This is a genomic window from Arthrobacter sp. Ld5 (assembly GCF_051172775.1).
Classification (GTDB): Bacteria; Actinomycetota; Actinomycetes; order Actinomycetales; family Micrococcaceae; genus Arthrobacter_D.
This window is the reverse complement of the sequence record NZ_JBPKBO010000021.1, coordinates 1-55958: the sequence shown is the minus strand read 5'-3', so window position 1 is coordinate 55958 and position 55958 is coordinate 1. Positions and strand designations below refer to the sequence as shown.

The following is a 55958-nucleotide window of genomic DNA, read 5'->3' as shown; positions in this document are numbered from 1 at the left end:
CCTCGATGGTCCGCAGCGACCGCCCCAGCCAGGCGTCGCTCAGCGCGAGTTCGGCGAGGATCAGCCGCCCGGAGGTCTCGCGGAAGTCACCGTTGATGGTCTGTTCCGGCAGGATCCGACGGAGCACCTGGTCGGCGCTCCACCGCACGGCGGCGACCGTGGGGATGCCGAGACGCTGGTAGATCTCCGCGCGTCCCGGGTCGTAGATGCGCGCCACCACGTGCGGGACGTGGAACGTCTCGCGAGCCACACGGGTCGCGAGGATGTTCGAGTTGTCGCCGCTGGACACGGCGGCGAACGCGTAGGCGTCCTCGATCTCGGCGTGCTTCAGGGTTTCCCGGTCGAAGCCGACGCCGGTGACCTTGCGGCCGCCGAAGGACGAGCGGAGGCGGCGGAACGCGCGGTCGTCCTGGTCGATGATCGCCACCGAGTGACCCGATTCGTCGAGTGTGTGGGCGAGGCTGACGCCCACCCTGCCACAACCCATGATCACAAAATGAGCCACCGAGGGCACCCCTGATTCTTGGTGTAGATCCTGCCGTACCAGCACCAAGCCTAGTGGCTGGCCGAACGCCCGGACGCGCTAGTGTTTGGGCTGTGCTGACTTTTCTCGAGGCCGTCAAGCGGGTGCTGGTGGGCAAGCCCTTCGCCAGCGACAGGCTGAGGAACCGGAGCCTGCCGAAGCGCCTCGCCCTGCCCGCGTTCTCGGCCAGCGCGCTGTCGTCGGTCGCCTATGCGCCGGACGAGATCCTCCTGACGCTCGCCCTCGCCGGGGTCGCCTCCGTCGCCATCTCCCCGTGGGTGGGCCTGGCCGTGATCGCGGTCCTGCTCGTCGTCGTCGCCTCCTACCGCCAGGCGGTGCGCGCATACCCGTCCGGCGGCGGCGACTACGAGATCGCGAAGCGGAACCTCGGACCCCGCGCGGGCGCCACCGTGGCCTCGGCGCTGATGATCGACTACCTGCTCACCGTCGCCGTGTCCGTCTCGGCGGCGGCCCAGTACGTCGTCTCGATCGCCCCGGTGCTGGAGGACGGACGCGTGACGCTCGCCGTCGCCGGCGTCGCGGTGCTCGTGCTGCTGAACCTGCGCGGCATCACCCGCGGCGTCCGCGCCCGCGCCGCCGTCACCTACGGCTTCCTGGCCGGGATCCTCGCCCTGTGCGTCACGGGCACGGTCCAGGCGCTCACCGGGACGCTGGCCGACGCCCCCAGTGCACGTTTCGAGATCGTGCCCGACACGGCGTTCGACGCCGGCCTGGTGGGCCTCGCGGGCGGCCTCCTCATCCTCCGGGCGTTCTCGGCGGGCGCTGCCGCCCTGACCGGGCTCGAGGGCCCGGGCTCCAATGTGCCGCGCTTCGAGAAGCCGCGCTCACGCAACGCGGCGACGACCCTCCTGATTACCGGCCTCGTGTCCTCCGCGATGCTCGCGGGCGTCATCTACCTCGCCAACGCCACGTGCGTGCACGTGGTGCAGGACCCGTCGACGCAGCTGCTGCTCGACGGCGGCCCGGTCCCCGGGGACTACATCCAGGCGCCCGTGATCAGCCAGCTCGCCCGCACCGTCTTCGATGCCGGCTCGCCCGTCTTCTACCTCGTCGTCGCCGCGACGGCGCTCATGCTGATGCTCGCCGGCCACGCGGCCTTCAACGCCTTCCCCGTCCTGGCGTCCATCCTCGCCACCGACGGCTACCTGCCGCGGCAGCTGCGCACCCGGGGGGACCGCCTGACGTTCAGCAACGGCATCCTGGCCCTCGGGCTCGGCGCCGTCGTCCTCATCCTCGTGTTCCGGGCGGACGTCACCGCCCTGGTGCAGCTGTACATCGTCGGGGTGTTCGCCTCCTTCACGGCCGGCCAGCTCGGGCTCATCCGGCACTGGAACAGGATCCTGCGCAGCACCGTGGGCAAGCAGAAGCGGTGGACCATCCACAAGTCCCGGGCCATCAACACGGTCGGCTTCGGTCTCACCGCGGCGGTCCTCGTGGTCGTCCTCGTCACCAAGTTCGAGTACGGCGCCTGGATCGCGGTGCTCGCCATGGCTGTCCTGTTCGTCGTGATGCGCGGAATCAAGCGGCACTACGACGCCGTGGCGGCGGAACTCGCCATCGACGACGCCGTCCGCCTGCGCGCCCTGCCCTCCCGGGTCCACGCGGTGATCCTCGTCTCCAACGTGCGGAAGCCCGTGCTACGCGCCCTGGCCTTCGCCCGGGCCTCCCGCCCCTCCCGGCTCGACGCGATCACGGTCGACGTCGACGCCGACCAGACACGCCGCACCCTCGCCGACTGGGACAGGTTCGAGATCCCGGTGCCGATCACCGTGCTCGCCTCGCCCTATCGCGACACCATCACCCCGATCCTCGACTACATCCGCTCGATGCGCCGGGACTCGCCCCGCGACCTGATCGTGGTCTACATCCCCGAGTACGTGGTGGGAAAGTGGTGGGAGCAGCTGGTGCACAACCAGACCGCCCTGCGCATCAAGGCACGGCTGCACTTCGTGCCCGGGGTGATGGTCGCCAGCGTGCCGTGGCAGCTCGCGTCCTCCGACGCGGCCCAGATCTACCAGGACATGAAGTAGGAAGAAGCCCCATGAGCGACGCCGCCCGAGCCTCCGATCCATCGACGCCGGAAGGACGGCCCGATCCCGCAGCGCCCGCCGTCGGATCCGGTACCGCCGAGCTGACCGCCGAGCTGACCGCCGACCTGACCGCCGACCTGACCGTCGGGAAGGCCGCGCACGGTGGCCACTTCGTGGCCCGGCACGAGGGCCGCGTCGTCTTCGTCCGGCACGCCCTGCCCGGCGAGCGCGTCCGGGTCCGCTTCACCGAGACGGACGATGACGCCAGCTTCTGGCGCGCCGACGTCGTCGAGGTGCTCGAGGCTTCGCCCGCCCGGGTCCAGCACCCCTGGCCGCTGGCGGACGCGCTCCGGGCGGCGGCGCGGGGACGCGCGCCCGTCGGCGGCGCGGAGTTCGGCCACATCGCCCTCGACGAGCAGCGCCGGCTCAAGGGCGCCGTCTTCGCGGAGCAGTTGTCCCGCCTGGCGGCGGTGGACCGCCCGGTCACCGTGGAGGCGGCCCCGGGGGAGGCGGCGGATGGTCTCGGCTGGCGGACCCGCGCGGCGTTCGCCGTCGACCGCGCCGGACGGCTCGCCATGCACCTGCACCGCTCGCACGACGTCGTCCCGGTCCGCGAGATGCCGCTGGCGGTCGCGGCCGTGAACGACCTCCGCCTGTGGACCCTCGACCTCACGGGCATCGAGCGGGTCGACGTCGCCGTGCCGTCCGGAGGGGGAGTGCCGCTCGTGCTCCTCGTGCCCGCCGCCCGGACCTCCCCGCGGCGCGTCGCGGCCGTCGCGTCCTCCATCGACGGTGCCTCCGTGGGCGTCCTCGACCCCGAGTCCGGGCAGGTGCAGCGGCTGACGGGCCGCACCTGGCTCCAGGAGAGCGTGCTCGGCCTCGACTACCGCGTCACGGGTGCGGGGTTCTGGCAGATCCACCGGAGTGCGCCGGAGGCCCTCGTCACGGCGGTCCTCGACGGGCTCGAGCCGGCCGCCGGTGAGCACTTCGCCGACCTCTACGCCGGCGCCGGTCTGTTCACGGTGCCGCTCGCGCACGCCGTCGGACCGGAGGGGTCGGTGCTGTCCGTGGAGGGATCGCCGGGCACGAGCCGCGACGCGAAGCGCAACCTCCACGGCCAGGACCACGTCGCGATCGTCCAGGGCCGCGTGGACGCCGTGCTCGGGCGCCCGCGGACGCCGCTCGACGGCGTCCTGCTCGACCCGCCGCGCGCCGGCGCCGGCAGGAAGGTCATCCGGCAGATCGTCGAATCCCGCCCGAGGGTGGTCGGCTACGTCTCCTGCGACCCGGCGTCGTTCGCCCGCGACCTCGGCTACTTCCTCGCCGCCGGGTGGTCGCTCGACGCCCTGCGGGTCTTCGACCTGTACCCGCACACGCACCACATGGAGTCCTTCGCGCGCCTCCTCCCACCGGCCTGAGGCGGGGGAGGCCCCCGCCGCTCCGCGGGTGCCCCCAATGGCACCCTGCCCGGACCCCGAACGTTAGAGTTAAGGACCACCGGGGCGGCCACGCCGCCCCGCCGAACCGATCAAGGAGGCGCGGATGGGACTCTTGGAGACGATCCACGGCCCACAGGACCTGAGCAAGCTCAGCGACGCGCAGCTGACGGCCCTCGCCCAGGAGATCCGCACGTTCCTGGTGAGCAACGTCTCGCGCACCGGCGGCCACCTCGGCCCCAACCTCGGGGTCGTCGAACTCACCCTGGGCATCCACCGCGTCTTCGACTCGCCGCGTGACAGCATCATCTTCGACACCGGCCACCAGTCCTACGTGCACAAGCTCGTCACCGGACGCCAGGACTTCAGCACGCTCCGGCAGGAGGGCGGCCTGTCCGGGTACCCCTCGCGCGCGGAATCCGTGCACGACATCGTGGAGAGCTCGCACGCCTCGTCCTCGCTCTCCTGGGCGGACGGCATCTCCCGGGCCCGCGTCCTCGGCGGCGAGGGCGACCGCTACACCGTGGTCCTCGTGGGCGACGGCGCCCTGACCGGCGGCATGGCCTGGGAGGCGATCAACAACATCGCTGCGGACAAGCGGCGCCGCGTGGTGATCGTGGTCAACGACAACGGGCGCTCCTACGCCCCGACCATCGGCGGCGTCGCCGATTACCTGGCGTCGCTGCGACCCACCCTGGATTCGGTGCGGACGCACCACGTCTACGAACGGACGCTGGACCGCATCAAGAACCGCATGCAGAACGGCGGTCCGATCGGCGAGTTCAGCTACAAGAGCCTCCACGCCCTCAAGAAGGGTGTGAAGGACTGGTGGGCCCCGCAGGGCCTCTTCGAGGACCTCGGCATGAAGTACGTGGGCCCCGTGGACGGTCACGACCAGTCCGCCGTCGAGCAGGCCCTGCAGCTGGCCAAGAAGTACGAGGGACCGGTGATCGTGCACGCGATCACGGAGAAGGGCCACGGCTACGCCCCCGCCCGGGCCCACGAGGCGGACCAGTTCCACGCCGTCGGCATCATCGACCCCGAGACCGGGGAACCCGTGGACGGCGCGGGGTCGCAGTCCTGGACCTCCGTCTTCGCGAACGAGATCGCCGACATCGCCGATGAGCGCCCCGACATTGTCGGCATCACCGGCGCCATGCTGATCCCCGTGGGCCTGCAGCGCTTCGCGGCCCGGCACCCCGACCGTGTGTTCGACGTCGGTATCGCCGAGCAGCACGCCGTCACGAGCGCGGCCGGCATGGCCTACGGCGGGCTCCACCCCGTCATCGCCCTCTACGCCACGTTCCTCAACCGCGCCTTCGACCAGCTCCTGATGGACGTCGCCCTGCACAAGGCTGGGGTGACGGTGGTCCTCGACCGGTCCGGGGTCACCGGGCCCGACGGCGCGAGCCACCACGGCATGTGGGACATGGCTCTGCTGCAGGCCATCCCCGGACTGCACCTCGCCGCCCCCCGGGACGCATCCCGGCTGCGGGAGGAACTGCGCGAGGCCGTCGCCGTCTCCGACGCCCCCACCGTGGTCCGGTACTCGAAGGGTTCCGTGGGTGCCGAGGTGGAGGCCGTCGAACGTCTCGACGACGGCGTCGACGTCCTCTCCCGCCGGCCCGCCGGATCACGCACCAACGACGTCCTGATCGTCAGCGTGGGCGCCATGAGCGAACTGGCGCTCGACGTGTCGAACCGGCTCGGTGCACAGGGCATCAGCTCCACCGTCATCGATCCGCGCTGGCTCCTCCCGGTCCGCCGCTCGGTCATCGACCTGGCCGCCGAGCACCGGATCGTGATCGTCATCGAGGACGGCGTCCGTGCCGGCGGCGTGGGGTCCAGGATCCGCCAGGAGATGCGGTCGGCGGGCGTGGACACCGCCCTCAACGAGGTGGGCCTCCCGGTCGAGTTCCTCGACCACGGCTCGCGTGGCCAGGTCCTCGAGCGCGTGGGGCTGACCGCGCAGAAGATCACGCACGACGTCGTCGCGCAGGTTCTCGGCACGAAGGTGCCGGTCGCCCGTCCGCTCGCCGGCGACCACGCTCCGGCCACGGACCAGTTCCCGCGCAGCTGACCTCCGGACGCCGCCGGGACGGTCCTCCCGGGACGCGTCCGGCGGGCGGCGGACGCTTCTTTCGAAGGGTGGTGTGAGACAATGGCGAAGGCTGGTGAGGGAACCACATTCCCCCGCCGGTCCAGTGACAGGCTTCCCGTTCCGCAAGCGACGCTCCCGTCCTACCGAGTCCGCCCCGTCGGCGGAAGTAGGCGGAATCCGCCGGCGGGACCCACCGTCCACCACGGCGGCTGAGTTGGAAAAGCGCCACTGGTCGTCGAGTGATTCAGCACCCCAATGACGGTGCGACCTCGGACGACATGACATCGACTTCCGGCCGGCCGCCGGGCGAAAGGCCCGCGGCCGGCCGACATACCGCCCCCGAGGGCGCTGGAATGTGGCCGGTGCCGCAGGGGCTTGGAGCGAGCACCTCATGGATCAGTCAGAACAGCAGGGGAACGACCAGACCGCCGCGGAAGCATCCGCCACCGTGCAGGACCCCGGGACTGCGGCCGCACCGGCGAAGACGCCGAGGAAGCGCCGCACGGCGAGTGCTCCGGCCGGAGCGCCACCCTCGGCGCCGCAGGCCGTACCCGACATCGCCGCCGGCGCGGCCGAGGAGACCGCCGCCCCGGTCCGCAAGCGGGCGCCGCGCGTCCGTAAGCCGGTCGTCGTCACCGATCAAACCGCCGTCGGCGACGGCGCGGCGGACGCCGCGGAGGCAGCGCCGGCCGCATCCGACGGTGCCCCGGCCGCCCCCGTCCGCGCACCCCGCACCCGCCGCCGGGCCGCCAGCGCCGAGGCAGGGCCCGCCAGTGCGCCCGCCGTCGAGCCTGCCGCGGGGCCCGCCGTGACGGCCGACCCCGCGCCCACCGAACCGGCCGTCCCGACCACCGCATCGTCCGCTGCCGACGACGCCCCCGCGGACGCTCCCGTCGCCCCGAAGCGGGCGCCTCGCACCCGCCGTCGTGCGGCCGTCGCCGATGCCGGACCCGCGCGCGCTGTCGAGGGCGCCGGCGAGGGTGCCATCGAGCCGGCCACGACTGCGGACGACACCGCGGACGCACCGGCCGTCGAAGCGGACGCAGCCCCCGAGGCCGTCGCGGAGGAGAAGCCGAGCCGGGGTCGCCGCACCTCCACCAGGAGCCGCAGCCGCCGCGCCGCGGAACCCGCACAGCAGGACGAGGAGGCGGGGGACGCTCCCGCCGCAGCGCAGTCCGCCTCCGGGAACGCCGCACCGGCCGCCGCCGCCCCGACGGCCGCGGACGCAGCCGAGGGTGCCGGTGCGGACGAGTCGGAGGAGACCGCGGCCGGCGATCGCCTCGATCCGTTCGCCATCCCGGAATCCCCGCTGTCCCTCCTGTTCCACGCGCCGGACCTCACCACGGTGTCCGTGCCCGCCGTGAAGGTCGCGCCGCCGCGCGAGGAGGAGGCCGGCGAGGAGGCGTCCGAGGAGTCCGGCCGCCGCTCGCGCCGCAGCCGCCGCAGCAGGGGCCGCAACCGGGGCGATGCCGGCCAGGCCGATGCCGGCGCCGAGGACACCGATGAACAGGGGCCGGAGGGCTCCAACGGGAACGGACCCGAGAATGGCGGCAGCGTCACGTCCCGCCGTCGTCGTCGCCGCCGTCGGGGAGACCAGGACCTCGAACTCACCGGCGGGGAGGACGACGACCCGCCCAACACCGTCACCCGCGTCCGTGCGCCGCGCCAGGCCAGCGAGCCCGTCTCCGACCGCGTGACCAGCGTGCGCGGATCGACGCGCCTCGAGGCCAAGAAGCAGCGCCGCCGCGAGTCCCGCGACACCGGTCGCCGCCGCCAGGTCATCACGGAGGCGGAGTTCCTCGCACGCCGCGAGTCCGTCGATCGCCAGATGATCGTCCGCCAGTCGGACGACAGGATCCAGATCGGCGTGCTCGAGGACGGCATCCTCGCGGAGCACTTCGTGTCCAGGACGCAGCAGGACTCCCTGATCGGCAACGTGTACGTGGGCAAGGTGCAGAACGTGCTGCCGAGCATGGAGGCCGCATTCGTCGACATCGGACGCGGGCGCAACGCCGTGCTCTACGCCGGCGAGGTCAACTGGGACGCCGCAGGCCTCGACGGCCAGCCGCGCCGCATCGAACTCGCCCTGAAGTCCGGGGATCCCGTCCTCGTCCAGGTCACGAAGGACCCCGTGGGACACAAGGGTGCCCGGCTCACGAGCCAGATCTCCCTGCCCGGCCGCTACCTCGTCTACGTCCCCGGCGGTTCGATGACGGGCATCTCCCGCAAGCTGCCCGACGTCGAGCGGAACCGGCTCAAGCGCATCCTCAAGGACCGCCTCCCGGAGAGCGCCGGAGTGATCGTCCGCACCGCCGCCGAGGGCGCCAGCGAGGAGGAGCTGACCCACGACATCAACCGCCTCCGCGCGCAGTGGGAGGAGATCGAGCGCAAGGCCGGCTCGACCAAGACCCTCGCGCCCGAACTGCTGTACGGCGAGCCGGACCTGACCATCAAGGTGGTCCGCGACGTCTTCAACGAGGACTTCTCGAAGCTCGTCGTCTCCGGCGAGGACGCCTGGGACACCATCGAGGCCTACGTCATGTACGTGGCGCCGGACCTCGTGGGCAGGCTGGAGAAGTGGACCAGCGAGGAGGACATCTTCGCGGCGTCCCGCATCGACGAGCAGATCTCGAAGGCCCTGGAACGCAAGGTCTACCTGCCCTCCGGCGGATCCCTCGTGATCGACCGCACCGAGGCCATGACGGTCGTCGACGTCAACACCGGGAAGTTCACGGGCAGCGGCGGCAACCTGGAGGAGACCGTCACCAAGAACAACCTCGAGGCCGCCGAGGAGGTGGTCCGCCAGCTGCGCCTGCGCGACATCGGCGGCATCATCGTCATCGACTTCATCGACATGGTGCTGGAGGCGAACCGCGACCTCGTCCTGCGGCGTCTCGTGGAATGCCTCGGACGTGACCGGACCAAGCACCAGGTCGCCGAGGTCACGTCACTGGGACTCGTCCAGATGACGCGCAAGCGCATGGGCACCGGCCTGCTCGAGGTGTTCGGCGAGGACTGCGAGCACTGTGCGGGACGCGGTGTCGTCACCTACATGGAGCCGGTGGAACACCGTCGGCCGACGGCCGGCGAGAGCCAGCAGCAGCCGCGCCAGGACAGGCCCTCCCGGAACGAGCGCAAGCGCAACCGCGGCCGCGGGGGCCAGCAGGACGACGTCGTGGCGCCCGCCGCGGCGCCCGTCGTCGAGAGCCCCGACCGCGCGGCGAAGGCCGAGGCGGCCCGCGCAGCCCTCGCGAGCATCGCCGCCGCGACCCACCACGCCCACGAGGAACCGGCCCGGCAGGACGTCGCCGAGCCGGACGTGCAGGTGACGGAGGCCGTCCTGACGATCAACGGTGAGACGGTCACCCTGCCCCGGGCCGAGAGCCGCCGGCGGGAGGTCCAGCAGGACGTCGAAGCCCCGGCCACCCGCCTGACCCTCGACAGCCTCAGCGAGGCCTTCAACCGGAAGCCCGCCGCTGCGGAGACCGCCGGCCAGGAGACCGCCGGCCAGGAGACCGCCGGCCAGGAGTCGGCCGGCCGGGCGCCGGTGGAGACGCCCCGCACGGAACCGGCGACGACGCGGACCGTCGGATCGGCAGGGACACCCCCTGCAGCAGTCTCCGGGCCTGCCTCCGGCGGCACCACCCGCGCGTCGCGTCCTCGGCGTCGGGTGGCCCGCAGCGCGCAGGGCGCCGCGGACACGGCCATCGAGACGCAGGGTGCGGACGCCGCCGTCGAGCCGGCCGGGACCCGGCACGTGGCGAAGGCCGCAGCGCCCGCACCGAAGCCGGAGGCCTCCGCCGCCGAGCCGCTGATCTTCGGCGTCGGGGTGCCTGCCTCCGAGCTGTAGGGGCCACAGGAACGGCGGGCGGCACGGCCGCCCCCTGATGACGAAGCAGCGCCGCTCCCGATGAGGGGCGGCGCTGCTTCGTTGCTGGTGCGTGTGGCGCGTGATGCCCGCGCCGCAGTCAGGTGCTCGCGTCGGCCGTGCGGAAGCGGACCGGCGGGCCGATCCCGGCCGGCGTACCGTGACGGCCGGTGCCGGCTGCAGGATGCGCGGCGGGCTGACGCTCACTGCCAGGCCCGGAGCGCTCCGTGTGTTCCGGCGTCACCTCCGCCCCGCCCTAACCCTGCCGGGCCTTCATCCGGGGATTCTTCTTGTTGATGACGAACGTCCTGCCGCGTCGCCGGACGATCTGCGCTCCGGGGGTCTTCTTGAGGGCTCGGAGGGAATTGCGGACCTTCATGGTGCTCCTTCAGGGTTGGTGGTGCGGGTGGTGTTACGGGTCGGTGTCGCCGAAGAAGCGGCGCCCAGGAGATGCAGTTCCTCGTCGGTGAGGGCACAGGCCTCCAGCAGGGTCATGATGTCGTCGTCGTCCAGCTCGTCGCCGGTCAGGGCCAGGTGGGTGCCCCGGCACCACTGTCCGTGCCGCGCATCGGCGCTCCAGGCGCCGGCGTCGATGAGGGAGATCCGCGGGCCCACTCCCTGGACGGCGACGCGGGCGTCCACGCCCGCGATCCAGACGTTCCCACGGATGAAACAGCAGCCTTCCGAGATGGCGCCCAGGGCGGTGCGGAACCGTTCGGGATGCAGCGGGCGGGCCACCCGGCACTCCACGGTGCGGAACTCCGTCGACGAACTCCCGGGCGCGTGCACGATGCCGGGCAGGCTGCGCGCATGCGCCGCCGCGCCGTCGTACACACCCCGTGTACCGATGAATCTTCCGGTTGCACCGGACACGTCGGTCTCGCCCGGGGCCGTCACGACAGTGGCGTGGGGCGCGAGTTCGCCGATGAGCTGCAGGCCCCGACGGCGCAGGGTCGGATCCTCCGGAAGGAGCTCGCTCCTGGTGGGGAGGACGGTGTCGGCGAAGAGGAACTCGCCGATCAGGAACTCGCCCGGTGTGCGGGTGTCCTCCGGCACCGCCGTGTAGCCGGAGGCGAACAGGGTGTGCTGGTCCCACAGCTGGTCCTCCACGTCCTCCGGCCGGACGGCCAGAGCCACGGTCTCCACCGTGAAGGCCCGCGGTGCGACGGAGCGGAGTCCATCGATCGCGCCCTCGGCCGTGGTTCCGGGTGGCAGCCCCACGACGGCCCGGGTGGCACCTTCGTCGGACAGGCGCAGAAGTGTGGGTGCGAGGTCGAACCGCACCGTGCAGCTCAGGCACCCGTGTTCCAGGATCATCGACTCCCGCTCGGTGACGTCGCCGCCGACGTGCACCCGACGTGCCACGACGCCGCCATCGAGCAGGTCGTGCAGGACGACGGGGGTAGCGGCAGTGCCTTCCGCGAGGGCGAACGCCGCGCTGTTGCGGCTTAGTCCATCGAGGGACGTGACGAGGATGAGATGCATGCCCTCGACTATATGAGAACGATTCTCATAAATAAAACGAGGGTCGTCATCGGGCGAGCGGGCAGCGCGCCGAGTCGGTCGTGTTGCTAATGAGAAGCATTTGCATTTATGGTGACGTCATGCCGATCAACTCCCGCATCTTCTCCCTGTCCTCCGCCGTCGTGGCGGCACTGGTACTGACCTCGTGTTCCACCGCCGTGTCCTCCGACTCCGGCACCGATCCATCCACCGCCCCCGCCGGGAACAGCGCGGAGAGCGCCGCGCCGGCAACGGCCTCCGAGGGAGCCGGTGATCGGCAGCGCGTCGATGCGCTGGCCCCTCGCGCGGTACTGACGTACGACGGCGGCGTGATGACCGTCGACACCGAAAGTGGCGAGGTGCTCTCCGACACCGAGACGGAAGGCTTCCTCCGACTCAACAACGCCGGCGACGGACGGCACGTCCTGATCAGCGCCGACGACGGCTTCCGCATCTTCGACACCGGCCTGGTCGCTGAATCCCACGGGGACCACGATGACTACTACGTGCAGGCGCCGGCGCCGACCGGCGCCACCGTGGAGGCATCCGAAGCCGGACACGTCGTTGCGCACGAGGGCAGGACGGCCCTCTTCGCGGACGGGAGCGGGGCCATCACCGTCGTGGACTCCGCCGCATTCAGCGACGGCGAGGTGAGTGCGGACGAGGTCGAGGAACACTCCACGGACGCTGTGCACCACGGTGTCGCCGTACCCCTCAGCAGCGGGGACCTCCTCCTGACGCAGGGCACGAAGGAGTCCACCACCACCGTCCAGGTCCTTTCCCCGGCGGGCGAGGTCCTCGCGGAGACGACCGATTGCCCGGGCGTGCACGGAGAAGCCATTGCGATGCCCACGTCGACGGGAGACGTCGTCACCCTGGGGTGCGAGAACGGGCCGGTGGTCTTCCGCGACGGTGCGTTCCACAAGGTGCCGGTGGAGGAGGCGTACCAGCGGTCGGGCAATCTCTTCGGCAGCCACGAGTCGCCGATCGTACTGGGTGACTACAAGATCGACCCGGATGCCGAGCAGGAGCGCCCCACCCGCATCGGCCTGATCGACACGGCCACAGCATCGATGACGACCGTCGATCTCGGGTCGGCGTACTGGTTCCGCTCCCTCGCCCGTGGGGCGGAGGGCGAAGCCCTCGTACTCACCTACGACGGGCAGCTGAACATCCTCGACGAGCAGACCGGGGGCATCATCCACGAGGTCGAGGTCGTCCAGCCGTGGGAGGAGCCCGAGGAATGGCAGTCTCCCGCACCGACGGTGAAGGTCGGCGCCGACGGATTCGCCTACGTGACAGAGCCGGCAGCCAGGAAGCTGCACGTCGTCGACGTCGCCGCCGGGACACTCCTGTCCAGCATCGACCTGCCCGAGGTTCCGAACGAGCTCGCCGTCGTGACCGGCGACGCGGAAGCGTCCGACCACGACCACGACCACGGTCACGGTCACGAGCACGCGGACGACGAGGACCACGCCGAGGGCGAGAAGTAGGTTCATCCACGAAGCCGCGACGGTCCGATCCGGGCCGTCGTGGCGTCCTGCCCTGCGAAGCGCACCGTCCGCACCCCCGACCGAGGACAACCAAGATACCCCTTCCACCCCGCGCAGTCCTGCTGCCTCGCGCGTCGGCCGACCGGCCGCTGATTTGCGGGAAGAGGAGGTACTGCCGTAATCTTGACCCTCGGTGCATCCGCCTGTTAACTGGCGTGTCCGTGGGTATCCGTCAGGGATTCTGACCCGTCAGATCCTGACGACGCCATCGGCTCCAGGGTTCGGTGTCATGGACACGGAGCGGGGCAGGCGCGGAGGGCGACCTCAGGATTGCTGTCGAGGCGCACCCTAGTTTTTTCATCAGAAGTCAAGATTGTCGAGAGAAGTGAGTTCCCAAGTGGTGTACGCGATTGTCCGCGCAGGCGGCCGCCAAGAAAAGGTTTCTGTAGGAGACCTCGTTACCCTTGACCGCGTCACCGGTCAGGCTGGAAGCACGTTCAAGCTCCCCGCCCTCCTTCTGGTAGACGGCGCCAAGATCACCTCCGCAGCGGAGGACCTCGCAAAGGTCACCGTCACTGCCGAGATCGTCGAGAATCTTCGTGGACCGAAGATTGTCATCCAGAAGTTCAAGAACAAGACCGGCTACAAGAAGCGCCAGGGTCACCGTTCGGAACTGACCCGCGTCAAAATCACAGGTATCGCGTAGTCCCTTCGGGCTACCGATCGGTTCCGTAGAACATCCCAGCGAAGGCAGGCATAACCCATGGCACATAAAAAGGGCGCAAGCTCCACTCGCAACGGCCGCGACTCCAACGCGCAGTACCTCGGCGTGAAGCGCTTCGGTGGCCAGGTCGTCAAGGCCGGCGAGATCATCGTCCGCCAGCGCGGCACCCACTTCCACCCGGGCGCCAATGTCGGCCGCGGCGGCGACGACACCCTCTTCGCACTCGAGGCAGGTGCCGTGGAGTTCGGTACGCGCCGCGGACGCAAGGTCGTCAACATCGTGGGCGCTGCAGCAGAGTAATTCTGCGCACGGTACACCAGGCATTTCGGGTGGGGTGAGCCTCTACGGCTCGCCCCACCTTTCTTTTAAGCCGATTAGACTCGGCACAGTGAAGCATTTGTAGAAGGAGATCAACGTGGCGAGCTTCGTTGACCGCGTAGTCCTGCACGTATCCGGCGGCACCGGCGGCCACGGCTGCGTGTCCGTCCACCGCGAGAAGTTCAAGCCCCTCGGCGGGCCCGACGGCGGCAACGGCGGCGACGGCGGCGATGTCATCCTCCGCGTCGACCACCAGACCACGACCCTGCTCGACTTCCACCACGCACCCCACCGGCACGCCACCAACGGCGGCAACGGGATGGGCGACTGGCGGGGCGGCAAGAGCGGGGAGACCCTGATCCTGTCCGTCCCCGACGGCACTGTCGTCAAGACGAAGGACGGCGAAGTGCTCGCCGACCTCGTGGGCGAGGGCACAGAGTTCGTCGCGGCGGCCGGCGGCCAGGGCGGACTCGGCAATGCCGCCCTGTCCTCCCAGAAGCGGAAGGCCCCAGGGTTCGCCCTGCTCGGCATCCCCGGGGACGAGCGCGACGTCGTCCTCGAGCTCAAGTCCATCGCTGACATCGCCCTCGTCGGCTTCCCCTCGGCCGGGAAGTCCAGCCTCATCGCCGCCATGTCGGCCGCCCGCCCGAAGATCGCGGACTACCCCTTCACAACGCTCGTGCCCAACCTCGGCGTCGTCGAGGCCGGCGACACGCGCTTCACCATCGCGGACGTGCCCGGCCTGATCGAGGGCGCGAGCGAGGGCAAGGGCCTCGGACACCACTTCCTCCGCCACGTGGAGCGGTGCGCCGCCCTGGTGCACGTGCTCGACTGCGCCGCGCTCGAGACGGACCGGGACCCCCTCAACGACCTCGCGATCATCGAACGCGAACTGGACAAGTACGCCGTCGACATGAGCTTCGCCGGGCCGGACGGCGACGTCGTGCCCCTGAACGAGCGCCCGCGCCTGATCGCGCTCAACAAGGTGGACGTGCCCGACGGCAAGGACATGGCCGGCTTCGTCCGCCCCGAGCTCGAGGCACGCGGCTACCGCGTCTTCGAGGTGTCCGCCTCCAGCCATGAGGGCCTGCGCCAGCTCGGTTTCGCCATGGCGGAGATCGTGGAGAACGCGCGCAAGGCGGTGGCTACCGCGCCCCCGCGGATCGAGCCCCCCGTGCTCCGCCCCCGTGGCGTGAACGCCGCCTCGTTCAGGATCCGCCACGAGGAGAAGGACGCCCTGCCGCTCTTCCGCGTGCTCGGCGAGAAGCCCGAGCGCTGGGTCAAGCAGACGGACTTCACGAACGACGAGGCAGTCGGCTTCCTCGCGGACCGCCTCGCCAAGCTCGGCGTGGAGGAACAGCTGTTCAAGACCGGCGCGAAGCCCGGTGACACCGTGGTGATCGGCGAGGGCGACGGCGTCGTCTTCGACTGGGAGCCGACCATGATGGGCGGCGCGGAACTGCTCGCCGGCCCCCGCGGGTCCGACCTGCGCCTCGCCGAGTACGTGCGGCCCACGCGCGAGCAGAAGCGCGAGGAGTACCAGGAGCGCAAGGACGCCAAGGCCGCGGCCCGCGCCGAGCTGGAGGCCGACCGCAAGGCGGGCATCTGGACCGAATCCGTGCAGAACCGCAAGCAGGCTGCCTCCGCCCAGAAGGGCGCAGACGCCGAGCCCGAGGACTAGGCTCCCTTGGCTGTGGACCATTCCCGGCAGCCCCTCGCGTCCCGCGAGGGCCTCGCCGCGGCGAACCGGATCGTCGTCAAGGTCGGCTCGTCGTCCCTGACCTCGGTCTCCGGCGGTATCTCCGGGGAGGCCCTCGTCCGGCTCGCCGACGTCCTCGCGGAGCGGCGCACGGCCGGAACCGAGATCATCCTCGTGTCCTCGGGCGCGATCGCCGCCGGGCTCGCGCCGCTGGGGCTGGCGCGCCGCCCGTCGCAGCTGTCGGCACAGCAGGCGGCGGCGAGCGTGGGACAGGGCCTGCTGATGGCCCAGTATTCACAGGCCTTCGCGGCGCACGGTGTCACCGTGAGCCAGATCCTGCTGACGGCGGACGACCTCATCCGCCGTTCCCACTACGCCAACGCGCACCGCGCCATGGAGCGGCTGCTGAACTTCGGCGTGGTCCCCATCGTCAACGAGAACGACACCGTGGCGAGCCACGAGATCCGCTTCGGGGACAACGACCGCCTCGCGGCCCTCGTCGCGCACCTCGTGAAGGCGGAGGCGCTCATCCTGCTGTCCGACGTGGACGCGCTGTACGACGGACCGCCGGGTGCCGGCGCCACCCGCATCCCGCACGTCGGGTCACCCGCTGACCTGGAGGGCGTCACCATCGGGCGCGCCGGGCGGGCCGGCGTCGGGACCGGCGGCATGGTCACCAAGGTCGAGGCCGCGACCATCTCCGCGTCCTCGGGGATCCCCGCGCTGGTCACGTCCACCGCGAACGCCGCAGCCGCGCTGCGCGGCGAGGACGTGGGGACCTGGTTCACGGCCACCGGCAAGCGCCAGCCCATCAGGCTGCTCTGGCTGGCCCACCTCGCCCGGGTCCTGGGCACGCTCGTGCTCGACGACGGCGCGGTGCGCGCCGTGGGGGAGCGGCGACGGTCCCTCCTGGCCGCGGGCGTCGTGGACGTGGACGGGGTCTTCGAGGCGGGCGACCCGGTCCAGCTCGTGGGCGGCGACGGGACGGTGGTGGGCCGCGGCCTGGTGAACTACAGCTCGGACGAACTGCCCCGCATGCTCGGCCGCTCCACGCACGATCTCGCGGAGGAATTCGGCGCCGAGTACGAGCGCTCGGTGGTACACGTGAACGACCTCGTGGTGCTCCAGGCGGCGCCGGCGTCATGAACAGCCCGTCCCCGGAAGCCGGTGCCGCTTCTCGCTAGACTGGGCGGATGACCGATCTGCAGGCCGAGACCACCGACCGCACCGACGCCGCGGCGTCGTCCTCCGATGAGCTCACCGACGCCGTCCACGCCATCGCCGACCGTTCCCGGGAAGCGTCGCGCGTCCTCGGCCGCGCCACGCGGGCCCGCAAGGACCGTGTGCTGCTGGCGGTCGCCGACGCCCTCGTGAGCCGACAGGACCTCGTGCTGGCCGCGAACCGCACCGACGTCGAGCGCGGCCGCGCGGCCGGGACCTCCGCGTACCTCCTGGACCGGCTGAGCCTCGACGCGGAGCGCGTGGGGAGGCTCGCCGAGGCGCTGGCGCAGCTCGCCGCCCTGCCGGACCCCGTGGGCACCGCCGTCCGCGCGGAGACCCTGCCCAACGGGCTCCGGATGAGCCAGGTCCGTGTTCCCCTCGGCGTCGTCGCCGCGATCTACGAGGCGCGCCCCAACGTGACCGTGGACATCGCCGGCCTCGCCCTGAAGAGCGGCAACGCCGTGATCCTGCGCGGCGGCAGTGCGGCCGCGGCCACCAACGCGGCACTCATCGGGATCATCCGTGACACCCTCGAGGACCACGGGCTGCCCGATGACGCCGTCCTCACCATCGACGAGTTCGGGCGGGAGGGTGCCCAGGTGCTGATGAAGGCCCGCGGCCGGGTGGACGTCCTGATCCCGCGCGGCGGGCGGGAGCTGATCCAGTCGGTCGTGACGACGGCGCGGGTGCCCGTCATCGAGACGGGCGAGGGCAACGTGCACATCATGCTCGACGAGAGTGCCGACGAGAAGATGGCGGTGGAGATCCTGCTCAACGCCAAGACGCAGCGTCCCAGTGTCTGCAACACCGTCGAGACCCTCCTCGTCCACGCCCGGTCGGCGGCAGCACCGGAGGTCCTCGCGGCGCTCGTCCGCGCCGGCGTCACGCTGCACGTCGACGAGCGGTCCCGCGGACTCCTTCCCGCCGGTACGGATGCGGCGACGGCGACGGACGACGACTGGGGGCGCGAGTACATGCAACTCGACCTCGCGGTGAAGACGGTGGACAGCGTCGACGACGCGCTGCGGCACATCCGGCGGTGGAGCACCGGGCACAGCGAGGCGATCATCACCAACAACCTCGCCTCGTCCGAGGAGTTCGTGGCAGGCGTCGATTCGGCAGCGGTCCTGGTGAACGCCTCCACGCGGTTCGTGGACGGCGGTGAACTGGGTCTGGGCGCGGAGGTGGGCATCTCCACCCAGAAGATGCACGCCCGGGGTCCGATGGGCCTGGCCGAGCTCACGACCACCAAGTGGATCGTGCAGGGGGCAGGGCACGTGCGCCGGTGAGGCTGACCGGCGGGGGAGTCGGCCTCCCGTTACGCGTACCATGGGACCTGACGACCGCGCCGGTCCGCAGCGGACCGGCACACCCTGAATCGACAGAGGATTGACGATGCTCTATTCGCTCGGCAGCGCACTGCTGGCCACCGAAGCCGTGGAACACCACACCGAACTGCCCATGTCCCCGCTCACCTACGGACTGATCGTCATGGGCATCCTGCTCACCCTGATGATCGTCACCGTGTCCTTCTCCAACGTGCGGAACCGCCACGAGGCCGTCGAGGAACACCTCGACCCCCACCGGCAGCACACCAACAAGCACGACCACGGCCAAGCGAACCCTCACTAGCGTCCAGATGGCAGCAGATACTTCCGGGCGGGACGTCATGGGCGGCGCCGGGCAGCGGCACGCCGACGGATCGCCGTGGCGCCTCGGGGTAATGGGCGGTACGTTCGACCCGATCCACCACGGGCACCTGGTCGCCGCGAGCGAGGTCGCGTCCGAGTTCGACCTGGACGAGGTGGTCTTCGTCCCCACCGGCCAGCCGTGGCAGAAGGCGGACAAGGACGTGACCGCCGCCGAGCACCGCTATTTGATGACGGTGATCGCGACGGCGTCGAATCCCAGCTTCACCGTGAGCCGCGTGGACATCGACCGCCCGGGGCCCACGTTCACGATCGACACCCTGCGCGACCTGAAGGCCGAGCGGCCCGAGGCGCAGCTGTTCTTCATCACCGGTGCCGATGCGATGGCCCAGATCCTCACCTGGAAGAACGCGGAGGAACTGTGGTCCCTCGCGCACTTCATCGGGGTGACGCGTCCCGGGCACGAGCTCGACGCGCGGGGTCGCGACGTGAGCCTCCTGGAGGTGCCCGCGATGGCGATCTCGAGTTCTGACTGCAGGCACCGCGTGGGCGAGGGCAAGCCGGTCTGGTACCTGGTGCCCGACGGCGTGGTGCAGTACATCGCGAAGCACCGCCTGTACCGGCGGGCCGGACTGCCCGTACCCGCCCCGGCATCGGAGCAGGGGGACGAACCCGTCCCTGCGGCGGAACGACGGCGTCGGGGAAGCCCGAGCCCGGTACACCTGCCGACCAGGTAGACCAGCACAGAGCTAGGTGAACAACAGCGCGCACGGATCACCGGGTCTCATACAACGGACCGTGCCACGTCACGAGGGGCCGGACATGGCGGTGGGGGACAGTTCGACGGATGTCGACGTGCAGGACGACGGCAAGGGGCGGGTCGAGATTCCGACGCGCCGCCAGCTGCGGCTCCAGCGGGTCGACGGGCGCGCAGTGGCGCCGGATCCCGATCCGTATCCGGCGGACCGGAAGGGACCGGAGGGCAGCAGGCCACCGCTGCCCGGCGGGCGCAGGGCTCGCCGTCAGCAGGCCGAGACCGGGGCCCTTGCCCGGGTCGCCTCCGAGACGGACGCCCGTGCCGCGTCCCCGTCGATCGCCGAGGACGCCGAAGAACACCTCGCCGGCCTGCAGGCAGCCGGTGCGGACGATCCCTTCGCCGTCGACCCCGCCGTGCTGGCGCAGCAGAAGGCGCTGGCCGCCCGCGCAGCGGCCCTGAATGCCCGGGCGCGCAGGACGCAGGAGGTACCGGAGCAGACACGGCTGGACATGCCGTCGCCGACCGACCCCGCCGCAGCACACAACCTGTCGTTCATCACGCCACCGGAGTTCGTGCGGGCGCCCGGCAGCACGCAGTCCGTCCTGCGGGCACCGAGAACGTCCTCCATCCCCGTCGTCCTGCCGCGCCCCGAACGAGCGGACGGCGAGGTGCCGGGGCCGACCGCTGGACCTGCGGAGGGTGCGCCTGCCGAGACGGACACCGAGCCCGTCGGAGCGCGCGATGCCTTCGGCCTGGACCCCCTCGACGCGGTGACCGCGGGCCTCGGGCGGCTGCGGCGGGTGCGGTATCTGCAGTACTCGGTACTCGTTGTGGGCGCGACGGCGCTCGTGACCGGGATAATGATGACAGTCAGCTCCCTCAATGGGTGAAACTGCTGGCCACACACAAGGAGATCAGTGAGCGCTACCGAACAGTCCATTGGCATAGCCCGCACCGCGGCGCATGCCGCAGCGGACAAGATCGCCCAGGATATCGTCGCCATCGACGTCAGCGACAGGCTCGCGATCACGGACATCTTCGTGATCGCCTCCGCGCCGAGTGAGCGGCAGGTCAACGCGATCGTCGACGGCATCGAGGAGGAGCTCGCCAAGCAGGGCCTGAAGCCCGTGCGTCGCGAGGGTCGCAGTGAGGGCCGCTGGGTGCTCCTCGACTACGCCCAGGTCATCGTCCACGTGCAGCACGAGGAGGACCGCGTGTTCTACGCGCTCGACCGGCTCTGGAAGGACTGCCCTTCCGTGGACCTCGAGCTCGGCGAGGCACTGCAGAGCTCGCCGCAGGCTGCAGCGTCCGACGTCGTCCCGGAGTGACGCGGAACCCCCACGCTCATCCCGCGGCCCGGCGCATCGTCTTCTGGCGGCACGGCCGCACCGAGTGGAACCACGCGGGCCTGTTCCAGGGCCAGGAGGACATCGACCTGGACGAGACCGGACGCGAGCAGGCCGTGTGGGCGGCCGAGGTGCTGGCGGCGCGGGAACCGTCGATGATCGTCTCGTCGGACCTGCGCCGTGCGGCTGACACGGCGTGGACGCTGGGGGAGCTCACCGGTTTGCCGGTCTTCTACGACGAGCGCCTGCGCGAGACGAACGCCGGATCCTGGCAGGGGCTCTCCTTCGCCGAGATCGACGAGCAGTTCCCGGACGACAACGCCTCCTGGCGGGGCGGGGACCCCGAGGTGCGAGCCGGCGGGGCCGAGAACCGCATCGAGGTGGGGGAACGCATGCTCGCCGCCGTGACGGAGGCCGTGGAGCAGATCGGTCCTGCCGAGATGCTCGTCGTGGTCAGTCATGGTGGATCCATCAGGGCGGCCCTGGCTGCCCTGATGGGATTGCCGCCGGAGCGCTGGGGAGCCCTCGCGGGGCTGTCCAACTGCCACTGGTCCGAAGTGCACGAGGTGGTGGACAGGGCCGGGGCCCTCTTCTCCTGGCAGCTGACCGAGCACAACGTGGGGCTGGGGTCCCTGCCCGAGGAGCCGCTGGAGGGCTGACCGGGTGCGGGAGAGCCGATTTGGCGAAGCCGCCAGAATTCACTAGACTGATGGAGTTGCTTCGGCCGGTTCGACCGGGAGATGCAGTGCAATTCGGGGCTATGGCGCAGCTGGTAGCGCACCTGCATGGCATGCAGGGGGTCAGGGGTTCGAATCCCCTTAGCTCCACAACGAACCGCCGGACCACAGGGTGAAAACCCTTGGTCCGGCGGTTTTTCGTTGTGCCACTTCCGCCGATCTGCCGTTGCGTGCCGGCTCAGGCTCGAAAGTGAAGCAGCATCAGAAGCCCCGGGCGAGCGGTCAGCCGCCGACGGGCGCTTCCGGGGTCTCGGTGGGTGCGGGCTCGGTGGGAGCCGGGGTCTCGACCGGCGCGGGCTTCGTGGCCTGCTTCTCGGCGATCTCCGCCTTCTTCGCCGCGACCCGTGCTTCCGCGGCAGCCTTGTTCGCGGCGGCGCGCTCCTTGTTCGCGGTCACCTTGAGTGCGGCGGCGGCCTTCTTGGCGGCGGCGGTGGACTTCGCGGTGATCTTCTTCGCCTCCGCAACTGCCTTCTTCTCGGCGGCGATCGCCTTCGCCTCGGCCGACTTGGCAGCCGCAGCGAGCTTGTTCGCCACGGCGCGCTCCTGCTGGGCGGTGGGCTGCATCGTCACGGTCGTCGACGGCGACGATGCCGTGGTGAGGGAAGGTGCCGCGGTTGCAGCCACCACCCCGGATCCTCCGATGAGGCCTGCCGCGAGGACGACGGCGGCGATTCTGGAACTAGTACCCACAGTGGTGCTCCGTTTCTGATGCTGGTGATTGTTCGGCCTGGTGAGTCAGGCACTCGCTTCAGGCTAGACAGCAATCACTTCTCGGCGGGTCATGAACCGGGCAGGAATGGCGCAGGGTCTACGCAGGATTATCGGATCGCTGCTCGTCCGGTCGCGTTTCTGGTGACCAACGGCCCGGTTCAGAACCGGCGATCGGCGCTACGATGACCACCTTCGATGAGGTGGTCGGCATGATGGGTAGCACGCTCCGGCGAATGGTCTTGGCTGTGGGCACATCGCTCGCCCTCCTGTTCGGCTTCGTCACGATTGCACCGCCGGCCCAGGCCGCACCCCTGTACGGGCACGACATCTCCTGGCCGCAATGCCCCACCTCCGTCGGCGGGTACGGTCTCCCGCTGCCACCCGTCTCCACCCAGTTCGTCGTCATCGGGCTGACGAAGGGCCTGCCCTTCACGGAGAACCCGTGCCTGGCGAGCCAGGTCGCCTGGACCAGGACCAACAGCAAGAAGACCCACGCCTACGCCATGGCTGCGTATCCCACCGCAGCGCAGCTGAATACCTACGGGACGCGCGGTCCGTGGGCGGCGACTACCCGGGCCGCTCGGCTCTCGAACGTGGGCTACGCCGAGGCGCAGTTCGCCGTCGCAAGCATGACCAGGGTCGGCTTCCGTCCGCCGGTCGTGTGGATCGACGTCGAACCACGGCCCGCTCAGCCCTGGCCCACGGGCACCGCTGCCCAGCAACGGGACAACCGCCTCATCATCGAGGGGATGATGCGCGGCCTCCGCGACGCAGGATTCTCCTACGGCCTGTACTCCTTCGCAGCGGGGTGGGCCGACATCACCGGGTCGTGGCGGTTGCCCGGGGTGCCGGTATGGGCCACCGCCGGGCGGCTCGACTACCCGGGTGAGGCGCTGGACCGATGCCGGCAACCCAGTTTCTCGGGCGGCCGGGTCTACCTCGCCCAGTGGTACGACGACACCCGGGACTACGACCTGACGTGCGAACCGTACGCGTTCACGCCGCTGGCCGTCCCGGCCTCGACCCTCTCGCGGTCCACCGCCGACTTCGACAGCGACTGGAACACCGACCTCCTGGCCCGTGTCACCGCGACCGGAGACCTCCGGCTGTATCGGGGGAAGGGGACCGGCGGGGTGTGGCCCGGCGTGCGCATCGGAACCGGCTGGTCCTCGATGAGCGCGCTCGAGACGCCCGGAGACTTCGACGGCGACGGGAAGGCCGATGTGCTGGCCCGTGAAGCGGCGACCGGGTATCTGTGGCTGTACCGGGGGAACGGCACCGGTGGCTGGTTGCCGCGGGTGCGGGTGGGCAGCGGCTGGAACATCTTCACCTCCATCGTGGGCCCCGGGGACTTCAACGGCGACCAGTTCGTGGACGTCCTCGCCCGGGAACGCATCACCGGATATCTGTGGCTGTACCCGGGGAACGGGCGGGGCGGGTGGTTGCCGCGGGTACGGGTGGGCAGTGGGTGGAACGCCTTCACCTCCATCGTGGGGCCGGGCGACTTCAACGGGGACGGACAGGTGGACGTCCTGGCGCGTGAGGCGGCGACGGGCTACATGTGGCTGTATCCCGGCACCGGCAAGGGAGGATGGCTGCCGCGGGTGCGGGTCGGCAGCGGGTGGAACGCGATGACCGCTGTGATGGGCCCCGGAGACCTCAACGGCGACCGCACGGCCGACGTCGTGGCGCGGGACGCCCAGGGCTACTTGTGGCTGTACCGGGGCAACGGTTCGGGCGGATGGCTGTCCCGGGTGCAGGTGGGCACGGGGTGGAACGGCATCAACGCCATCTTCTGAGACTCCGCCTCAGGAGCTCCGGACCGCCGCCAGGGCGTCCCGCACCGCGTCGACGGCGACCGTCGTGTCGTCGTCGTCCGTACTCCAGTTGCTCACCGAGATCCGCAGGACGTCCCTGTCCCGCCACCGCGACCCGGACATCCACACGCGGCCGTCGGCGATGATCCGGGCCGTCACCGCCCGCGTGGTGGAGTCGTCGCCGAAGGCCAGCGAGACCTGGGTGTAGGAGACGTCGTTGAGCACCTCCACACCCTCCAGCGCGGCCAGCCGGTCGGCCAGCTGCCGGGCGTGGGAGACCAGCCCCCGGACCTGACCGGCGACGCCGTCCCGACCCAGCGACCGGAGTGCCGCCCACACGGGAACGCCGCGAGCGCGCCGGGACAGTTCGGGAACGGTCTCGAAGGGGTCCGCCGGTCCGTCCGTCGCGTGGACGAGGTAACTCGCGTGCACGCCCATGGCCGCCCGCAGTGCGACGGTGTCCCGGACCATCACGATCCCGCAGTCGTACGAGACGTTCAATGTCTTGTGGGCGTCGGTGCCCCACGAGTCCGCGCCCTCGACCCCTGCGGTCAGGGCTCCCAGTTCCGGCACGGCGGCGGCCCACAGCCCGAAGGCGCCGTCCACATGGACCCACGCGCCGTGGTCCCTGGCGACGGCGACGGCCTCCAGGAACGGGTCGAAGGCGCCGGAATGCAGGTTGCCCGCCTGCAGGCAGACCAGCAGCGGCACGCGGCCCGATCCGCCGGATCCCTCGTGCCGCGCGACGGCACCCAGGGCGCGGTGCAGATCCATCGGGTCGATGCGGCCCTGCCTGTCGACCGGAACCGCCGTGGGCCGGCCCAGCCCCAGGTAGCGGAGGCCGAGATCGATCGTGTCGTGCCGCTCCCTGCCGACGAACGTGTGGATCCGAGGCCCGCCGGTGAGCCCCTCGGCGTCCAAATCCCAGCCGGCGTCGGCCATCAGCCGCCACCGTGCCGCGGCGAGGCCCGTGAAGTTCGCCATCGTGGCGCCCGTCGTGAAGCCGACGTCGGCTTCCGGAGGTAGACCGAGGAGGTCGAGCAGCCATCGCCCGGCGGCTTCCTCGATGGCCGCGGTGGCAGGGGTTGCGAAGCGCATCCCGGCGTTCTGGTCCCAGGCGCTGACGAGCCAGTCCGCCGCCAGGGCTGCAGGCAAGGTGCCGCCGATGACCCACCCGAAGAACCGCCCGGAGGGCATGGCCATGAGCCCCGGTTCGGCTTTCGCGGCCAGGTGGTCCACCACATCGGACGCCGGGACCCCCGTGCGGGACAGGGGGCCGCCGAAATCCTCCGCGAGGTCGGCGGCGGTCCGGCTCGGCCCGACGCGCCGCTGGTCCTGGCTCTCCAGCCATCCGCGGGCGTGCCCGAACGCGGTGGCCAGGGCATCTCTGTAGTCTTCCTCCGGTGCTGACATAGCGGCATGCTACGCCCGAGATCCCGCGACGGGCAGGGCTCAACGGACGGGCGTCCCGTCGAGGCCTTCCCTTCCTCCCCGGTTAGCCCTACAGTGTTTATTGTCAACGTGACAATAAACGAGGAGTGCACGATGGACGCAGTACTGGACTGGATGAACTCACCGGCAGCGACTCTGCTGGGAGCACCCGTCAGCTGGATCGAGGTCATCGGCTTCATCACGGGTGCGGCCTGCGTCTACGGCGTCGCCCGGCAGCGGACCTGGAACTGGCCGGTCGGCATCGTCAACAACCTGGCCTTCATGGTCCTGTTCTTCGGCGCCGGTCTCTACGGTGAGACCGTGCTGCAGGGGGTGTTCGCCGCCGTCGCCGTCTACGGCTGGTACAACTGGGTCCGCGGCGCCAGGGACACCGAGGCGACCGGCGACCTACCCATCCGCGACGCCGGTCGGACCGAGGTCCTCGCCGGCCTCGGCATCGTCGCCGCGGCGACCGCGGGCATCGCGATGATCCTCACCCACGGCACCGACTCCGAGGTGCCCTGGCCGGACGCCTTCGTCCTCGCGGCCTCCCTGCTGGCCACCTACGGGCAGGCCAAGAAGATCTTCCAGCACTGGTACGTGTGGATCGCCATCGACCTGGTGTCCATCCCGCTCTACCTCTCCCGCGGACTGAATCTCACCGCCATCCTCTACGTCGGCTTCACCGCCCTGTGCGTCTACGGCCTCGTCGACTGGAAGCGCACCCGCTCGGACGCGGGATCCGTCCCGGCCGTCGCGTCCGAGCAGGTGCCGGCATGACCCGCTTCGGGCAGGGCGTGATCATCGGGAAGTTCTACCCGCCCCACGCCGGCCACCGTCACCTCATCCGCACGGCCGCAGACCGCTCCGACCGGCTCGCCGTCGTCGTCCTCGGCAACCGCTTCGAGACCATGGCCCTCGCGGACCGCGTGAAGTGGCTCGCCGCGGAGTTCGACGCGACGAACGTGACCGTCATCGGCATGCCGAACGACTGCCCGGTGGACTACCGGTCACGAGCCATCTGGAAGGCCCACGACGAGGCGCTGCGCGTCGCGCTCAGGATGAGGAGCATCACGGACATCGACGCCGTCTTCAGCTCCGAGGAGTACGGTCGGCAACTGGCCGAGGACTTCGGCGCGACCCACGTCATGGTCGACGCAGCCCGGGCGGCCCACCCGGTGAGCGGAACGCTGTGCCGCGAGGACCTGGCGGCGACGTGGCGGACCATCATCGGGCCCGCCCGGCAGGACCTGGCCGTCCGGGTGGTCGTCGTCGGCGCCGAATCGACCGGCACCAGCACCCTCACCACGGCCCTCACCGCGCACTACCGGACCCGGTACCCCGGGCTCGTCGACGTCCCCGAGTTCGGCCGCCACTACACCTACGACAAGTTCGCCGCCGCGCAGGCCGCGGATCCCGACGCCGCTGTCGCCGATCTCGTCTGGACCGCCGAGGACTTCGCCGTCATCGGCGAGCGGCAGAACGAGATGGAGAACGAGGCAGCTGGTCGGTGCCCGCTGGTCATCGCCGACACCGACAGCCTCGCGACCACCCTGTGGGAGCGGTACTACCTGGGGGAGGGCAGTCATGGCTCCTATCGGGCCCTGACGCAGCTGCCGCGCCGGGACCTCTACCTGATCACGGACCACGAGGATGTGCCCTTCGAGGACGACGGGTGGCGCGAGGGGGAGCACCGCCGGGCGGAGATGACCGAGTGGTTCAAGGAGGAGCTGACCCGTGGGGGCCACTCCTGGATCCTCGTGTCCGGCGACCACGACCGACGCATGAGGACGGCAACGGCGATCATCGACCCGATCATCGCGCAGAGAAGCCGCTTCACCTCCCCGCCCTGGGCCGCCCGCACCGTTCTGGCAGGAGCGCCATGAGTGTCGGGGAAGAGCGCTTCCTCGAGGAGTACGAGCCCACCGACTATCCCTCCGTCGCGCTGACGGTGGACCTCGTCGTCTTCGCCGTCAGCGGGAACACGCTGCACGTGGCGCTCGTCCGCCGTGGTGAACACCCCTTCAAGGGGGACCTTGCCCTGCCGGGTGGGTTCGTCGGACGCGACGAGGACGCGCTGCGCGCCGCCTGGCGCGAGCTCGAGGAGGAGACCGGCCTGGACCTCGGTGCGCATCGCGCCCACGTCGAGCAGCTCGCCACCTACAGCTCACCCCGGCGTGACCCCCGCATGCGCGTCGTCTCCGTCGCCCACCTGGCGCTGCTCGCGACGGACGGCACCTCCCTGCCCGAGCTGGATCCGGGCAGCGACGCCGCGGCCGCCCGGTGGCATCCCGTCCATGCGGTCCTCGCCACCGAGTCCCTGGCCTTCGACCACCGTGAGATCCTCGCGGCCGCGCTCGAGCGCCTCGCCGGCAGGATCGAGTACACGCTCACCGCGGCGAAACTCCTGCCGGAGGAATTCGCCCTCTACCAGCTGCGGCGCGTCTACGAGGCCGTCTGGAACACCGATAGGCTCGACGCCGGCAACTTCACCCGCAAGATGACCGGCGCCCTGACCGACACCGGCCGGAAGGTCACCCGCTCCAAGGGCGCACCGGCTGCCGTGTTCACGGTCAGGAGCGAGTACCTCAGCCCGCCCATGACGCGCCCTTCTGGAGGGACGGACCAATGAAAGACCGGGCCGCGGGCCGCTCGGAGGCGGTGCGGGATCGCAAACCCATGGCATTCCGCGCGACCGCGTACTACCGGCTCTCCCGCTGGCGGCACCGTCGAGAGCGCGCCTTCACCTACGACGTCCTCTGGGACGACGGCACCATCGACCAGGACATCGACCTGGTGAAGGTCATGTACCGGGGGTCGGCGGCGGACTTCGCCGTCACCGAGGCCGGAATGATGGAGCACACGCCGGATACCGGCACCGGACCGTGGATCGCCGACAGCTACGGAATGCCCGTCGACGGGCCCGACTGGATCCAGTTCATGGCGGAGGAGCACGAGAAGCATGCCCGGGCAAAGGCAGTCGTCGCCGTCAGGGCCACCCGTGTGACCGAAGAGCACCGGACCCTCATCCTGCGAAGGATCGTGCCCCGCACGCACATCGCTTTCGATGTCCGGTACGCGGACGGGACGGTCCGTCACGACGTGAACCTCGACGCGGAGCTCAAGGGCGCCCGATACCCCGCGGACCGCCAGGCCACCGAGCGGGGCGCACGGGCGGCAGTCGGCCAGTGGGTGGATTACCCCTACGGTCGTCCGCTCCGCGCCGATGGCAGCCCGGACCGGTAGCACCCGGGTGCCGGGCCCGGCCCGTTCAACGCATCGGCGTCGGGGACGTGCGTCCGCAGCGCAGAAGCATCACCAGGCGTGACGCTCTAGATCCGACGCTTGTAATGGTCGTGCGTCAGTTTCAACTGCTCGGTCCAGAACGCGTACTTCCGCTCGCCCGACGCGTCCGGCTCGAGGTGGCCGAGGTGCTCGGCAAGGATGTAGAACTCGCTGCCGGGCTCCCGTTCCGCCTCCGAGAGCGTCGCGACCGATGAGAGCATGAACCGGCTGTGCAGGAGGTCGTCCTTCACGACGTCGGCGAGGAGGGTGCCGAGGGCGTCGCGTCCGGCATCCAGCGTGACGTCGAAGGGTTCCGCACCCGTGTCCTTGCTGATCTGTCGGGCCAGCTCCGCGTAGGTGATCAGTTCCTGTCGGCGGGCAGTGTGGACCATGATGCTGCGGGCGCCTTCCATGATGATGGCCCGGCCCTCGTCAGTGCGTGAGTGCGGCATGCTGCCCCTTCTGTCGGCTTCGGAAAGCCTATCGGTCCCAGCCGTATAGCTCTCCCTGCTCGTCAGGGGTGCTCGGGCATGCACCTCTGACGCACGTCATTCCTGTGAGGAACAGGCACGTCGACGCCGTCGGCATGTTCAGGAAGGGGAGCCGCGGTGTAAGGCTTGACCCATGAGGAGTCACCACGTGAGCCGGGTCATCAGGGCATCCCCGACGGCTGTCTACGATTTCGCGGCGGACGTCGGCAACCTACCGCTCTGGGCGGCCGGTCTTGCGCGGTCCAAGCCGGTGCAGGACGGCGCGGATCTGACTGTGGAGTCACCGATGGGGCGCGTGCGGATCCGGTTTGTGGAACGGAACCGGTTCGGGGTCCTCGATCACGACGTCGTCCTGCCGTCCGGCGCCATCACCACGAATCCGATGCGCGTCTTCCCCCACCCGGACGGCGCCGAGGTGATCTTCACACTTCGTCAGCTCGGGACCAGCGATGAGGAGTTCGCGCGGGACATCGAGATGGTCGAAGCCGACCTCGATCGTCTCGAAGACTTGATGAGGAACCTTCCCCGCAAGGGATCGGCAGCGGAGCACCAGCGGTGAGATTCCGATGCGCTGTGGAGAGGGACATCTTCGAGAGGTCAAGCGTAGAGCGGGTCGTAGTCCCACCACCGGCGTCCGAGCTGCCAGGAATGCCGGCCTCCTCGTGGGGATCGCCGGAACGCGACCGGCCGGTGCTGACTCTCAGCTACAGGACGCCGGGCGGAGGTCAGGCGGCGAGCTCATGTTCGGCGATCAGCGCGAGGCGGCGAAGGGAATGCTCGTCGGATGGTGAGAATGGACGTGCTCGCTGGTCGATGGCGCAGAGGGTGCCGACGGTCCATCCGTCGGGGCTTCGGAGCGGGTAGCCGGCATAGAAGCGGATGAAAGGATCGCCCAGGACGAGGGGGCTCCACTTGAACTTCTCGTCGTGGAACGTGTCACGGATGATGAGTGGTCGTGAATTCTCGATGGCGGTGCTGCAGAAGGACCGGGCTTTCGGCATGTTCTGCTCCACCGGCCCGATGACGGATTTCAGGAACTGCCGCTCGTCGTCGATGAGGGTGACGATCGCAGTGCTGACCTGGAAGCGCTGCTGCGCGTTGCGGGTGATCCGGTCGAAACGTTCCTCGGGGCCGGTGTCGAGAAGGTGCGTACGCGTGACGGCGTCGAGGCGTGCCTGTTCTTTCTCGGCGTCGGACAGCAGGAACGCACCGGAGGCCCCCAGTTCGCGCCATGACATTTCGGGCGAACCGTCGGCGGCGTCGTGGGCGTCGTGAGGGACCGGGAGCGCCGGTGATGTCTGGCCGAGCACGTTGACGACATCGGCGAGCAGGTTGGAGTCGCGCGCCGACAGCTCGACCGAACCACTCAGGTACTCACGAACGGTCGCGACGGGAACAGTCCCGCCGTCGGCGAGGTAGCGCTCCATGATGTGGTCGATGTCCAGTGCCGCTGCGGCTATTGCCTGGAGCATGAGGGCCCGCTGCGGGCGTCCGCGCATACTGCTACCTCCATTTCACCGATGTCCTCCGGCCCTGGAGGGGGGCTTCCCAAGGCGGCCCGCAGGCTCTCATTAAACCAGCGCAGTGGAACAGCATCTCCCATGCCCGAAAGTGTCGGCCACGTCCATGACGCCGCCGTCCCCGACGCTCCGTGTCGACGGGGGTGGTGGACGAAGCCTTGTGAGACGGATTACATTCAGGGCAGAGGGTGCGGCACAATCGCCCTGGTCTCGGTCTCGCTCAGAAAGTCTCGTCATCTCTTCCATCCTGTCTCCCTCCAGCGGTGGTTTCACCGTGGAGCCGCGCAGATCATCCGGAGTCGAAAGCGCTTCTGCTTGTGTTGCAGGAGACGCAGGCATGAGCGCTCCTGATCTGACCGCGGTCCTTGTTGCGGTGGGAGGCAAGGACCAGGGAGCCTTCCAGATCCTGTACGAGCAATGCGCTCGCAGGGTGTACGGGGTGGTGCGAAGGACGCTGCAGAATCCGGAGAGCTGCGCTGAGGTGACGCAGGAGGTGTTCCTGATGGTGTGGGAGCAGGGCGACAGGTATCGGCCGGAGCTGGGCCATCCGATGTCGTGGTTGATGACCCTCGCGCATCGCCGTGCGGTGGATCGGCTTCGGGCAGACACCTCGCGGCGGGAGCGGGATGACAAATGGGCGCGGCGGAACGGGTCTGCCGGGACGGACGACGTCGCGGACGCGGTGTTGGTACGCCAGGATGTGGCGACCGTGCGGGACGCCATGGCCGTCCTGTCGCCCAGGCAGTATCAGGCGATCTCCCTGGCCTACTTCTCCCATCTGACCTATACGGAAGTGGCCGAGCGCCTCGGGCTTCCCGCGTCCACCGTGAAGACACGGATTCGGGACGGGATGAAGAAGCTCCGTGTGGTGATCGAGGCGAAACACGGAACCGACGCTCGCTAGGCAGCCGGGGTCCAGTAAGCACCACTGACAGGACGTTGATGACGAAGATCCAGCACAGTTCGACCGACACCGATGCCGGCGGCAGTACCGAACCGATGCCCCGGGCGGCACCGGTGCATCCGGCCTTCGTGAACGATCGCGCCGCCGCATGGCTGGGTGTGGAGGTGCTGCGGGCCGAGTTCGGCGACGTGCTGATCCGCATGCAGCTGCGCCAGGAGATGCTCAACGGGTACGGCGTGGCCCAGGGCGGAATGGTGACCGCCTTCGCCGATGTTGCATTCGCCCTTGCCTGCAATGATCCGAACGGCGACGGAAGCACGGTCACGGTGGCGTCGGGCCTGGACGTCAATTTCATCAATCCCGGATTCGCGGGACGCACATTGATCGCCCGTGCCGGTTTGGTCGGACTGAATGGCAGGAGCGGACTCTTTGACATCCGCGTCACGCAGGAGACCGCCGACGGCGGGGACGAAATCGTCGCCGAGATGCGCGGCCGCTCCCGCACCATTCCCAACCCCGGATACCGCGGCAAGTAGTACGAAGTCCGATAACGGTCAGAGTTCGCGCGGGAGCGGCCATGGGGCCCACGCATAACGATTGCAGCACTTCGACTCCGAAAGATATCCGGGTAATTCCTTCGAAGGTAATGTCCGCCGTGGGGGATGACGTAGTGCAAGGTTCTTGCCGGGTGATTCCTCGTCATGCCACTTCTTTCTCAGGAACCTCCGACAATGCCAAAACTGCCTTCTTTCGTCGCCCTCGCTTCTGTCGCCGTGCTGCTCGTAGGATGCGCCGGCCCCGCCGACGAACCTGCAGCGGCTCCCGAGCCCACCGCCTCGACTGAGTCGTCGTCGCCCAGCGCGTCCTCGGCATCGCCGGCAACGGCCTCCGCCGCACCGTCCAGGACTCCCTCCGCGGCACCGTCCGCGACCCCCTCCACCACGCCGTCCATGGAGCCGGCGGCTCCGGCTGCTCCACCCGCTCCGGCTCCAGCACCGGCTGCTCCGGCTCCAGCGCCCACCAGCGTCTCCGAGCCGTCGCCGATCGAGGTCGCCTCTGTGACGCCCCATCCCGAATGGGGTGCGGTGAGGGTGACCGTGGCGCAGGGCGCCTCGTTCACGATCCATGGCAGCGGTTACGAGCCCGGTCAGCAGATCCACATCAGCCTCGGGATCGAACAGACTGACAGCTTCGTGATGGACGAGCAGAGGGCTGTCGCCGACGCCGGAGGGAACTACAGCCTCACCATCACGATTGCGTCGGATCTTCCGCCGGGTGCCTACGGAATCCTGACCTACGTGGCGGATCACGGGCTGGGCGGCCCCGCGTTCGAGGCGACGAAGCGCTTTGCCGGCATCGACGTCGTCGCGTCCTGACCGGGACGCAGCGGCATCCGGTAGCAGCGAGCGGGGGAGCGGGGCGTCATGAATCCTTTGGGTCCGACGACGCACCGAGGATCCGCGCCGCCGCCGCCTCCGCAGCGAGCTGCTCGGCGGTCAGCGCCGTCCCGCTCAGGAAGCCGCTCCGGGCGAGCATCTCCCTGAGTTCACCGACGCCGTAGGGGCGGGGCCACCGGCTGTGCGCGACCACGTGGCATGTGGGGCAGAGCGGGACGAGGTCGACGAGCGGGTCGACGTCGTAGTCGGCGTCGACGTACTCCGGCGGGGTGATGTGGTGCATCTGCACCAGGGCGTCGCCGTCGAGCCCGTATCTCTGCTCGAAATCCAGGCCGCAGGCGTGGCAGGCGGCTCCTCGGTGGGCGACCACCGTCCTGCGCATCTCCGGGTCGCGCTCGAACCGGTTGGCCTGCACCCGTGTGCACGCGGTCGGCGGCAGGGATCCCGGGGCGGGCTCGAGGGACCCTGCGTCCGGAAGGCAGGCCTCCCGCCACACGGCACGCATCGCGGCCTCGTCCGTGCCATCGATCACGACCGGTCGCCCGACCGCGGCCAGGACCCCGGGCACGCGGTCCACGAGCCGCGGCAGCGGCAGCTGATCGCCGTAGGGGAGGAGTGCGTCGAAGTCGATCTCCACCGGCGTCGTCGTCACGTGCTCCGCCCCCGGGGCGCCGACGGCGGCGAGGATGCCGTGACCGATCAGGCCCTGTGCGGCCGGCGGACCCGTGAGGATCACCAGCCACACCTCCATGCCGCGCACCGCGACGACCGGCGAGGCGACGCCGGGTGAGAGGGTCCAGTGCTGCCGGACGACGCCGTCACGCCGCACGGCGTCGACGTCCGCCGCGTACGGGCGGTCCCACGGGGGTTCGCCGGGATTCCAGGGAATGATCACTGCCGACATGGGTCGAGTGTGCCAGATGTCCGCCTGCAGGGTTCAGCCCTGCTGCAACCACCCCTCGGCCTCGTCCCGCGCGGTGAAGAAGCGCACCTCGGCGCGGGCCTTCACGAGGAAGGCGGTGAGCACGAGGTCGACGGCGTCAGCCCCGAGGACCGCGACCCTGGCGGGGAACTCGTGGGCGAGGATGGCGGTCCTGGCCTCCCACGAGATCTCCTTGAGCGTCGTGACCTCCACCAGCAGGGGGAGGGCCGGGGAGCCGCACGCGGCCAGGATGGTTCCGACGCTCGCGATGTCGTCACGGTCGATCCTGATGCGCGGCAGCCAGCACAGGCGGATCATTCGTGGCGAGTCGGTGAGGGTGAATCGTCCCGTCCGCCGGTCCGCGAGCCCCCGCGCAGCACACCGCTGCATCACGTTCGCGTCCATCCGAGAGACCCCCTGAATCACGCGCTTCACCGCGCAGAGAAGAGCGCCACCGAGCCCGGATGTCACGGGCGGGCGGCAGGTCGCGCAGGAGCGCGGACCGGAGAGGGTTCGACGCCGTGTCCGGCGCGGATGGGTGGACCGTCGGGGGACTTCCCGGCAATCCCGTCAGGGAGCGGGCGGTGTCACAGCTTCCAGGGCGGCTGATCGTCCCAGAGCAGCAGGCTGTCGAAGCTGCCGATCACCTCGCGCACGCCGGGGGCCAGGACGGGGAGTCCGGCGTCGACTGCGATCAGCGGTTCATAATGCCGCAGTTCCGCCATCTCGTTGGCGAAGTGCAGGGCGCGCGCATGGTCCGCCGTCAGCCCCACTCCACCTGCTGCCACGGCTTCGAGCGCCGACTGCGCCCGGCCGAACCGGATGGCATGGGCGAGGTCGACCGCTGTCGTCTCGGGATCCTGTCCGGCTTCGGTCGCCCAGCTGCGCAGCACAGGGTCTTCCTTGAGATGCACGCTCGTCTGTTCCCATTCGGCTGCCATGACGTCCCCGCTGATCGTTGGCTGAAGTGAGATTCAAGCGTCGCAGTCGCCGCTTCCACCGACAAGTCCGCCCGATCCCGAACGCGAAGTCGTTAGCCGCCCGTGACCTGCGAAGCGCCCGCTCGTCGGCCACGGCGGGTCATGCCAGACTGGGACCATGCGCCTATCCTCCCTGAAACCGCACGCGCGTTCGACCAGCCCGAGCGGTGCCGCGACACCTCCCGGCGAGGAGCGGCATGTCGCCATGCGCCTCGACGACGCCTGGCTCCGCTTCCAGACCCGGCTGGCCATCCGCCGTGGACGGGTGGAGACCGTGATCCCCTACACCGGCTACGGGTCGACGTCATGGGTGCGGGTCCTGGCGCGCGTGGTCCTCAGCGATCCGAGGGACGCCGTCCCCGGGTCGGAGGAGGGCCGCCTGAAGCCGCTGCAGGAGGGGATGCGCGGCTGGCGTAATTTCACGAGCGCGCCGGTGGCCCACGCCGTCGTGCATGTGACCATCGGCGAGACGGTGCACGACGTCGAGGCGGACCGTGGGGGTGTGGTGGACGTCCGGATCCCGGTGTCCCTCGACGCCGGATGGCACAACATCACGCTCCAGACGGGCGGTTCCAGGACGGTCGAGGCGCCCGTGCGGATCGTCGCGGACGGCACCGGGTTCGGGGTCGTGTCCGACATCGACGACACCGTCATGGTCACGGCACTGCCCCGCCCGTTCCTCGCCGCCTGGAACACCTTCGTGCTGGACGAGCACGCGCGCACGCCCACCCCCGGCATGGCCGTGCTCTACGAGCGGATCGTGCGGACCGTCCCGTCGGCTCCGGTGCTGTACCTCTCCACCGGGGCGTGGAACGTGGCGCCGACGCTGTCCCGTTTCCTCTCCCGCAACCTCTACCCGGCGGGTCCCAAGCTGCTCACCGACTGGGGGCCCACCCGCGACCGGTGGTTCCGCAGCGGCCAGGAGCACAAGCGGGCCTCCCTGGAACGGCTGGCCGAGGAGTTCCCCGGCATGAAGTGGCTGCTCGTGGGCGACGACGGCCAGCACGACGAGGCGATCTACTCGGAATTCGCCCGGCGCCATCCGGAGAACGTGCGGGCCATCGCGATCCGCCAGCTCTCCGCGAGCGAGGCGGTGCTCGCCGGTGGCCGCTCGAAGAACGGCGTCCAGCCGACGCCGGGCGTCCAGTGGATCTACGCCCCCGACGGTGCAGGCATGTCCGCCCGACTCGAGGAGATGGGCATCATCGGGGACACCGTGCGCTCCGCGGACGTACCCGAAGAGGGCGAGATCGCGGAAGAATCGGACTGACCGGCCGCCCGGGGGAGACCATCATGACGGATTCCACGCCGGCACCGGCCTACCCGGCGCTGTCCTACGAGCTGTACCCACCGCGGAACGCCGAGGCCGAGGACTCCCTCTGGACCACCATCCGGCGGCTCGAGGACACGCGGCCCGACTTCGTCTCCGTGACCTACGGGGCGGCCGGCAGCAACCGGGACACCGCGTTCGCGCTCCTGCGGCGCCTGCTCACCGAGACCACGCTCAAGCCGCTGGCCCACCTGACGAGCGTCGGGACCGGTCGGGAGGAGCTCACGGAGATCGTCGACCGGATGATCGGCGGCGGCGTGCGGGGCATCCTCGCGTTGCGCGGGGACATGCCGGACGACGCCGAACCGGTGCCGGACGAGGTCGAGCACGCCGACGGGCTCGTCCGGCTCATCCGTGAGGTCGAGGCCGGGCGGACCGCGCAGCTCGCAGCCGGCCGCATCTCGGTGGGCGTCGCGGCGTACGCGACCCGCCACCCGGATTCGCCGAGCCTGGAGCAGGACGTCCAGGTGCTCCTGGCGAAGGAGGCCGCCGGCGCGGATTTCGCGATCACCCAGGTGTTCTTCCACCCCTCCGACTATTCGGGGCTCGTCGACCGCGCGCGCCGTGCGGGGGTCACCATCCCGATCATTCCCGGCGTCATGCCGTTGACGAGCACGCGCCGGCTGAAGAAGCTGAGCAGTCTCGCGGGGATCGACGTCGACGACGCCCTGTGGTCCCGGCTCGAGGGCGCCGGTTCCGACAGTGCACGCCGCCGCGTGGGCGTCGCGGCCACCGTCGACCTCGCGCGGGCGGCGCTGGACGACGGCGCCCCCGGCATCCATCTCTATACCTTCAACGAGCATGCGGCCGCCCTGGACGTCCTCGACGCGCTCGATCTGGAGCGACCGCCGCTGGCCGGCCTGCCCGCGTCCCTCTGATAGGGGAGGCCTGGTCAGGTCTCGTCGCTCATCACTTCGTGCCCGCCGGGTGGGCGGGTACGCCGTCGGCCGCGTCGAGGACCGGGACCTCCAGTTGCTGCAGCCAGTCCTGCCAGGCCGGTTCCTCGCGCCGGACGTAGTCCGCCGCGTCGGCGGAGAACACGTAGGCGCGCGCACCCGCCGTCGCAGTATCGGCGCTCTCGCCGTAGGCGAAGACGCTGAGCATCGCGGGGACGGGCGCGGTGAGCCGGATCAGCGCCTGCCGTTCGCCGACACGCTCGACCCTGCCGGTAGCACCGCGGATCTCGACCGCCGTCCCCTCTGTGCCCAGCGCGAGTGCGTCCTGCAGGGTGGACCAGAGCGTGTCCGCGTCGCCGGGGTGGGAGGCGGTGGCCTCGAGCTGGGTGGCCTCCTGGCCGGGGAAGTGCGTGAGGTAGAGCCGCAGGTTGTCGAAGAACGGCATCCAGTTGGCGCCCATGTCCTCCCAGAACTCGGACTCCCAGGCCGCGCCGGTGCCGAAGCCACTGCTGGTGACGCGCACCACGCAGGAGCCGCCTGACTGGGCTTCGACGAGGAACTCCGACGTCAGCGGGCTGAGCGCATCCGGGTCCTTGCCCATGAGGGTGGCCCAGTCCTCCTCGTAGACGATGCGGCGTGGTGGGTCCCAGCGGGTGACGTGGCCGTCCGAGCCCATCTCGGGGCCCATGCTGAAGTGCAGCGAGCCGCCCTCGCGCTCCTCCATCTCGGTCGGCAGGAACCAGGCGCTCATCCCCTTGGCGGTGGCGATGGCCTGCCAGACCTGCTCCGGGGCCCCCGGGACCTCGACGCTGAATTCGAGGCGGTACGGGACGTTCGGGATCGTGTTCATCGGTTCTCCTCGGGACGTGGGTGTGCGGCGACGACGAGCCGGTGTGGACGCCCGTCGTCATGGTGGTAGCGCGCGGCCAGGTCGAGTACCGCAGCGGTCAGATCATCGGCGAAGGCTGCGCGGTCGGCGGCCGACCGGAAGCCGATCTGCGTGTCGATGGTCAGGGTCGGCAGCGCCGTGCCGCGTGCGTCGGCTCGGCGTACCAGCGCGCCGACCTCGCGCACCAGGCGGCCGGCCAGAGCGACGAGGTATCCCGCCGACAGGTGGTCGTCGTTGGCATCCGGATCGGCCGCGGAGGCGCTGACCGCCGCCGGTGAGACGACATAGGACGCCGCCGACGCGCGCAGGACCCGCTCGGTGATGCCCCCGTGCCTACGCTCCTCGACCAGCTCCACCAGACCGTGCGACTCGAGCGCCTTGAGGTGGTAGCTGATCTTCTGGCGCGTGAGGCCGACCCGGGCGGAGAGCTCGGCGGCGGAGGCCGGAACGGCCAGCTCCCCGAGCAGTCTGGCGCGGACCGGATCCAGGACGGCAGCGGCCGCACCGGTGCTTTCGATGACTTCGACGTCGTGCATACCACCACGATGATCCTTGACAATAATTATTGTCAATACCCCCTGGGTTCCGAGTGGGGTGTCAGGTGCATCTCCGTCTCGACCTCGGGTCGGCTTGCCCGGACGGCGCGAATCCACACGGGGGCCTGCGGCGTGCTCGCGGGGTCGCCCGTCGCCAGGGGGCGGACGGGCGGCCCGATCGCGTGGCCCTGATGATCCTCGCCAACGTCCATCCGGCTGCAGTCAGCAGCGGCACGCACGCGAGGATCAGGGCAACCGGATTCGGCTGGAACGTCGGACCATCCGGGCCTTCCACGTACGCGCCGATCGGCAGCACCCAGCCACCGCCACCACCGCCCGAGCCCTCACCCTCCGGGGCTTGTGCGCCCTGATGCGACGTGCTGGAACCGCCGCCGCCTCCGAAGCCGAACAGAACCAGTGCGGCAGGCACCACCTCTCGTCCGCCCACCGTGCTGCTCTCGCCGAACGCCATCTTCGTCCCCCAGGACGGCACCGACTTCGTCAGACTCTCGATCGGATCTTCCATGAGCCCGTGGCCTCCGCTCCTGCCTCGATCGTGGCCGCCCCCGTGGTCGGAAGCGCGTGTCGGATGAGAACTCCCACCCTCGCCGTGAAGCCTAGGGTCGGGCCCGGGTCGGCCGCAGAGGAGAACGTCCTGCTTCGGACCACCCGAGACCGTACCGAGCGGCCGGCGGTGCGTGCCCGGCCCGGGGCGTCCGCCCCTCGTGCCCCCGCGCTCCGGGGGATGCGGCTCAGGCGCGGTCCGTCGTCGTATGCCGGGGCGCGATGCTCTGCGTGCGGAGGATGTCGGCCAGATGATCGAGGAAGAGGCGCACCCGGGCGTCGTCGGCGTCGCCCGTGCGCAGCGCGAAGATGCTGCGGGCGAGCCTGATCTCCGGCACGTCGAGGGTCACGATGCCCTCGGGCCGGTTGACCATCGCGAGCTCGGGTACGAGGGCGGCGCCCAGGCCCGCGGCGGTGAGTTCGAGGCTCGCATTGAAGTCGTCGCAGTACGCGCTGATGCGGGGGTGGAGGTTGCAGCTCGCGAAGAGCCGTTCGATGACGGTGGCGTCCGCGGTCCCGGGGTGGTGCATGATCCAGGGCATGTCGGCCAGCTGGTCGGCGCTGATCCGCGCGCCGCTGCGGATGCCCCAGCTCGCGGGCAGGATGACGCGGAAGTCGTCGTCACCGATCCACTGGCGGCCGAGCGTCGACGGCCAGGCGAGACCGGCCTGGCCCACCTGGTAGACGAGCGCGAGGTCGAGGTCGCCGCCCGTGCGCAGCCCCTGGATGGTGTGGGCGGGTTCCCCGACGAACACGCGCAGCGACACTCCGAGGCGTTGCCACTCGGGCATGCGGAGCAGCCTCGGCAGGGCGAACGTGGCGAGGCTGGGGAAGATGCCGAGGCGTAGCTCGTGGGCGGGCCCGGACCCGGCGCGGGCGGTGGAGGCGAGGAGTGCGTCGATGTCCGTGAGGATCTTCGCGGCATGGCGGGACATGGCGACGGCGGCGTCCGTGGGGACGGCGCTGCGGGCCGAACGCGTGAAGAGGACGGCGCCGGTGTCACGCTCCAGTGCCGACATCTGCTGCGACACCGCCGACGCCGTGTAGCCGAGGCTGGTGGCGGCGCCGCTGAAGGACCCGTGGCGGATCACCTCGAGCAGAGTCCGCAGGTGGATCGGGTTGATCATCGAGCACTCTCCCTCTCCGTCGTCCCGACCGGGTCGGTGCGAACACGGATCCCGTCGAGCTTACCTGCGGCCCCCTTGCCGGAGGCGACACGGGACCGGTTCCCGGTGTGGTGCCGTCCGTCCCTCGCGACACGCCGTGAGCAACGCGACACGAACTTTTTCTGCCTGTGTGGAAGTCCTCCACAGAGCTGTGGACGACGGGCCCATGAGGGCGCCGATCGGCTCGATTCCGGGGTTCCGCTGGGCGCTGATCTGTGGACATCGTGTGGACTACGAACCGCCCGAATGACATACTTGTAATACATCATCTAGGGGTTGGCATCACGCGGCTGCACTAGATGTAGTATCGGAGGACAGAAGCAGCCGCTGGACGGCATGGGCTTGCCAGACGCGGGAATCCCCGGATTTCTTCCCCTTCCGGGGTCGCGCGCCGCTCATGACACAGCAGCTGTTCATCGATAGGAACTCGTATGAGTAGTAGAGGAAAAGGGGACCAGGACATGACCGTCACGGTGTACACGAAGCCGGCTTGCGTACAGTGCAACGCCACCTACCGCGCGCTCGACAAGAAGGGCATCGCATACCAGAGCGTCGACATCTCGCAGGACCCGGCCGCCCTCGAGCGCGTGCGTTCCATGGGGTACATGCAGGCCCCCGTGGTCATCACGGACAACGACCACTGGTCCGGCTTCCGCCCCGACAAGATCAACTCGCTGGCTGACGCCGTCGTCAGCTCGGTAGCCTGACCGATCCCTCCGGGGATCGCCGCGAGGCATCCTGACATGGCCACCACCATGGACCACCGAGCCGCCCCCGCTGAACCGGCTGCTGCCGGGGACGCTGAGGGGCCGGTCACGGATGCCCCGCTGATCTACTTCTCGTCGGTCTCCGACAACACCCACCGCTTCGTCGAGAAGCTGGGGGTCCGGGCCGCCCGCATGCCACTGCTCACCAGGGAGCCGACGCTGCGGGCAGCCCGGCCGTACGTCCTGGTCCTTCCCACCTACGGCGGGACCACCGGCAACGGTGCGGTGCCCCGCCAGGTCGTGAAGTTCCTGAACAACGAGCAGAACCGCAACCTCCTGAGGGGGGTGATCGGGGCCGGTAACACCAATTTCGGTGAGACCTACTGCCTGGCGGCCGACATCGTCGCCGCCAAGTGCAACGTCCCCGTTCTCTACAGATTTGAAGTCATGGGCACGTCCGAGGACGTGGACCGCGTAACCCGAGGATTGGAAGAGTTTTGGACATGAGTGTTGCAGAGACAGAGGCGGGTGCTCCCGCAGCGACGGCGGACCGCTTCAAGGACATGGGCTACCACGAGCTGAACGCCATGCTCAACCTGTACGGGCCGAACGGCGAGATCCAGTTCGACGCCGACCGCGAGGCCGCGCACCAGTACTTCCTCCAGCACGTGAACAACAACACGGTGTTCTTCCACGACCTGGAGGAGAAGCTCGACTACCTCGTGAAGAACGAGTACTACGAGCGCGAGACGCTCCACCAGTACACGATGAACTTCATCCGGGACCTCTTCAAGCGCGCCTACGCCAAGAAGTTCCGCTTCGAGACGTTCCTCGGCGCCTTCAAGTACTACACCTCGTACACACTGAAGACGTTCGACGGGAAGCGCTACCTCGAGCGCTACGAGGACCGCGTGTGCATGGTCGCCCTGCACCTGGCCCGCGGCAACGAGCAGCTCGCCGAGCAGATGGTCGACGAGATCATCGACGGCCGCTTCCAGCCGGCCACCCCCACGTTCCTCAACGCCGGCAAGCGCCAGCGCGGCGAGCTCGTCTCCTGCTTCCTCCTGCGCATCGAGGACAACATGGAGTCGATCGGCCGCTCCATCAACTCGGCCCTGCAGCTCTCCAAGCGCGGCGGCGGCGTCGCGTTCGCCCTCACCAACATCCGCGAGGTCGGAGCGCCGATCAAGCAGATCGAGAACCAGTCCTCGGGCGTCATCCCCGTGATGAAGCTCCTCGAGGACAGCTTCTCCTACGCCAACCAGCTCGGCGCCCGCCAGGGTGCCGGCGCCGTGTACCTGCACGCGCACCACCCGGACATCAACCGTTTCCTCGACACCAAGCGGGAGAACGCGGACGAGAAGATCCGCATCAAGACGCTGTCCCTCGGCGTCGTCGTCCCCGACATCACCTTCGAACTCGCGAAGCGCGACGAGGACATGTACCTGTTCTCGCCGTACGACGTCGAGAAGGTCTACGGCATGCCGTTCTCCGACATCTCGGTCACCGAGAAGTACTACGAGATGGTGGACGACGCCCGGATCAAGAAGACCAAGATCAAGGCCCGCGAGTTCTTCCAAACCCTTGCCGAGATCCAGTTCGAGTCCGGTTACCCGTACATCATGTTCGAGGACACGGTGAACCGGGCCAACCCGATCGACGGCAAGATCATCATGTCCAACCTGTGCTCCGAGATCCTCCAGGTCTCCGAGCCCACCACGTACAACGAGGACCTGTCCTACGACGAGGTGGGCAAGGACATCTCCTGCAACCTGGGCTCGCTGAACATCGCGAAGACCATGGATTCGCCCGACTTCGGGCGGACCATCGAGACCGCGATCCGCACTCTCTCGGCCGTCTCGGACATGAGCAACATCGGCTCCGTCCCGTCGATCGCCAAGGGCAACGACGCCTCGCACGCCATCGGCCTCGGCCAGATGAACCTGCACGGCTACCTCGCCCGTGAGCGCGTCCACTACGGCTCGGAGGAGGGCCTGGACTTCACGAACATCTACTTCTACTCCGTGGTGTACCACTGCATCCGGGCGTCGAACCTGATGGCCATCGAGACCGGGCGCACGTTCGCCGGTTTCGAGAAGTCCAAGTACGCCAGTGGCGAGTTCTTCGACAAGTACACCGACCAGGTGTGGGAGCCGGAGACGCCGCGCGTGCGTGAGCTGTTCGCCGATGTGCACATCCCCACGCAGGAGGACTGGCGTGCGCTGAAGGCCTCGGTCATGGAGCACGGCATCTACAACCAGAACCTGCAGGCCGTCCCGCCGACCGGCTCGATCTCCTACATCAACAACTCGACGTCCTCCATCCACCCGGTGGCGTCGAAGATCGAGATCCGCAAGGAAGGCAAGCTGGGCCGCGTGTACTACCCGGCGCCGTACCTCACCAACGACAACCTGGAGTACTACCAGGACGCGTACGAGATCGGCTACGAGAAAATCATCGACACCTACGCCGCTGCGACGCAGCACGTGGATCAGGGTCTGTCCCTGACGCTGTTCTTCAAGGACACCGCCACCACGCGTGAGATCAACAAGTCGCAGATCTACGCCTGGCGCAAGGGCATCAAGACCGTCTACTACATCCGTCTCCGCCAGCTCGCGCTGGAAGGGACCGAGGTTGAGGGTTGCGTCAGCTGCATGCTCTAGGCAACTAAATTTGGCTTCGACGACTGCACCACTTGAACTGTCGAAGTACTTAAAGGCTTGAGGGGTCGTGCTGTAACACGACCCCTCAAGAAGTCCCGGTAGCGAGACTTTCCAAAGATCAACCTTGGACTGTCAAGCTTACAGGAGTCGTTGGTCGTCGGTCGACGACCCTCCGCCGGGCACTCCCCAAGAAGGGAGGTGGTCGCAGTGCCAGTAGTACGACGTACTATTCGCCGCACCATCCGGATCACGGTCCGTCCTCGCTGATTGCGTTGGTCGGAGCTTGTGAGCATTGATAGTCAGAAAGGAGTTTCCATCATGGCCAAGGGATCTTACCGAAGCGCAATCACGGGACGATACGTCACCGCCAAGCATGGGAAGGCGAGTCCTCGCACAACCGTGAAAGAATCGAAGTAGCGGGACGTAAGCGGTGCTTTAGCCGCTGATGAGTAGGAGGGGCTGCGACAATTGCCTCCCCTCCTACTCATGTCGAGCGTTCGAAGAAGCCGACTTAGGGCAGCAAGCGAAACATCAGAGCGACCCAAAGTTGCAAACCAGACAAGGAACACATCATGAGCGAGAAGCTGAAGCTCGTAGACCACGTCCAGGCCATCAACTGGAACCGTATCCAGGACGACAAGGACGTGGATGTCTGGAACCGCCTGGTGAACAACTTCTGGCTGCCCGAGAAGGTGCCGCTGTCCAACGACGTGCAGTCGTGGGCCACGCTGGCCCCGGAGGAGCAGCAGCTCACCATGCGCGTCTTCACCGGACTGACCCTGCTCGACACCGTGCAGGCGACGGTCGGCGCGGTCAGCCTCATCCCGGATGCGGTCACCCCGCACGAGGAGGCCGTGCTCACGAACATCGCGTTCATGGAGTCGGTGCACGCCAAGAGCTACTCGTCCATCTTCTCCACGCTGGCCTCCACCAAGGAGATCGACGAGGCGTTCCGTTGGTCCACGGAGAACGTGAACCTGCAGAAGAAGGCGCACATCGTCACCGACTACTACCGTGGCGACGATCCCCTGAAGCGCAAGGTCGCCTCGACGCTGCTCGAGTCCTTCCTGTTCTACTCCGGCTTCTACCTGCCGATGTACTGGTCCTCGCGCGCCAAGCTCACGAACACCGCTGACCTGATCCGCCTGATCATCCGTGACGAGGCCGTGCACGGGTACTACATCGGGTACAAGTTCCAGCGTGGGCTGGAGAGTGCGACGCCGGAGCGCCGCCAGGAGCTCAAGGACTACACGTTCGAACTGCTCTTCGAGCTGTACGAGAACGAGGTCCAGTACACGCACGATCTCTACGATTCCGTCGGCCTGGCCGAGGACGTCAAGAAGTTCCTGCACTACAACGCCAACAAGGCGCTGATGAACCTGGGCTACGAGGCGATGTTCCCGTCCTCCGTGACCGACGTGAACCCGGCGATCCTCTCGGCGCTGTCCCCGAACGCCGACGAGAACCACGACTTCTTCTCCGGCTCGGGATCCTCATATGTCATCGGCAAGGCCGTGAACACCGAGGACGAGGACTGGGACTTCTAGTACCGGCGCCCCCTGGCCTGAGCGGCCCCGCACGCGCTGCGTGCGGGGCCGCTCTGTTTCCAGCAAGCTGCGATCTCGCGAAGCTCCATCGGAGCGACACGCTGTAGGTATTGAGTTCGCCGCAAAATTCCACACTCTGGTGGTTCAGGCGATAAACACTTCTGCCGGGCGCGCCTGACGGGCCGCCTTGGTTCTCCGTCGCGTGGCCGGTCTTCGTTGGGTGAGCGTGTCTTCGGGCAGCGGAGCCTGGTAGCTGCCGGGGAGGGGTGGTGCGGTGGAGGAGTAGGTGTGGCCGGTGGGCGTGCTGATGGTGAGGGCGTGCCGGGCACTGGGTCCGGGGATGGGGCCGGGGTTGCTGCTGGGGGGTGCTGTGGCCCTCCAGCCGTCGAGGTCCTTGGTGTGGTTGCAAGCTTCGCAGAGCCCTGCCCCGTTGGCGAGGCTCGTGGGTCCGTTGGCGTGCCAGGGAATGATGTGGTCGTAGTGCCGGATCGGTGCGTCGCAGTACGGGGTCCGACAGAGATGGTCGCGGGCCTGAAGGAAGCGGCGCTGCCCGGCCGTGAACAGCCGGGCCCGGGAGTCGGCGGCGATCAGCTCCCCACTGGACGGTGCGGTGTAAAGGCGGCGGAGCCAGACCTGTTGCTTCGCCTTGTCCTGGGTGAGGAGGTCGCGGGCCCAGCCGGCGGGGACGATCCCGTACCCCGGCAGCCGCGCCGGTTCGCTGTCGCCCTGGAACAGGGCCCTGTCGGTCATGATCAGCTGCACCTCGACCCGGGAGAACCCACCCGGTGTCCCGGTGGTCCGCTCGACGAGGGCGTCGGCCATCAGCTGGCCCCGGCTCCGCGGGTCCCCTGCGGCGCGCTGGGTGTCGGCGTGCCGGGTCAGCTCCGCATGCACCGCCACGCCCTGGGCGACCGGGAGGAGGGCGGTCAGGTACGTCATGGTGTCCGGGGCCGGACGCAGACTCACATGCCGGTCCCGGGCAGCGTGGGCCGCCCGCTCGGTCACGCTGCGCGGGTCCCGCCGGTACGCCGCCGCTCGCGCCGCGGCAATGAGTGTCCTGTCCCCGGCGCCGTCGAAGGTCCCCGTGTCGGCGGCCAGCTCGTCGTCGACCGCGCACCGGTCCGCCGCGGACAGGCAGGCGGTCTCCCGGACCAGCAGCGTCGCCCGCCACTCACTCAACTGCCCCGCCTCCAGGGCCGCCATCGTATGCGGCATCTCCGTCACCAGCGCCCGCGCCAGCCCCAGCAGCCGACTACCGCGGGCCGGGGACTCCCGCCGGGCCAGGGCGAGCTGCGCACCCACCCCCTTACCCCGCTCCCCGACCGGGACACCAGCGGCGGCCTGCGCCCGGCGCTGGGCGAGGTCGAACGCAATCGCGGCCCGGGCCTGGGTGCCGGCGATCGCGGACTTCAACTCCTCCAGCGCACCGATGAGATCGATCAGTTCAGCGCCGTCCGCGCCGACTGCAGCGCCAGTGGCGTCACCCGCCCTGAGCGGCAACGACCGCACCGCGCCGACCAGCTCCCTCACCCGATCAGCTGGCGCCGGAGGCAGAACACCGGTCGAGCTACTGGGGGCCGTTTCAGCGCTGGGAACGGGCCCAGTAGGCGCGCAGGGGACAGGAGACGCGCCGGACGAGACAGTTACAAGCGACGTCGCAGCGGGGGAGACCGTGTCGGACGGGGCCACGCCGGAGGAGAAGGGTGTTCCGTGGACGGCAGTCGAGGGAATACAAGCCGGCCGTGAACTGCCACCGATGACGGTCGCTTCATGCGGAGCATTCCGGCTGCTGTCCATACTGAATTGTCCCCGCCGCCACTGACATTTTTGGTGGCGATCGGCCCCTCGCGTCGAGGGTTTTTCGGTGACTTTTCCGCCTCACTGAGCCCGCTGCAATCGCGGAGCGACCCGCGTCACCGCCGGTGCCTGGCGAGCGGAAGTGAGGGTCGAACCGGACCGTTGGGGTGCACCCGAGAGAAAGGACAGGCCCCACACGGTGGGGGGCAGTGCACGCCGCGTGTGCGGCCGACGAGCGCCCGCCGACGGGTTCCCGCCGACGAGAAACAGCCGACGAGAACCGTCCGACGAGAAACAGCCGAGATCCGGCCGACGAGAACTACTGCTACGGCCAGTTGCGCCAGTTCCAGCGCGAATGCTGGGGCGCCACCGGGGGCTGCGGCTCCGGCTCGGGCACCTCGCCCAGCGCCTGCGCGGCCTCGACGAGGTCGTCGCTGGTGAGGGTCATGACGTCGTCGCGGTCGAGGGTGTCGAGACTGCGTCCCTCATCGCGTGACAGCCGAAGCGCCTGCCGGTTCAGCGACTGCTCGAACAGCGTGCGGGCGAACCGGGCGTTACCCGAGTCCTCGCCGGCATGGATGTTGGCGAGGATGCGGCGCAACATCTCGTCGGCCCCGGCCTCCAGGGTGTACTCGTGCTGGGCCAGCATCTGCTTGAAGATCGTCTCGAGCGCATCCACCGAGTAGTCGGGGAAGGTGATCTCCCGCGCGAATCGGGACCGCAGCCCGGGGTTCGAGAGCAGGAAGGACTCCATGAGGCGCGGATAGCCGGCCACGATCACCACCAGCCGATGCCGGTGATCCTCCATCCGCTTGAGCAGGACCTCGATCGCCTCCGGGCCGAAGTCCATCCGGCCGTCGTCCGGGAACAGCGCGTAGGCCTCGTCGATGAACAGGACGCCGTCCAGCGCCCGGCGGATCACCCGGTCCGTCTTCATCGCCGTGGCGCCGACGTACTGGCCGACGAGCGCCGACCGGTCGACCTCCACCAGATGGCCTTTCTGCAGCAGCCCGACCGCGCGGTACATCTCCGCCAGGAGCCGCGCGACGGTGGTCTTGCCGGTGCCGGGATTGCCGAGGAACACCAGATGCTGGGACGTGGCCACCTCCGGCAGCCCGTGCGCCTTGCGGCGCGCCTGCACCTGGAGGAGCGCCACGAGCGCCCGCACCTGTTCCTTGACGCTCTCCAGCCCCACGAGGGCGTCCAGTTCGGCCTGCACCTCCGCGAGGGGTCGCGCCGGTCCCGGCCGCGCACTGAAGAACTCACCCACGCGGTCGTCGCCCCGCTCCGAGCCGGGCAGCTTGATCTGGTCGGCGAGATTCCCGAGCGTCTCACGCAACTCGTCGAGTGGATTGCGGCTGGCCGCCATGAGTTCCTCCTGGGGTGGGTGCGCGCCGCGGGTGCACGATGCGCGGTGGGTGGACCGGAGCGCCGACCGGCCGGGTTCCTGGGGTCCTGATCCACTGTAGATCCGCGGGCATACGAAGTGCGTGTCTGCCGGCTACCCACGAAGGTCACGGTTGCGTTATACTAAGTAGGCTGATGAATACGATCGGTTGTCATCGTATCGCCAGCTGCAACTTGTCCCAACCTGAAGGAGACGCCATGAGCACGAAGGTCGAAAAGAGCATCCTCGTCAACGTCCCGGTGAGCATTGCCTACAACCAGTGGACTCAGTTCGAAGAATTCCCCCACTTCATGGGCGGCGTCAAGTCCGTCACCCAGCTCGACAACCAGCGTCTGAACTGGGTCGTCGAGATCGGCGGCGTCCGCCGTCAGTGGGACGCCACCATCCTGGAGCAGGTTCCCGACACGAAGGTGTCCTGGGCCGCGACCGAAGGTGCCACGAACGCCGGAACGGTCTCCTTCGAGGACATCGGTGGCGGACAGACCCAGGTTCACCTCGTGCTCGAGTACGAGGCCGAGGGCCTTGTCGAGAAGATCGGCGACAAGCTCAACGTCGTCGACAATCAGGCCGAGGGAGACCTCAAGCGTTTCAAGGCCTTCATCGAGGACGAGGGCTACGCGACCGGTGCCTGGCGCGGGACGGTTTCCCCCGGCCTCGTCGGTGAGACCAGCGTCGAGGATGCTGCAGCGTCCCGCGGCGACAGCGGCAAGGCGGGTGTCTCCGGCAAGGTAGCCGCCGGCGTCGGTCTCGCTGCGGCTGCTGCGGCAGCCGCAGGGGTTGCCGCCAGCAAGAAGAACGACGACGACACGACCGTCGTCGAGGAAGACGTCACGCTCACTCCGGTGACCGACGTCGCACCCGAGGTCTACACGACGGACGACGCCGTGCTCTCGCGCAGCACCGAGGATGTCCTCCTGCCCGCCGAGGACGTGGACCCGGCATCGACCGGTACGGCGAGCGGCACCGGTACGGATGCCCTGAACGACCCGCTGCTGAACAAGAACCGCACCACCGGCGGCGCACTCTAGCCACCGGGCACCATCCACCCCGCAGGGAAACGATCGCAGGCAGCCACCCAGCTCCGCCAGGAGGTGGGTGGCTGCCTGCTGTCCACGGCATCCCGCGACTGACCGGGACCGTCCGCCCTCCTATACTCGAAGGATGCTTATGACACACCTCGCCCGGCGCCGCCGTGTCCAGCCGTCCGCCGCCGAGCGGTCCGGGGTCCTCCTGTGAGCGGCGGTCTCGTCGCCCTGCTCGACGACGTCGCGGCGATCGCCCGCATCGCGGCCGCCTCCGTCGACGACGTCGCCGCCGGTGCCGCCAAGGCGGGCACCAAGGCGGCCGGTGTGGTCATCGACGACGCCGCCGTCACCCCGCAGTACGTCTCCGGGTCCGAGCCGTCGCGCGAGCTGCCGATGATCAAGCGGATCTTCTGGGGCTCGCTCCGGAACAAGCTGCTGATCATCCTGCCGGCGCTCCTGCTCATCAGCGCCTTCATCCCGGCGGTCATCCCGTTCATCCTCATGCTGGGCGGCACCTACTTGTGCTACGAGGGTGCCGAGAAGGTCTGGCACAAGGTCCGGGGCCACAAGGCCGAGAAGGCGCCGGCCAGCGCTCGCGGTCCCGAGGCGGAGGCCAAGGTGACCAAGGGCGCCATCACCACCGACTTCATCCTGTCTTGCGAGATCATGGTCATCTCCATGAACGAGGTGTCCGACGAGTCCATCTGGGCTCGCGCCATCATCCTCGTCGTCGTGGCCATCGCCATCACGGTCCTCGTGTACGGCGCCGTCGCGCTCATCGTCAAGATGGACGACATCGGCCTGCACCTGACGACCAAGGACTCCGAACGCACGCAACGACTCGGCACCATGCTCGTCAAGGGCATGCCCGCGGTCCTCGCCGGCATCACGTTCATCGGGACGATCGCCATGCTCTGGGTGGGCGGCCACATCATGCTGCAGGGCGCCTACGACCTCGGCTGGCACCTGCCGTACGACGTCGTACATGCCCTCGAGTCGCCGTTCGTCGGCATCCCCGTCGTGGGCGGCCTCCTGGCGTGGCTCGTGAACACCCTCTGCTCGGCCATCCTCGGTCTCGCGTGGGGACTCATCGTCCTGGCCATCGTGCACCCGCTGCTCAAGGCGCTGCCATTCGGGAAGAAGGGCGAGCACGAGGAGGGCGACATCCGCGCCGCCGTCGCCGGCTATCGGTCGGGCAAGGGCAGCACGAAGTACACGTCCTAACCGAACCGCTCGCAAATGCTCAGCGCACGACGTCGTACACGACTTTCACGACGCCGTTGGAGTACGACGCGGAGTCCCTCAGGCGGAGCCTCTGCTGATCACGGTCCGCCGCGGTGAAGACACGCTTGCCCGCGCCGAGGAGTACAGGGAACACCAGGAGGTTGTAGCGGTCGATGAGATCGGCATCGGCAAGATTCCTCGCCAGCTCGGCGCTCCCGTGGATGAAGATCGCGCCCCCGTCGCCCTTCTTCAGCGCAGCGACGTCGTCGAGGGTCCGCATGATCTCCGTCGGCCCCCAACCGCCCACGAGCTGGTCCTCGCCGAGAGTGCCGGACACGACGTACTTCGGGAGCTCCTTGTACGCGGCGTGGTCCTCCGATCCCGGCCAGATGGGCGCGAACGCCTCGTAGCTGCGACGCCCGAACATCAGCGCCGTCGTCTCGTCGAGCTCCTCGCCCTTGAGTGCGAACGCTTCCGGGACGAAGTCGGTGGTGAAGACCCACCCACCGCTGCGGTGCCCTTCGACCTCCCCGCCGGGAGAATCGACGACGCCGTCGAGCGTCATGAATCCCGTCCACACAAGTTCCCGTGCCATGAAACCTCCCACGATCGATGCCGTCGTCCAGTGATATCAGGTGAGACGGAGCGGGCACCACGATGTCAGCGGTGCGACTCGGGTGTCGGCTACTCGTTCCCCTCGGCGAGGCAGCCCCGCAGGATGCGCAGCCCGTCCCGGATGCGCGTCTTCGCCGTCGGTACGGGGACTCCGAGCTCCTCGGCGACGGCGGCGTAGGTGAGGCCCCGGTAGTAGGCGAGATCCACGGCCTCGCGCTGCCGGCCCGACAGTCGGTCCAGGCAGTCCCGAACGGACTGGTGCTCCTGCCGCATGATGATGTCCTCGGCTACCGGGTCATGAGAGGGGCCGTGGTTCTTCGACGACCACACATGGCCGCGCAGCCTGCCGGACTCCTCCGACCGGATCCGGTCGACGGCCCGGCGGTGGGTGATGGTCATCAGCCACGTCATGGGGTGCCCGCGGTGCTCCTCGTACCGGGATGCCTGCTGCCACACCGAGAGGAAGACCTCCTGGGTGACCTCCGCGCTGAGCTCGCGGTCCCTGATGAGATGCCGGACCAACCCGTACACGCGGGCGGAACAGTGCCGGTACAGCTCATCGAACGCGTCATGATCCTGGGCGGCGGTCGCCTTCAGGAGCCCCGCCAGGTGCGGCATTGTCGCCCCGCTACCCGAACCGTCAGTCTTCTCCTCCTGGTGTCCCACTCACGTCCCTTCCATCGATCGTCGGCTCGTTCTCCCCTTTAACCCTTCGAGATGCGGTGGGCAGCGGATGGGGCTGCCCTCCGGTCCGGGCGGGCCCCGCACCGGACCGGGATCGGCCCTATAGTGGTGCCGTGCTCTCCTAGATCCCCGCTCCCTCCTGCGTCCGCGGCTCCCGCCCGGCAGGACACCAGCCAGCCCCGAGGATCACCGTGCCCGGTTCGCACTCCCCATCCCTTCCCGCAGCCGCCCACCTCCGCGTGGACGGCATCTCCAAGAGCTTCGGGGCGCGCCGCGTCCTGACCGATGTGTCCTTCACCGTCTCCGGTAGCCGCACCGGCCTCATCGGCGAGAACGGCTCCGGCAAGACCACCCTGCTGCGCATCATCGCCGGCCTGACCACGTCCGACGCCGGCACGGTCACCGCGGCGCTTCCCGGAGGCGGGACACCACGCATCGGCCTGCTCCACCAGGAAGCCCCGTTCGCGCCGTCCGCCACCATCGCGGAGGCGCTCGAGACCGCCGTCGCCCCGGTGCGCGCCGCCGCGCACGCCGTATCGGATGCAGGCCTGGCCCTTGCCGGCACCCCAGAGGAGCCGGCGGCCGCCTCCGCGTACGCCGCGGCCCTCGAGACGGCGGAGCGCGTCGGTGCGTGGGACGTCGACGCGCGCGTCGCCGCCGTCGTTGCCGGGCTCGGTCTCGCCGCGCTCGCGCCGGACCGGCCGACGCGGACGCTCTCCGGCGGGCAGCGCTCCCGCCTGTCCCTGGCATGGCTCCTCCTCAGCACGCCCGACGTGCTCCTCCTGGACGAGCCGACCAACCACCTCGACGACGCCGCCGCCTCCTACCTGAGGACCCTCCTCGAGGACTGGCGGGGTCCCGTGCTCGTCGCGAGCCACGACCGCGCCTTCCTCGACGACGTCGTGACGACCCTCGTCGACCTCGACCCCGCGCCACTGCCGCAGGCGCTCGCCGGACCCCTCGTGGCCGACGGCGACGGCACGGGCATCGGCGTCGTCCGCTTCACCGGCACCTACACCGGCTACGTGCATGCGCGGCTCGATGCCCGGGAGCGGTGGGAACGCCGGTACCGGGACGAGCAGGCGGAGCTGAAGCGGCTTCGCGCGACCGTGTCGGACAGCCACCTCGTGGGCCACGAGGACTGGAAGCCCCGCTCGGAAGGACGCGCCAGCGTCAAGTTCTACTCCGACCGCAACGCGAAGGCGGTGTCACGCAGGGTCGACGACGCCACCGCCCGCCTCCTGTCCCTCGAGGAGGAGCAGATCCGCAGGCCGCCCCGGGAGTTGCGCTTCCAGGGCCTCACCGCGGCCGGCACTCCGGCCGTCCCCAGGGGTGCGGACGCCGTCCTCACCGCTGCGGACATCGGAACACGCGGACGCCTCGAGCCGACGTCGCTCGTGCTCGGGGCGGGGGAGAAGGTGCTCGTCACCGGCCCCAACGGGTCCGGGAAGTCGACCCTCCTGCGACTCCTCGCCGGGGACCTGACGCCGACCTCCGGGACGGTCGTCGTGGCGCCCTCGGTGCGCGTCGGCCTGCTCGCGCAGGACGTCGACCTCCCCGACCCGTACGGCCGCGGACCCGGGCGCACCGCGCTGCAGGCCTACGACGACGCCGTCGGGCCTGACAGCGACCGGGTCCCGCTGCACACCTTCGGGCTCATCCACCCGCGGGACGAACACCGGCCCGTCGTGATGCTGAGCGTCGGCCAGCAGCGACGGCTGGCGCTGGCGATCCTGCTGGCGAGCCCTCCCGACGTGCTGCTCCTCGACGAGCCCACGAACCACTTCTCCCTGCTCCTCGCCACGAAGCTCGAGGCCCTGATCCCCGGCTACCCCGGGGCGGTCGTCGTCGCCTCGCACGACCGGTGGCTGCGGCGCACCTGGCAGGGCAGGCGCCTCGAGCTGCGGGTCGGTCCTGCGGCGCGCTGACCACCGCGCCAGGGTGCGTCGGGCAGGGCGTCAGCAGCGCCGGCACGAGAGTCAGCGGTGCGCCGGGAACGGGATGCGGTCCAGGTCCGAGGCCGCGATCACCGTCGCGGTACCCGCCGTGGCCCGAGCCTGGGCGGCCAGCACGCCGACGTCGTCGTACCGGGAGGAGAAGTGCGTCAGGACCAGCGTGGCCGCGCCGCCGCGGGAGGCGAGGGAGCCCGCCTGCCCGGCGGTGAGGTGCAGGTACTGTGCGGCGAGCGCTGCGTCGTCGTCGCTGAAGGTGCTCTCGGTGACCAGGAGGTCCGCGCCGTCGGCGAGCGCGGACGCGCCGTCGCACAGGGCGGTGTCCATGATGAAGGCGAAGCGGCGTCCGGGCCGGTGCACGCTGACGTCGTCGAGCGTCACGGTGCCGAGGCTTCCCTCGCGCTGGAGGCGTCCGACATCGGGACCGGCGATCCCGGCGGCGGCGAGCCGGTCCGGCAGGAACGTGCGCCCGTCCGGTTCGGTGACCCGGTAGCCGAAGGACTCGACGCGGTGGTGCAGTGGCTCGACTTCCAGCCCGGGGGCGATGGGTCCGGCGGCGCCGTGGGGGTGCAGGTGCAGGTCCATGCCGGGGGTGGCGAGGAAGACGAGGGCGCGGACCACGTCCTCGCCCGACGCCGGGTAGTGCAGGTGCACGGGATGGTCGACGCCGTCCAGCACCATGCGCGAGAGGACGCCGGGCAGACCGAAGCAGTGGTCGCCGTGCATGTGCGTGATGCAGATCCGGCTGATCCTGCCCGCCGGGAGGCCGGCGTGGATGAGCTGGCGCTGCGTGCCCTCGCCCGGATCGAAGAGGATCCCCTCCTGCTCCCACTGCAGGAAGTACCCGTTGTGGTTGCGGGTCCGGGTGGGCGCCTGGGAGGACGTGCCGAGGATGACGAGTTCACGCATGACGCCAGTCTCGCACCGGAAGGGCGGGCGGGGGAGCGTGCGGACGCTCAGTGCCGGCCCCCGGGTGGGGAGGACGGCTTCGCCCTCCGCTCCGCGCGTCGGGCGCGCCGCTCGCTGTCCTCCTCCTCGAGGATGTCCTGCAGGTTCGATGCGTCCCCGGTGAGGGCGCGTCGCCACGCCGCCGACGGCTCCGCGTCGATGAGGATCGACCGGATCAGCAGGGTCAGCGGCACGGCCAGGACGGCGCCGACCGGCCCGAGGACCACGGCCCAGAAGAGGACGGAGATGAAGGTCAGCGACTCGCTGAGGGACACCGCATCACCCACGTACCTGGGCTGGATGAGGGACTGGATGGCGCCGTTGATCACCCCGTAGACGAGGATGACGACGACGACGGTCGACCAGCCTCCGCTGAGGAAGCCGAAGAACAGCGGAGGGACGAGGGCGATGAAGTAGCCGACGTTGGGGATGAAGCTGCAGACGAAGGAGAGCAGGCCCCAGAGGAGGGCGCCCGGCACCTGGAGGAGGACGAGCACCAGCGCGTTGAACGCGCCCTGCGCCAGGCCGAGCACGGTCGTGGCGATCACATAGCGGCGGGTCCCGGCCGCGAAGCCGGTGAGCGCGGAGACCAGTCCGGGGTGATGGGGTCTCACGTAGGTGAGGATCGCCGGTACCCGGGACGCGTCGACCGCCATGAGGATCAGCAGGGTCAGGAGTACCACGAGGGCGCCCACCATGGCCGTCACCCCGCCCAGCACGTCACCGATGAACGCGGTGATGTTCTCGGGGGTGAACCCGGTGCTGATCGCGTCGGCCTGGTCGGAGCCGAATCCCAGCGATGCCAGCAGCCCGGACAGGGCGGCACCCACCTGTTCCAGCTCGGTGGCGTACTGGGGCAGCAGGGCCGAGAACTGCGCGAGAGCGAAGACCAGGATCATCGCGAAGCCGGCGACGAGGGCAAGTACCGCAGCGATCGACGTCGCCGTGGCGACTCCCCGTGAGGCGCCGCGCCGATGCATCCGGCGCCGGAGCGGGTAGACGCACAGGGTGAGGATGATGCCCAGGAACACGGGGACGACGACGTCCCGCATCGCAGCGATCCCGAACGTTGCCGCGGTGGCCCCGCCGAGGGCGAGGAGGACGGTGGTGCTGCGAGGGAGGG

General features: G+C 69.5%; 52 protein-coding genes and 1 tRNA gene (1 of these 53 running past the window's edge). 34 read left to right on the top strand and 19 right to left on the bottom strand.

What is annotated here, in order from left to right; translation table 11 throughout:
• Window positions 1-505, bottom strand: partial view of a potassium channel family protein gene (locus ACSGDB_RS10460; RefSeq protein ID WP_434994605.1) — the 5' portion only. It extends 170 nt beyond the left edge of the window; only the first 505 of its 675 coding nucleotides appear in the window; the start codon lies at window positions 503-505; its stop codon lies off the left edge, out of view.
• A gap of 92 nt (window positions 506-597) precedes the next feature.
• On the opposite strand from ACSGDB_RS10460, the gene ACSGDB_RS10455 reads away from it, so the two are divergent.
• The 4 genes from ACSGDB_RS10455 (at window position 598) to ACSGDB_RS10440 (ending at window position 9961) form a co-directional block, all read left to right on the top strand.
• The gene (locus tag ACSGDB_RS10455) at window positions 598-2574 is read left to right on the top strand and encodes an APC family permease (RefSeq protein WP_434994604.1); all 1977 of its coding nucleotides are present in this window, start codon (window positions 598-600) and stop codon (window positions 2572-2574) included.
• An 11-nt stretch (window positions 2575-2585) separates the two neighbouring features.
• Window positions 2586-3992 (top strand): class I SAM-dependent RNA methyltransferase, encoded by a 1407-nt coding sequence (locus ACSGDB_RS10450; RefSeq protein ID WP_434994603.1) that lies wholly within the window; start codon window positions 2586-2588, stop codon window positions 3990-3992.
• 124 nt (window positions 3993-4116) lie between these two features.
• On the top strand, window positions 4117-6090 hold the full coding sequence (dxs, locus tag ACSGDB_RS10445) for a 1-deoxy-D-xylulose-5-phosphate synthase (protein ID WP_434994602.1): 1974 nt from the start codon (window positions 4117-4119) through the stop codon (window positions 6088-6090).
• 412 nt (window positions 6091-6502) lie between these two features.
• Entirely contained in the window at window positions 6503-9961 is a 3459-nt protein-coding gene (locus tag ACSGDB_RS10440; protein ID WP_434994601.1) for an Rne/Rng family ribonuclease, read from the top strand.
• A gap of 274 nt (window positions 9962-10235) precedes the next feature.
• Here the strand turns inward: ACSGDB_RS10440 and ykgO are convergent, their stop codons facing one another.
• Together ykgO and ACSGDB_RS10430 are read right to left on the bottom strand one after the other, a co-directional pair.
• A complete protein-coding gene (ykgO, locus tag ACSGDB_RS10435) occupies window positions 10236-10358 on the bottom strand; it encodes a type B 50S ribosomal protein L36 (RefSeq protein ID WP_434994600.1) in 123 nt (40 codons plus the stop codon).
• The gene (locus ACSGDB_RS10430) at window positions 10355-11464 is read right to left on the bottom strand and encodes a GTP-binding protein (RefSeq protein ID WP_434994599.1); all 1110 of its coding nucleotides are present in this window, start codon (window positions 11462-11464) and stop codon (window positions 10355-10357) included. The genes ykgO and ACSGDB_RS10430 overlap by 4 nt, the downstream gene beginning before the upstream one ends.
• 119 nt (window positions 11465-11583) lie before the next feature.
• On the opposite strand from ACSGDB_RS10430, the gene ACSGDB_RS10425 reads away from it, so the two are divergent.
• From ACSGDB_RS10425 to ACSGDB_RS10370, 12 genes are all read left to right on the top strand, one after another.
• Entirely contained in the window at window positions 11584-12975 is a 1392-nt protein-coding gene (locus ACSGDB_RS10425; protein ID WP_434994597.1) for a hypothetical protein, read from the top strand.
• A 397-nt stretch (window positions 12976-13372) separates the two neighbouring features.
• Entirely contained in the window at window positions 13373-13681 is a 309-nt protein-coding gene (gene rplU / locus ACSGDB_RS10420) for a 50S ribosomal protein L21 (RefSeq protein ID WP_087073581.1), read from the top strand.
• A gap of 57 nt (window positions 13682-13738) precedes the next feature.
• Window positions 13739-13999, top strand: a complete 261-nt coding sequence (gene rpmA / locus ACSGDB_RS10415; protein WP_028280075.1) for a 50S ribosomal protein L27 — start codon at window positions 13739-13741, stop codon at window positions 13997-13999.
• Window positions 14000-14114: 115 nt separating this feature from the next.
• Entirely contained in the window at window positions 14115-15698 is a 1584-nt protein-coding gene (gene obgE, locus ACSGDB_RS10410) for a GTPase ObgE (protein WP_434994596.1), read from the top strand.
• Window positions 15699-15704: 6 nt separating this feature from the next.
• Complete coding sequence (gene proB, locus ACSGDB_RS10405; protein WP_434994595.1) at window positions 15705-16862, top strand: glutamate 5-kinase; 1158 nt, start codon at window positions 15705-15707, stop codon at window positions 16860-16862.
• Window positions 16863-16909: 47 nt separating this feature from the next.
• Window positions 16910-18226: a glutamate-5-semialdehyde dehydrogenase gene (locus ACSGDB_RS10400; RefSeq protein ID WP_434994594.1), complete on the top strand. Its 1317-nt coding sequence runs from the start codon at window positions 16910-16912 to the stop codon at window positions 18224-18226.
• Window positions 18227-18332: 106 nt separating this feature from the next.
• A complete protein-coding gene (locus ACSGDB_RS10395; RefSeq protein WP_434994671.1) occupies window positions 18333-18569 on the top strand; it encodes a hypothetical protein in 237 nt (78 codons plus the stop codon).
• A gap of 37 nt (window positions 18570-18606) precedes the next feature.
• Entirely contained in the window at window positions 18607-19323 is a 717-nt protein-coding gene (gene nadD / locus ACSGDB_RS10390; RefSeq protein WP_434994670.1) for a nicotinate-nucleotide adenylyltransferase, read from the top strand.
• 61 nt (window positions 19324-19384) lie between these two features.
• Window positions 19385-20233: a hypothetical protein gene (locus ACSGDB_RS10385; protein WP_434994593.1), complete on the top strand. Its 849-nt coding sequence runs from the start codon at window positions 19385-19387 to the stop codon at window positions 20231-20233.
• A gap of 27 nt (window positions 20234-20260) precedes the next feature.
• Window positions 20261-20671, top strand: coding sequence for a ribosome silencing factor (gene rsfS / locus ACSGDB_RS10380; RefSeq protein WP_434994592.1), 411 nt, complete (start codon window positions 20261-20263; stop codon window positions 20669-20671).
• The gene (locus tag ACSGDB_RS10375; RefSeq protein ID WP_434994591.1) at window positions 20668-21348 is read left to right on the top strand and encodes a histidine phosphatase family protein; all 681 of its coding nucleotides are present in this window, start codon (window positions 20668-20670) and stop codon (window positions 21346-21348) included. Before rsfS ends, ACSGDB_RS10375 begins: the two co-directional genes overlap by 4 nt.
• 95 nt (window positions 21349-21443) lie before the next feature.
• A tRNA-Ala gene (locus ACSGDB_RS10370) sits at window positions 21444-21516 on the top strand.
• Window positions 21517-21648: 132 nt separating this feature from the next.
• On the opposite strand, the gene ACSGDB_RS10365 is transcribed toward ACSGDB_RS10370, so the two are convergent.
• Window positions 21649-22116: a hypothetical protein gene (locus ACSGDB_RS10365; protein ID WP_434994590.1), complete on the bottom strand. Its 468-nt coding sequence runs from the start codon at window positions 22114-22116 to the stop codon at window positions 21649-21651.
• A 266-nt stretch (window positions 22117-22382) separates the two neighbouring features.
• Between ACSGDB_RS10365 and ACSGDB_RS10360 the strand changes: the two genes are divergently transcribed.
• Complete coding sequence (locus ACSGDB_RS10360; protein ID WP_434994589.1) at window positions 22383-23936, top strand: FG-GAP-like repeat-containing protein; 1554 nt, start codon at window positions 22383-22385, stop codon at window positions 23934-23936.
• Window positions 23937-23945: 9 nt separating this feature from the next.
• Here the strand turns inward: ACSGDB_RS10360 and ACSGDB_RS10355 are convergent, their stop codons facing one another.
• Window positions 23946-25367, bottom strand: a complete 1422-nt coding sequence (locus tag ACSGDB_RS10355) for a pyridoxal phosphate-dependent decarboxylase family protein (protein WP_434994588.1) — start codon at window positions 25365-25367, stop codon at window positions 23946-23948.
• 132 nt (window positions 25368-25499) lie between these two features.
• Between ACSGDB_RS10355 and pnuC the strand changes: the two genes are divergently transcribed.
• Genes pnuC through ACSGDB_RS10335 form a run of 4 tightly spaced genes read left to right on the top strand, consistent with a single transcriptional unit; the run spans window position 25500 to window position 28631 of the window.
• Window positions 25500-26165: a nicotinamide riboside transporter PnuC gene (gene pnuC / locus ACSGDB_RS10350; protein WP_434994587.1), complete on the top strand. Its 666-nt coding sequence runs from the start codon at window positions 25500-25502 to the stop codon at window positions 26163-26165.
• Window positions 26162-27271, top strand: coding sequence for an AAA family ATPase (locus tag ACSGDB_RS10345; RefSeq protein ID WP_434994586.1), 1110 nt, complete (start codon window positions 26162-26164; stop codon window positions 27269-27271). Before pnuC ends, ACSGDB_RS10345 begins: the two co-directional genes overlap by 4 nt.
• Entirely contained in the window at window positions 27268-28017 is a 750-nt protein-coding gene (locus ACSGDB_RS10340) for an NUDIX hydrolase (protein ID WP_434994585.1), read from the top strand. The genes ACSGDB_RS10345 and ACSGDB_RS10340 overlap by 4 nt, the downstream gene beginning before the upstream one ends.
• A 47-nt stretch (window positions 28018-28064) precedes the next feature.
• The gene (locus ACSGDB_RS10335; protein ID WP_434994584.1) at window positions 28065-28631 is read left to right on the top strand and encodes a hypothetical protein; all 567 of its coding nucleotides are present in this window, start codon (window positions 28065-28067) and stop codon (window positions 28629-28631) included.
• Between the two features lie 86 nt (window positions 28632-28717).
• Here ACSGDB_RS10335 and ACSGDB_RS10330 read toward each other — a convergent pair whose 3' ends face one another.
• Window positions 28718-29122 carry a hypothetical protein gene (locus ACSGDB_RS10330; protein WP_434994583.1) on the bottom strand — a complete coding sequence of 135 codons (405 nt, stop codon included), beginning with the start codon at window positions 29120-29122 and terminating at the stop codon, window positions 28718-28720.
• Between the two features lie 172 nt (window positions 29123-29294).
• Here ACSGDB_RS10330 and ACSGDB_RS10325 point away from each other — a divergent pair, with 172 nt between their 5' ends.
• Entirely contained in the window at window positions 29295-29720 is a 426-nt protein-coding gene (locus ACSGDB_RS10325; RefSeq protein WP_434994582.1) for an SRPBCC family protein, read from the top strand.
• A gap of 166 nt (window positions 29721-29886) precedes the next feature.
• On the opposite strand, the gene ACSGDB_RS10320 is transcribed toward ACSGDB_RS10325, so the two are convergent.
• Window positions 29887-30660 (bottom strand): GAF domain-containing protein, encoded by a 774-nt coding sequence (locus ACSGDB_RS10320; protein ID WP_434994581.1) that lies wholly within the window; start codon window positions 30658-30660, stop codon window positions 29887-29889.
• Window positions 30661-31018: 358 nt separating this feature from the next.
• Between ACSGDB_RS10320 and ACSGDB_RS10315 the strand changes: the two genes are divergently transcribed.
• The 3 genes from ACSGDB_RS10315 (at window position 31019) to ACSGDB_RS10305 (ending at window position 32961) form a co-directional block, all read left to right on the top strand.
• Window positions 31019-31585 (top strand): sigma-70 family RNA polymerase sigma factor, encoded by a 567-nt coding sequence (locus ACSGDB_RS10315; RefSeq protein ID WP_434994579.1) that lies wholly within the window; start codon window positions 31019-31021, stop codon window positions 31583-31585.
• 38 nt (window positions 31586-31623) lie between these two features.
• Window positions 31624-32121 carry a hotdog fold thioesterase gene (locus ACSGDB_RS10310; protein ID WP_434994578.1) on the top strand — a complete coding sequence of 166 codons (498 nt, stop codon included), beginning with the start codon at window positions 31624-31626 and terminating at the stop codon, window positions 32119-32121.
• A gap of 561 nt (window positions 32122-32682) precedes the next feature.
• Complete coding sequence (locus tag ACSGDB_RS10305; protein ID WP_434994577.1) at window positions 32683-32961, top strand: hypothetical protein; 279 nt, start codon at window positions 32683-32685, stop codon at window positions 32959-32961.
• A gap of 46 nt (window positions 32962-33007) precedes the next feature.
• On the opposite strand, the gene ACSGDB_RS10300 is transcribed toward ACSGDB_RS10305, so the two are convergent.
• From ACSGDB_RS10300 to ACSGDB_RS10290, 3 genes are all read right to left on the bottom strand, one after another.
• Window positions 33008-33886 (bottom strand): HNH endonuclease, encoded by an 879-nt coding sequence (locus ACSGDB_RS10300; RefSeq protein ID WP_434994576.1) that lies wholly within the window; start codon window positions 33884-33886, stop codon window positions 33008-33010.
• Between the two features lie 33 nt (window positions 33887-33919).
• Window positions 33920-34309 carry a hypothetical protein gene (locus ACSGDB_RS10295; protein WP_434994575.1) on the bottom strand — a complete coding sequence of 130 codons (390 nt, stop codon included), beginning with the start codon at window positions 34307-34309 and terminating at the stop codon, window positions 33920-33922.
• Window positions 34310-34491: 182 nt separating this feature from the next.
• Window positions 34492-34845: a hypothetical protein gene (locus tag ACSGDB_RS10290; RefSeq protein ID WP_434994573.1), complete on the bottom strand. Its 354-nt coding sequence runs from the start codon at window positions 34843-34845 to the stop codon at window positions 34492-34494.
• 244 nt (window positions 34846-35089) lie between these two features.
• Here ACSGDB_RS10290 and ACSGDB_RS10285 point away from each other — a divergent pair, with 244 nt between their 5' ends.
• Both ACSGDB_RS10285 and ACSGDB_RS10280 read left to right on the top strand, forming a co-directional pair.
• A complete protein-coding gene (locus ACSGDB_RS10285; protein WP_434994669.1) occupies window positions 35090-36154 on the top strand; it encodes an App1 family protein in 1065 nt (354 codons plus the stop codon).
• A gap of 23 nt (window positions 36155-36177) precedes the next feature.
• Window positions 36178-37092 (top strand): methylenetetrahydrofolate reductase, encoded by a 915-nt coding sequence (locus ACSGDB_RS10280; protein WP_434994572.1) that lies wholly within the window; start codon window positions 36178-36180, stop codon window positions 37090-37092.
• Window positions 37093-37123: 31 nt separating this feature from the next.
• On the opposite strand, the gene ACSGDB_RS10275 is transcribed toward ACSGDB_RS10280, so the two are convergent.
• The 3 genes from ACSGDB_RS10275 to ACSGDB_RS10265 form a co-directional block, all read right to left on the bottom strand.
• A complete protein-coding gene (locus tag ACSGDB_RS10275) occupies window positions 37124-37960 on the bottom strand; it encodes an SRPBCC family protein (RefSeq protein ID WP_434994571.1) in 837 nt (278 codons plus the stop codon).
• A complete protein-coding gene (locus ACSGDB_RS10270) occupies window positions 37957-38535 on the bottom strand; it encodes a winged helix-turn-helix domain-containing protein (RefSeq protein WP_434994569.1) in 579 nt (192 codons plus the stop codon). Before ACSGDB_RS10270 ends, ACSGDB_RS10275 begins: the two co-directional genes overlap by 4 nt.
• A gap of 752 nt (window positions 38536-39287) precedes the next feature.
• A complete protein-coding gene (locus ACSGDB_RS10265) occupies window positions 39288-40226 on the bottom strand; it encodes a LysR family transcriptional regulator (RefSeq protein ID WP_434994568.1) in 939 nt (312 codons plus the stop codon).
• Window positions 40227-40726: 500 nt separating this feature from the next.
• On the opposite strand from ACSGDB_RS10265, the gene nrdH reads away from it, so the two are divergent.
• The 4 genes from nrdH to nrdF all read left to right on the top strand — a co-directional run bounded on the left by nrdH (window position 40727) and on the right by nrdF (window position 45182).
• Complete coding sequence (gene nrdH, locus ACSGDB_RS10260; RefSeq protein WP_434994668.1) at window positions 40727-40972, top strand: glutaredoxin-like protein NrdH; 246 nt, start codon at window positions 40727-40729, stop codon at window positions 40970-40972.
• A gap of 36 nt (window positions 40973-41008) precedes the next feature.
• Complete coding sequence (nrdI, locus tag ACSGDB_RS10255; RefSeq protein ID WP_434994566.1) at window positions 41009-41479, top strand: class Ib ribonucleoside-diphosphate reductase assembly flavoprotein NrdI; 471 nt, start codon at window positions 41009-41011, stop codon at window positions 41477-41479.
• Window positions 41476-43635, top strand: coding sequence for a class 1b ribonucleoside-diphosphate reductase subunit alpha (gene nrdE / locus ACSGDB_RS10250; protein WP_434994565.1), 2160 nt, complete (start codon window positions 41476-41478; stop codon window positions 43633-43635). The genes nrdI and nrdE overlap by 4 nt, the downstream gene beginning before the upstream one ends.
• Window positions 43636-44207: 572 nt before the next feature.
• A complete protein-coding gene (gene nrdF / locus ACSGDB_RS10245; RefSeq protein ID WP_434994564.1) occupies window positions 44208-45182 on the top strand; it encodes a class 1b ribonucleoside-diphosphate reductase subunit beta in 975 nt (324 codons plus the stop codon).
• A gap of 144 nt (window positions 45183-45326) precedes the next feature.
• Here nrdF and ACSGDB_RS10240 read toward each other — a convergent pair whose 3' ends face one another.
• Complete coding sequence (locus ACSGDB_RS10240; protein ID WP_434994667.1) at window positions 45327-46703, bottom strand: DUF222 domain-containing protein; 1377 nt, start codon at window positions 46701-46703, stop codon at window positions 45327-45329.
• A 601-nt stretch (window positions 46704-47304) separates the two neighbouring features.
• A complete protein-coding gene (locus tag ACSGDB_RS10235; RefSeq protein WP_434994562.1) occupies window positions 47305-48348 on the bottom strand; it encodes an AAA family ATPase in 1044 nt (347 codons plus the stop codon).
• A gap of 236 nt (window positions 48349-48584) precedes the next feature.
• On the opposite strand from ACSGDB_RS10235, the gene ACSGDB_RS10230 reads away from it, so the two are divergent.
• Window positions 48585-49415 (top strand): SRPBCC family protein, encoded by an 831-nt coding sequence (locus ACSGDB_RS10230; protein WP_434994560.1) that lies wholly within the window; start codon window positions 48585-48587, stop codon window positions 49413-49415.
• 204 nt (window positions 49416-49619) lie between these two features.
• Window positions 49620-50636, top strand: coding sequence for a DUF808 domain-containing protein (locus ACSGDB_RS10225; protein WP_434994559.1), 1017 nt, complete (start codon window positions 49620-49622; stop codon window positions 50634-50636).
• A 19-nt stretch (window positions 50637-50655) separates the two neighbouring features.
• Here ACSGDB_RS10225 and ACSGDB_RS10220 read toward each other — a convergent pair whose 3' ends face one another.
• Entirely contained in the window at window positions 50656-51231 is a 576-nt protein-coding gene (locus ACSGDB_RS10220) for a dihydrofolate reductase family protein (RefSeq protein WP_434994558.1), read from the bottom strand.
• A gap of 89 nt (window positions 51232-51320) precedes the next feature.
• A complete protein-coding gene (gene sigK / locus ACSGDB_RS10215; RefSeq protein ID WP_434994557.1) occupies window positions 51321-51917 on the bottom strand; it encodes an ECF RNA polymerase sigma factor SigK in 597 nt (198 codons plus the stop codon).
• A gap of 209 nt (window positions 51918-52126) precedes the next feature.
• Between sigK and ACSGDB_RS10210 the strand changes: the two genes are divergently transcribed.
• A complete protein-coding gene (locus ACSGDB_RS10210; RefSeq protein WP_434994556.1) occupies window positions 52127-53863 on the top strand; it encodes an ABC-F family ATP-binding cassette domain-containing protein in 1737 nt (578 codons plus the stop codon).
• Window positions 53864-53914: 51 nt separating this feature from the next.
• Here ACSGDB_RS10210 and ACSGDB_RS10205 read toward each other — a convergent pair whose 3' ends face one another.
• Window positions 53915-54796, bottom strand: a complete 882-nt coding sequence (locus ACSGDB_RS10205; RefSeq protein ID WP_434994555.1) for a ribonuclease Z — start codon at window positions 54794-54796, stop codon at window positions 53915-53917.
• A 47-nt stretch (window positions 54797-54843) separates the two neighbouring features.
• On the bottom strand, window positions 54844-55958 hold a 1115-nt coding region (locus ACSGDB_RS10200; RefSeq protein ID WP_434994553.1), incomplete at its 5' end, for an AI-2E family transporter.

What these genes read in the sequence shown, in the direction of transcription:
- ACSGDB_RS10400 (WP_434994594.1), top strand. Translation starts at nt 16,910, where the DNA reads ATGACCGATCTGCAGGCCGAGACCACCGACCGCACCGACGCCGCGGCG.
- ACSGDB_RS10450 (WP_434994603.1), top strand. Translation starts at nt 2,586, where the DNA reads ATGAGCGACGCCGCCCGAGCCTCCGATCCATCGACGCCGGAAGGACGG.
- ACSGDB_RS10440 (WP_434994601.1), top strand. Translation starts at nt 6,503, where the DNA reads ATGGATCAGTCAGAACAGCAGGGGAACGACCAGACCGCCGCGGAAGCA.
- rpmA (WP_028280075.1), top strand. Translation starts at nt 13,739, where the DNA reads ATGGCACATAAAAAGGGCGCAAGCTCCACTCGCAACGGCCGCGACTCC.
- nadD (WP_434994670.1), top strand. Translation starts at nt 18,607, where the DNA reads ATGGGCGGCGCCGGGCAGCGGCACGCCGACGGATCGCCGTGGCGCCTC.
- ACSGDB_RS10235 (WP_434994562.1), bottom strand. Translation starts at nt 48,348, where the DNA reads ATGGCGGCCAGCCGCAATCCACTCGACGAGTTGCGTGAGACGCTCGGG.
- ACSGDB_RS10330 (WP_434994583.1), bottom strand. Translation starts at nt 29,122, where the DNA reads ATGCCGCACTCACGCACTGACGAGGGCCGGGCCATCATCATGGAAGGC.
- ACSGDB_RS10320 (WP_434994581.1), bottom strand. Translation starts at nt 30,660, where the DNA reads ATGCGCGGACGCCCGCAGCGGGCCCTCATGCTCCAGGCAATAGCCGCA.
- ACSGDB_RS10395 (WP_434994671.1), top strand. Translation starts at nt 18,333, where the DNA reads ATGCTCTATTCGCTCGGCAGCGCACTGCTGGCCACCGAAGCCGTGGAA.
- ACSGDB_RS10430 (WP_434994599.1), bottom strand. Translation starts at nt 11,464, where the DNA reads ATGCATCTCATCCTCGTCACGTCCCTCGATGGACTAAGCCGCAACAGC.
- ACSGDB_RS10265 (WP_434994568.1), bottom strand. Translation starts at nt 40,226, where the DNA reads ATGATCAACCCGATCCACCTGCGGACTCTGCTCGAGGTGATCCGCCAC.
- ACSGDB_RS10230 (WP_434994560.1), top strand. Translation starts at nt 48,585, where the DNA reads ATGAGCACGAAGGTCGAAAAGAGCATCCTCGTCAACGTCCCGGTGAGC.
- nrdH (WP_434994668.1), top strand. Translation starts at nt 40,727, where the DNA reads ATGACCGTCACGGTGTACACGAAGCCGGCTTGCGTACAGTGCAACGCC.
- ykgO (WP_434994600.1), bottom strand. Translation starts at nt 10,358, where the DNA reads ATGAAGGTCCGCAATTCCCTCCGAGCCCTCAAGAAGACCCCCGGAGCG.
- pnuC (WP_434994587.1), top strand. Translation starts at nt 25,500, where the DNA reads ATGGACGCAGTACTGGACTGGATGAACTCACCGGCAGCGACTCTGCTG.
- nrdI (WP_434994566.1), top strand. Translation starts at nt 41,009, where the DNA reads ATGGCCACCACCATGGACCACCGAGCCGCCCCCGCTGAACCGGCTGCT.
- ACSGDB_RS10280 (WP_434994572.1), top strand. Translation starts at nt 36,178, where the DNA reads ATGACGGATTCCACGCCGGCACCGGCCTACCCGGCGCTGTCCTACGAG.
- nrdE (WP_434994565.1), top strand. Translation starts at nt 41,476, where the DNA reads ATGAGTGTTGCAGAGACAGAGGCGGGTGCTCCCGCAGCGACGGCGGAC.
- ACSGDB_RS10285 (WP_434994669.1), top strand. Translation starts at nt 35,090, where the DNA reads ATGCGCCTCGACGACGCCTGGCTCCGCTTCCAGACCCGGCTGGCCATC.
- ACSGDB_RS10425 (WP_434994597.1), top strand. Translation starts at nt 11,584, where the DNA reads ATGCCGATCAACTCCCGCATCTTCTCCCTGTCCTCCGCCGTCGTGGCG.
- ACSGDB_RS10355 (WP_434994588.1), bottom strand. Translation starts at nt 25,367, where the DNA reads ATGTCAGCACCGGAGGAAGACTACAGAGATGCCCTGGCCACCGCGTTC.
- dxs (WP_434994602.1), top strand. Translation starts at nt 4,117, where the DNA reads ATGGGACTCTTGGAGACGATCCACGGCCCACAGGACCTGAGCAAGCTC.
- ACSGDB_RS10335 (WP_434994584.1), top strand. Translation starts at nt 28,065, where the DNA reads ATGGCATTCCGCGCGACCGCGTACTACCGGCTCTCCCGCTGGCGGCAC.
- ACSGDB_RS10220 (WP_434994558.1), bottom strand. Translation starts at nt 51,231, where the DNA reads ATGGCACGGGAACTTGTGTGGACGGGATTCATGACGCTCGACGGCGTC.
- ACSGDB_RS10325 (WP_434994582.1), top strand. Translation starts at nt 29,295, where the DNA reads ATGAGGAGTCACCACGTGAGCCGGGTCATCAGGGCATCCCCGACGGCT.
- ACSGDB_RS10295 (WP_434994575.1), bottom strand. Translation starts at nt 34,309, where the DNA reads ATGGACGCGAACGTGATGCAGCGGTGTGCTGCGCGGGGGCTCGCGGAC.
- ACSGDB_RS10315 (WP_434994579.1), top strand. Translation starts at nt 31,019, where the DNA reads ATGAGCGCTCCTGATCTGACCGCGGTCCTTGTTGCGGTGGGAGGCAAG.
- ACSGDB_RS10300 (WP_434994576.1), bottom strand. Translation starts at nt 33,886, where the DNA reads ATGTCGGCAGTGATCATTCCCTGGAATCCCGGCGAACCCCCGTGGGAC.
- ACSGDB_RS10310 (WP_434994578.1), top strand. Translation starts at nt 31,624, where the DNA reads ATGACGAAGATCCAGCACAGTTCGACCGACACCGATGCCGGCGGCAGT.
- ACSGDB_RS10290 (WP_434994573.1), bottom strand. Translation starts at nt 34,845, where the DNA reads ATGGCAGCCGAATGGGAACAGACGAGCGTGCATCTCAAGGAAGACCCT.
- ACSGDB_RS10205 (WP_434994555.1), bottom strand. Translation starts at nt 54,796, where the DNA reads ATGCGTGAACTCGTCATCCTCGGCACGTCCTCCCAGGCGCCCACCCGG.
- ACSGDB_RS10270 (WP_434994569.1), bottom strand. Translation starts at nt 38,535, where the DNA reads ATGCACGACGTCGAAGTCATCGAAAGCACCGGTGCGGCCGCTGCCGTC.
- ACSGDB_RS10275 (WP_434994571.1), bottom strand. Translation starts at nt 37,960, where the DNA reads ATGAACACGATCCCGAACGTCCCGTACCGCCTCGAATTCAGCGTCGAG.
- ACSGDB_RS10345 (WP_434994586.1), top strand. Translation starts at nt 26,162, where the DNA reads ATGACCCGCTTCGGGCAGGGCGTGATCATCGGGAAGTTCTACCCGCCC.
- nrdF (WP_434994564.1), top strand. Translation starts at nt 44,208, where the DNA reads ATGAGCGAGAAGCTGAAGCTCGTAGACCACGTCCAGGCCATCAACTGG.
- ACSGDB_RS10340 (WP_434994585.1), top strand. Translation starts at nt 27,268, where the DNA reads ATGAGTGTCGGGGAAGAGCGCTTCCTCGAGGAGTACGAGCCCACCGAC.